The organism is Paenibacillus sp. sgz302191 (genome assembly GCF_057749925.1).
In genome coordinates this window covers 57,672-115,342 of record NZ_JBYLHY010000022.1, presented here as the reverse complement: position 1 = coordinate 115,342, position 57,671 = coordinate 57,672, and the positions used below count along the sequence as shown (strand labels likewise).

Annotated in this window: 53 protein-coding genes (2 of these 53 cut by a window edge); 17 read left to right on the top strand and 36 right to left on the bottom strand. The window is 55.0% G+C overall.

Annotated features, from left to right (window positions below; genetic code table 11):
- The 4 genes from AC3G2T_RS26380 to AC3G2T_RS26365 form a co-directional block, all read right to left on the bottom strand.
- Nucleotides 1-495 carry the 5' end (the start) of a nitric oxide synthase oxygenase gene (locus AC3G2T_RS26380; protein ID WP_488437469.1) on the bottom strand. The gene continues 615 nt to the left of window position 1, outside the view, so 495 of the gene's 1,110 nt are visible here — the first part of the coding sequence; the start codon lies at nucleotides 493-495; its stop codon lies off the left edge, out of view.
- A 900-nt stretch (nucleotides 496-1,395) separates the two neighbouring features.
- The gene (locus AC3G2T_RS26375) at nucleotides 1,396-1,728 is read right to left on the bottom strand and encodes a hypothetical protein (protein ID WP_488437448.1); all 333 of its coding nucleotides are present in this window, start codon (nucleotides 1,726-1,728) and stop codon (nucleotides 1,396-1,398) included.
- Nucleotides 1,729-1,744: 16 nt separating this feature from the next.
- The gene (locus AC3G2T_RS26370; protein ID WP_488437447.1) at nucleotides 1,745-2,443 is read right to left on the bottom strand and encodes a pirin family protein; all 699 of its coding nucleotides are present in this window, start codon (nucleotides 2,441-2,443) and stop codon (nucleotides 1,745-1,747) included.
- 94 nt (nucleotides 2,444-2,537) lie between these two features.
- Entirely contained in the window at nucleotides 2,538-3,506 is a 969-nt protein-coding gene (locus AC3G2T_RS26365; RefSeq protein WP_488437446.1) for a phosphotransferase, read from the bottom strand.
- A 279-nt stretch (nucleotides 3,507-3,785) separates the two neighbouring features.
- On the opposite strand from AC3G2T_RS26365, the gene AC3G2T_RS26360 reads away from it, so the two are divergent.
- Nucleotides 3,786-4,016: a hypothetical protein gene (locus tag AC3G2T_RS26360; RefSeq protein ID WP_488437445.1), complete on the top strand. Its 231-nt coding sequence runs from the start codon at nucleotides 3,786-3,788 to the stop codon at nucleotides 4,014-4,016.
- 450 nt (nucleotides 4,017-4,466) lie between these two features.
- On the opposite strand, the gene AC3G2T_RS26355 is transcribed toward AC3G2T_RS26360, so the two are convergent.
- Together AC3G2T_RS26355 and AC3G2T_RS26350 are read right to left on the bottom strand one after the other, a co-directional pair.
- Entirely contained in the window at nucleotides 4,467-5,501 is a 1,035-nt protein-coding gene (locus AC3G2T_RS26355) for a FecCD family ABC transporter permease (RefSeq protein WP_488437444.1), read from the bottom strand.
- Complete coding sequence (locus AC3G2T_RS26350; RefSeq protein ID WP_474686170.1) at nucleotides 5,494-6,504, bottom strand: FecCD family ABC transporter permease; 1,011 nt, start codon at nucleotides 6,502-6,504, stop codon at nucleotides 5,494-5,496. The genes AC3G2T_RS26355 and AC3G2T_RS26350 overlap by 8 nt, the downstream gene beginning before the upstream one ends.
- 266 nt (nucleotides 6,505-6,770) lie before the next feature.
- Between AC3G2T_RS26350 and AC3G2T_RS26345 the strand changes: the two genes are divergently transcribed.
- Together AC3G2T_RS26345 and AC3G2T_RS26340 are read left to right on the top strand one after the other, a co-directional pair.
- Nucleotides 6,771-7,775 carry an ABC transporter substrate-binding protein gene (locus AC3G2T_RS26345; RefSeq protein WP_474686168.1) on the top strand — a complete coding sequence of 335 codons (1,005 nt, stop codon included), beginning with the start codon at nucleotides 6,771-6,773 and terminating at the stop codon, nucleotides 7,773-7,775.
- 488 nt (nucleotides 7,776-8,263) lie between these two features.
- Nucleotides 8,264-8,434, top strand: coding sequence for a hypothetical protein (locus AC3G2T_RS26340; protein ID WP_488437443.1), 171 nt, complete (start codon nucleotides 8,264-8,266; stop codon nucleotides 8,432-8,434).
- A gap of 71 nt (nucleotides 8,435-8,505) precedes the next feature.
- Here AC3G2T_RS26340 and abc-f read toward each other — a convergent pair whose 3' ends face one another.
- The 4 genes from abc-f to AC3G2T_RS26320 all read right to left on the bottom strand — a co-directional run bounded on the left by abc-f (nucleotide 8,506) and on the right by AC3G2T_RS26320 (nucleotide 13,661).
- Nucleotides 8,506-10,476: a ribosomal protection-like ABC-F family protein gene (abc-f, locus tag AC3G2T_RS26335; RefSeq protein WP_488437442.1), complete on the bottom strand. Its 1,971-nt coding sequence runs from the start codon at nucleotides 10,474-10,476 to the stop codon at nucleotides 8,506-8,508.
- 299 nt (nucleotides 10,477-10,775) lie between these two features.
- On the bottom strand, nucleotides 10,776-11,201 hold the full coding sequence (locus AC3G2T_RS26330; protein ID WP_474686164.1) for a Fur family transcriptional regulator: 426 nt from the start codon (nucleotides 11,199-11,201) through the stop codon (nucleotides 10,776-10,778).
- Between the two features lie 94 nt (nucleotides 11,202-11,295).
- Nucleotides 11,296-12,750: a catalase gene (locus AC3G2T_RS26325; protein WP_474686162.1), complete on the bottom strand. Its 1,455-nt coding sequence runs from the start codon at nucleotides 12,748-12,750 to the stop codon at nucleotides 11,296-11,298.
- A 242-nt stretch (nucleotides 12,751-12,992) separates the two neighbouring features.
- Nucleotides 12,993-13,661 carry a pectate lyase gene (locus tag AC3G2T_RS26320; RefSeq protein WP_488437441.1) on the bottom strand — a complete coding sequence of 223 codons (669 nt, stop codon included), beginning with the start codon at nucleotides 13,659-13,661 and terminating at the stop codon, nucleotides 12,993-12,995.
- Between the two features lie 530 nt (nucleotides 13,662-14,191).
- Between AC3G2T_RS26320 and AC3G2T_RS26315 the strand changes: the two genes are divergently transcribed.
- Complete coding sequence (locus AC3G2T_RS26315) at nucleotides 14,192-14,407, top strand: pentapeptide repeat-containing protein (RefSeq protein WP_488437440.1); 216 nt, start codon at nucleotides 14,192-14,194, stop codon at nucleotides 14,405-14,407.
- Here the strand turns inward: AC3G2T_RS26315 and AC3G2T_RS26310 are convergent.
- The 10 genes from AC3G2T_RS26310 to AC3G2T_RS26265 form a co-directional block, all read right to left on the bottom strand.
- On the bottom strand, nucleotides 14,338-14,790 hold the full coding sequence (locus AC3G2T_RS26310; RefSeq protein WP_488437471.1) for a hypothetical protein: 453 nt from the start codon (nucleotides 14,788-14,790) through the stop codon (nucleotides 14,338-14,340). The genes AC3G2T_RS26315 and AC3G2T_RS26310 overlap by 70 nt on opposite strands.
- 18 nt (nucleotides 14,791-14,808) lie before the next feature.
- Nucleotides 14,809-16,536, bottom strand: a complete 1,728-nt coding sequence (locus AC3G2T_RS26305; protein ID WP_488437439.1) for a hypothetical protein — start codon at nucleotides 16,534-16,536, stop codon at nucleotides 14,809-14,811.
- 33 nt (nucleotides 16,537-16,569) lie between these two features.
- The gene (locus AC3G2T_RS26300) at nucleotides 16,570-18,681 is read right to left on the bottom strand and encodes a phage tail protein (RefSeq protein ID WP_488437438.1); all 2,112 of its coding nucleotides are present in this window, start codon (nucleotides 18,679-18,681) and stop codon (nucleotides 16,570-16,572) included.
- A 24-nt stretch (nucleotides 18,682-18,705) separates the two neighbouring features.
- Nucleotides 18,706-20,952, bottom strand: coding sequence for a putative baseplate assembly protein (locus tag AC3G2T_RS26295; RefSeq protein ID WP_488437437.1), 2,247 nt, complete (start codon nucleotides 20,950-20,952; stop codon nucleotides 18,706-18,708).
- Nucleotides 20,953-20,993: 41 nt separating this feature from the next.
- The gene (locus AC3G2T_RS26290; protein WP_488437436.1) at nucleotides 20,994-24,068 is read right to left on the bottom strand and encodes a putative baseplate assembly protein; all 3,075 of its coding nucleotides are present in this window, start codon (nucleotides 24,066-24,068) and stop codon (nucleotides 20,994-20,996) included.
- A 56-nt stretch (nucleotides 24,069-24,124) separates the two neighbouring features.
- Nucleotides 24,125-24,526, bottom strand: a complete 402-nt coding sequence (locus AC3G2T_RS26285) for a GPW/gp25 family protein (RefSeq protein WP_488437435.1) — start codon at nucleotides 24,524-24,526, stop codon at nucleotides 24,125-24,127.
- Nucleotides 24,527-24,688: 162 nt separating this feature from the next.
- Nucleotides 24,689-25,414, bottom strand: a complete 726-nt coding sequence (locus AC3G2T_RS26280) for a phage baseplate assembly protein V (RefSeq protein WP_488437434.1) — start codon at nucleotides 25,412-25,414, stop codon at nucleotides 24,689-24,691.
- On the bottom strand, nucleotides 25,414-26,505 hold the full coding sequence (locus AC3G2T_RS26275) for a phage late control D family protein (RefSeq protein ID WP_474686145.1): 1,092 nt from the start codon (nucleotides 26,503-26,505) through the stop codon (nucleotides 25,414-25,416). Before AC3G2T_RS26275 ends, AC3G2T_RS26280 begins: the two co-directional genes overlap by 1 nt.
- A gap of 3 nt (nucleotides 26,506-26,508) precedes the next feature.
- Nucleotides 26,509-27,138, bottom strand: coding sequence for a CIS tube protein (locus AC3G2T_RS26270; protein WP_474686143.1), 630 nt, complete (start codon nucleotides 27,136-27,138; stop codon nucleotides 26,509-26,511).
- A gap of 28 nt (nucleotides 27,139-27,166) precedes the next feature.
- Nucleotides 27,167-28,153: a hypothetical protein gene (locus AC3G2T_RS26265; protein ID WP_488437433.1), complete on the bottom strand. Its 987-nt coding sequence runs from the start codon at nucleotides 28,151-28,153 to the stop codon at nucleotides 27,167-27,169.
- Between the two features lie 214 nt (nucleotides 28,154-28,367).
- Between AC3G2T_RS26265 and AC3G2T_RS26260 the strand changes: the two genes are divergently transcribed.
- The gene (locus tag AC3G2T_RS26260) at nucleotides 28,368-29,519 is read left to right on the top strand and encodes a hypothetical protein (protein ID WP_488437432.1); all 1,152 of its coding nucleotides are present in this window, start codon (nucleotides 28,368-28,370) and stop codon (nucleotides 29,517-29,519) included.
- A gap of 2,420 nt (nucleotides 29,520-31,939) precedes the next feature.
- Here AC3G2T_RS26260 and AC3G2T_RS26255 read toward each other — a convergent pair.
- The 8 genes from AC3G2T_RS26255 to AC3G2T_RS26220 form a co-directional block, all read right to left on the bottom strand.
- Entirely contained in the window at nucleotides 31,940-32,383 is a 444-nt protein-coding gene (locus AC3G2T_RS26255) for a phage tail protein (RefSeq protein ID WP_488437431.1), read from the bottom strand.
- A gap of 6 nt (nucleotides 32,384-32,389) precedes the next feature.
- A complete protein-coding gene (locus AC3G2T_RS26250) occupies nucleotides 32,390-32,566 on the bottom strand; it encodes a DUF6760 family protein (RefSeq protein ID WP_488437468.1) in 177 nt (58 codons plus the stop codon).
- Between the two features lie 20 nt (nucleotides 32,567-32,586).
- Nucleotides 32,587-32,964, bottom strand: coding sequence for a phage tail assembly protein (locus AC3G2T_RS26245; RefSeq protein ID WP_488437430.1), 378 nt, complete (start codon nucleotides 32,962-32,964; stop codon nucleotides 32,587-32,589).
- An 81-nt stretch (nucleotides 32,965-33,045) separates the two neighbouring features.
- Nucleotides 33,046-33,480, bottom strand: a complete 435-nt coding sequence (locus tag AC3G2T_RS26240; RefSeq protein ID WP_474685442.1) for a phage tail protein — start codon at nucleotides 33,478-33,480, stop codon at nucleotides 33,046-33,048.
- Between the two features lie 63 nt (nucleotides 33,481-33,543).
- On the bottom strand, nucleotides 33,544-35,277 hold the full coding sequence (locus tag AC3G2T_RS26235; protein WP_488437429.1) for a phage tail sheath subtilisin-like domain-containing protein: 1,734 nt from the start codon (nucleotides 35,275-35,277) through the stop codon (nucleotides 33,544-33,546).
- A gap of 131 nt (nucleotides 35,278-35,408) precedes the next feature.
- Nucleotides 35,409-36,218, bottom strand: coding sequence for a hypothetical protein (locus AC3G2T_RS26230; RefSeq protein WP_474685444.1), 810 nt, complete (start codon nucleotides 36,216-36,218; stop codon nucleotides 35,409-35,411).
- Nucleotides 36,219-36,247: 29 nt separating this feature from the next.
- Nucleotides 36,248-36,799 carry a Pvc16 family protein gene (locus tag AC3G2T_RS26225; protein WP_488437467.1) on the bottom strand — a complete coding sequence of 184 codons (552 nt, stop codon included), beginning with the start codon at nucleotides 36,797-36,799 and terminating at the stop codon, nucleotides 36,248-36,250.
- A 181-nt stretch (nucleotides 36,800-36,980) separates the two neighbouring features.
- Entirely contained in the window at nucleotides 36,981-39,191 is a 2,211-nt protein-coding gene (locus AC3G2T_RS26220) for an AAA family ATPase (protein WP_488437428.1), read from the bottom strand.
- Between the two features lie 247 nt (nucleotides 39,192-39,438).
- Between AC3G2T_RS26220 and AC3G2T_RS26215 the strand changes: the two genes are divergently transcribed.
- Together AC3G2T_RS26215 and AC3G2T_RS26210 are read left to right on the top strand one after the other, a co-directional pair.
- The gene (locus AC3G2T_RS26215; protein ID WP_474685446.1) at nucleotides 39,439-40,530 is read left to right on the top strand and encodes a GGDEF domain-containing protein; all 1,092 of its coding nucleotides are present in this window, start codon (nucleotides 39,439-39,441) and stop codon (nucleotides 40,528-40,530) included.
- A gap of 137 nt (nucleotides 40,531-40,667) precedes the next feature.
- Nucleotides 40,668-41,312 (top strand): SOS response-associated peptidase, encoded by a 645-nt coding sequence (locus tag AC3G2T_RS26210; protein ID WP_474685447.1) that lies wholly within the window; start codon nucleotides 40,668-40,670, stop codon nucleotides 41,310-41,312.
- 133 nt (nucleotides 41,313-41,445) lie between these two features.
- Here AC3G2T_RS26210 and AC3G2T_RS26205 read toward each other — a convergent pair whose 3' ends face one another.
- Complete coding sequence (locus tag AC3G2T_RS26205; protein WP_488437427.1) at nucleotides 41,446-41,871, bottom strand: DUF1284 domain-containing protein; 426 nt, start codon at nucleotides 41,869-41,871, stop codon at nucleotides 41,446-41,448.
- 181 nt (nucleotides 41,872-42,052) lie between these two features.
- Here AC3G2T_RS26205 and AC3G2T_RS26200 point away from each other — a divergent pair, with 181 nt between their 5' ends.
- Genes AC3G2T_RS26200 through AC3G2T_RS26190 form a run of 3 tightly spaced genes read left to right on the top strand, consistent with a single transcriptional unit; the run spans nucleotide 42,053 to nucleotide 44,385 of the window.
- Nucleotides 42,053-42,463, top strand: a complete 411-nt coding sequence (locus AC3G2T_RS26200; protein ID WP_488437426.1) for a GntR family transcriptional regulator — start codon at nucleotides 42,053-42,055, stop codon at nucleotides 42,461-42,463.
- On the top strand, nucleotides 42,438-43,322 hold the full coding sequence (locus tag AC3G2T_RS26195; protein ID WP_488437425.1) for an ABC transporter ATP-binding protein: 885 nt from the start codon (nucleotides 42,438-42,440) through the stop codon (nucleotides 43,320-43,322). Before AC3G2T_RS26200 ends, AC3G2T_RS26195 begins: the two co-directional genes overlap by 26 nt.
- Nucleotides 43,312-44,385, top strand: a complete 1,074-nt coding sequence (locus AC3G2T_RS26190) for a hypothetical protein (protein WP_488437424.1) — start codon at nucleotides 43,312-43,314, stop codon at nucleotides 44,383-44,385. The genes AC3G2T_RS26195 and AC3G2T_RS26190 overlap by 11 nt, the downstream gene beginning before the upstream one ends.
- Nucleotides 44,386-44,761: 376 nt before the next feature.
- Here AC3G2T_RS26190 and AC3G2T_RS26185 read toward each other — a convergent pair whose 3' ends face one another.
- The 5 genes from AC3G2T_RS26185 to AC3G2T_RS26165 all read right to left on the bottom strand — a co-directional run bounded on the left by AC3G2T_RS26185 (nucleotide 44,762) and on the right by AC3G2T_RS26165 (nucleotide 49,511).
- Complete coding sequence (locus tag AC3G2T_RS26185) at nucleotides 44,762-45,109, bottom strand: hypothetical protein (protein WP_488437423.1); 348 nt, start codon at nucleotides 45,107-45,109, stop codon at nucleotides 44,762-44,764.
- A 214-nt stretch (nucleotides 45,110-45,323) separates the two neighbouring features.
- Nucleotides 45,324-46,565, bottom strand: a complete 1,242-nt coding sequence (locus AC3G2T_RS26180; protein WP_488437422.1) for an FAD-dependent monooxygenase — start codon at nucleotides 46,563-46,565, stop codon at nucleotides 45,324-45,326.
- A 157-nt stretch (nucleotides 46,566-46,722) separates the two neighbouring features.
- Nucleotides 46,723-47,334: a TetR/AcrR family transcriptional regulator gene (locus tag AC3G2T_RS26175; protein WP_474685454.1), complete on the bottom strand. Its 612-nt coding sequence runs from the start codon at nucleotides 47,332-47,334 to the stop codon at nucleotides 46,723-46,725.
- A gap of 788 nt (nucleotides 47,335-48,122) precedes the next feature.
- Nucleotides 48,123-48,695, bottom strand: coding sequence for an NUDIX domain-containing protein (locus AC3G2T_RS26170; protein WP_474685455.1), 573 nt, complete (start codon nucleotides 48,693-48,695; stop codon nucleotides 48,123-48,125).
- A gap of 99 nt (nucleotides 48,696-48,794) precedes the next feature.
- The gene (locus AC3G2T_RS26165; protein ID WP_488437421.1) at nucleotides 48,795-49,511 is read right to left on the bottom strand and encodes a TetR/AcrR family transcriptional regulator C-terminal domain-containing protein; all 717 of its coding nucleotides are present in this window, start codon (nucleotides 49,509-49,511) and stop codon (nucleotides 48,795-48,797) included.
- Between the two features lie 109 nt (nucleotides 49,512-49,620).
- Here AC3G2T_RS26165 and AC3G2T_RS26160 point away from each other — a divergent pair, with 109 nt between their 5' ends.
- Nucleotides 49,621-50,301 (top strand): DUF6022 family protein, encoded by a 681-nt coding sequence (locus tag AC3G2T_RS26160; RefSeq protein ID WP_488437420.1) that lies wholly within the window; start codon nucleotides 49,621-49,623, stop codon nucleotides 50,299-50,301.
- 61 nt (nucleotides 50,302-50,362) lie between these two features.
- Here AC3G2T_RS26160 and AC3G2T_RS26155 read toward each other — a convergent pair whose 3' ends face one another.
- Nucleotides 50,363-51,145 carry a class I SAM-dependent methyltransferase gene (locus AC3G2T_RS26155; protein ID WP_474685458.1) on the bottom strand — a complete coding sequence of 261 codons (783 nt, stop codon included), beginning with the start codon at nucleotides 51,143-51,145 and terminating at the stop codon, nucleotides 50,363-50,365.
- Between the two features lie 331 nt (nucleotides 51,146-51,476).
- Between AC3G2T_RS26155 and AC3G2T_RS26150 the strand changes: the two genes are divergently transcribed.
- The gene (locus AC3G2T_RS26150) at nucleotides 51,477-51,692 is read left to right on the top strand and encodes a hypothetical protein (protein ID WP_488437419.1); all 216 of its coding nucleotides are present in this window, start codon (nucleotides 51,477-51,479) and stop codon (nucleotides 51,690-51,692) included.
- Nucleotides 51,693-51,829: 137 nt separating this feature from the next.
- Here AC3G2T_RS26150 and AC3G2T_RS26145 read toward each other — a convergent pair whose 3' ends face one another.
- The gene (locus AC3G2T_RS26145) at nucleotides 51,830-52,102 is read right to left on the bottom strand and encodes a hypothetical protein (RefSeq protein ID WP_488437418.1); all 273 of its coding nucleotides are present in this window, start codon (nucleotides 52,100-52,102) and stop codon (nucleotides 51,830-51,832) included.
- Nucleotides 52,103-52,539: 437 nt separating this feature from the next.
- Here AC3G2T_RS26145 and AC3G2T_RS26140 point away from each other — a divergent pair, with 437 nt between their 5' ends.
- From AC3G2T_RS26140 to AC3G2T_RS26120, 5 genes are all read left to right on the top strand, one after another.
- Entirely contained in the window at nucleotides 52,540-53,271 is a 732-nt protein-coding gene (locus AC3G2T_RS26140; protein WP_474685460.1) for a FadR/GntR family transcriptional regulator, read from the top strand.
- Between the two features lie 111 nt (nucleotides 53,272-53,382).
- Nucleotides 53,383-54,579, top strand: coding sequence for a M20 metallopeptidase family protein (locus AC3G2T_RS26135; RefSeq protein WP_488437417.1), 1,197 nt, complete (start codon nucleotides 53,383-53,385; stop codon nucleotides 54,577-54,579).
- A 27-nt stretch (nucleotides 54,580-54,606) separates the two neighbouring features.
- Nucleotides 54,607-56,163 (top strand): ABC transporter substrate-binding protein, encoded by a 1,557-nt coding sequence (locus AC3G2T_RS26130; protein WP_474685462.1) that lies wholly within the window; start codon nucleotides 54,607-54,609, stop codon nucleotides 56,161-56,163.
- Nucleotides 56,164-56,250: 87 nt separating this feature from the next.
- On the top strand, nucleotides 56,251-57,168 hold the full coding sequence (locus tag AC3G2T_RS26125; protein ID WP_474685463.1) for an ABC transporter permease: 918 nt from the start codon (nucleotides 56,251-56,253) through the stop codon (nucleotides 57,166-57,168).
- A gap of 50 nt (nucleotides 57,169-57,218) precedes the next feature.
- Nucleotides 57,219-57,671 carry the 5' portion of an ABC transporter permease gene (locus AC3G2T_RS26120; protein ID WP_474685517.1) on the top strand. Its footprint extends 444 nt past the window's final position, so 453 of the gene's 897 nt are visible here — the first part of the coding sequence; it begins with the start codon at nucleotides 57,219-57,221; its stop codon lies beyond the right edge, outside the window.

Sequence of the window (57,671 nt, the reverse complement as noted above, 5' to 3'; positions counted from 1 at the left end):
GCCCGGCCCTTTCCAGCCCAGCGCTTGGCACAGGGCCGTGATGCGCAGGGAGATCGGATCCCCGACGATGCCGGATTCCGTTTCGTAGCCCGCATAACGGATCAACTGGTCGTTGCGGATGCGAATCGGCCCCCCAGGGTCTGCCGACGGCCTGAAAACGGTGATCATAGGCCGGATTTTGCCGCCGTTCGTCGCCGTTTCAATATGGCGAAGCAGCGCATCCGCAACCGCTTCCTCCGTGTCGGCCTCGCGGGCGTCAATCACCTGCAGCGTATCCACGAACAGCCGGCCAATGCAGCGGTTGCTGTTGCGCCAGGCCATTTTCGCCCCGTGCTTCAACTCCTCCTCCGTATGCGTGTAGCAGCCAGTTTCGGACACATCCCGGCTAATTTCCCGAATGCGCCGCTCGACGTCTTGCGCCGATTTTCCCAGCTCTCCGTAACATTCCTGTATGAACTGTGAAGCTTCTTCGATGAGTTGACTCTGATCGTGCATGAAGCAAGCTTTCATAAATATTTACACCTCGTTGCTTACAATCATATCAAATTCGCGAGCTCATGAAAAACTCGACTGGATTGCCCGTGCCCTACGGGTGCTTTTTCTCACCGTCGAAGGCTGGAGAAATGCTGTTATCGGTTGCAGCCGGCTCCCCGGCATAATGGCCGCACCTCATCCTTGGGCAGGACGGTCTATTTACGTTTCCGGAACACGACCGGAAGTTGGCTCGATAAACCCATGGCTAAAGCTGGCACCATCAACAGCAATGCGCAGAAAACTTGCAAAAGTCTGGCCGCTGAGAAAACCGTACATTGGAGAGGTGCATCCCTATTAACGTGTAGTAAACCATGCAAAAATCAGCTTGGTGATAAAACGACGGGGCAGAGGAAACCGGAGAGGGCGCCGCCGTTCTTCCCCAACCCACGCCTCTCCTGCACGAGTTGCAGCGCAACACACCGGGCGCAGCTCCTAGCGCGCGGTGCTGCGCTGCATGACGGGTGGACAAGGCGGCTTGGCAGTGGAAAAACCTGCGAAAGTGCAGGTTTTTTCCATAAAAATGCCCTATTTTGACGAAAAGCCTGCGATTGTGCAAGAATTTTTGGCGAAAATGAATCTGAACCCATATTCGCTGCCAAAAGCCTGCACATTTGCAGGAATATTTCGTTGCCGGCGTATCCATCGAGCAAAAACTGTACTTTTGCAGGTTTTCTTCGTGCAAGCAGGCAGATTGTGCAACCGGCTCCGGCTCGGGGGTACCCAACAGCCTGAAATCTGCAGTTATTTCAGTATACACCTTCGGCTAGTCAAACGGCTTAACGAACGGTTGCGGCGCCGCCTTTAAACCGAGGCGTGAAACCCGCTCCCACCCCGAACATGGCAGTTCTCATTGCCCCATGTCTAAAAATTACCGCTAAACCGATCCGGCACGTATTCAATTCTGGAGTCCGCCGCGAAAACCAGCTGTCCCGACTCTGCCGAATAATGTACGGACCCTTCTTTGACGTAATACCATATTTTGCGGGTAGGCTGGTCGTCGAACTCTTGAAACACGAACACGTTCAGTTCGTCCTTCCACTTCAAAAGCTCTTCCATGGCCGAATCCTCCGGCGCCGTCACGGCAAACGTCCAGCCTTCCCCTTCCTTTTGAATGTCATAGCGGACGGGCTGCTTTCCCGAATCGATAAAAGTCCTGCCTCCGACCGCATGTTTGATCAAAAAAGTTTCCTTCATAGATGTTCCCCCCTCATTACGGAAGATCGATCAGCATAAAAAAGCTGTCTTCGCTCGCTTTAATTGTCAACGAGGACTCTGATTCAATGCGCGCCGTGTCCCTTTTGTCCAACAGGTTCCCATTCACGCTCACGCTGCCTTCAATCGTAAAGAAAAATACCCTGCGGCCTTCTTCCTGCCGGAACGCAAGCTCTTTCTCCCGATCCAATCTGCTCAAATAAATCGTCATGTCCTGATGAATGCGGGACGCATGCTCCGACCCTTCGGGCGACACAACCGCCAGCAAAGCGTTTTGCAGCCGCTCCGCTTCGTACGTGCTCGTTTCAAAAGATGGCGTCAGCCCGCGCTCTGAAGGCATGAACCATAATTGCAAAAGACTCAACGGCTCCGTATCGGAAGCGTTGTATTCCGCATGAATGACGCCTGTGCCTGCGGTCATCCTTTGCACGCCGTTCGCGCCGGTCACGGCCACATTGCCGAGACTGTCCTCATGCTTGATTTGTCCGCTGAGCACGATGGTGACGATTTCCATATCGCTGTGCGGATGCGGCCCAAAGCCTCGGCCGGCGGCAATATCGTCATCATTGCATACCCGCATGACGCCGAAGCCCGTATTGTCCGAATCAAAATAATCGCCGAACGAAAAATTGCGGTGGCTGGTCAGCCATCCGAGATCGATGCCGCTGCGCGACGCTGCCGGGTAAATTCGAATCAAGGTAAAATGCCTCCTTCAAGCGGAAAAATGTTGGTGTTGCAGCTTACGGCTTAATTGTAACCTTTTTGGCTACAAATACAAAGCTGAAATACGGTTACCTGCCCGGCCGGCCCGTTTGAAACTTTTGCAGGCCCGCCTCCAAATTTTCATAAGCCCATTTCCGGTGGTTGTCGTCTTCATACTGCCGATAGGCACATTCAATCCACAGCACAAGATCCAGATAAAGATCGTACAATGCTCTGCGCTCCCGCTGGGACGGTGTTTGGACGGACATCCCGCAGCCTTTTTCAAACGCCGCCGACTGTTCAAAATGGCTGAAATAATGCTCCATCAGCGGGTCGGCCCATAACGCTCTTTCGAAATCGATGATGCCCGAGATGCGGCCGTCTTGCACGAACACGTTTCCGTTCCACAAATCCCAATGGATCAGGCTCGGCGTTTGCACTTCCTGCAGGACGTCAAGACTGCTTTTGGCGATTTGCTCGATTTCGCCGTAAGGTCTGGGCAGCTCCACCCCCGCATCCCGCCCGTCGGCAAGTACATCGCTGAACATCCGGTAAAAAGCGTCGGCCCAAGAAGCGCTCAGCCGCTCTTCCTGCGCATAATAGCCGAACCCGGGACCGCGGTATTCATTTATGATCCGGTTGCAGACGCCGATTTCATGCTCGACAGCCTCTTGTTCCTGCTGCGTCAAATCCGCTTTGATTTTGCTGTAGGGCTCTCCCTGAATGCGCTGCATAATAAAATATTCGGAGGCGATCAGGCTGCACGAATCGTCATGTCCGTACACCGCGGGGATTGGCAGCGCATTCAATTTAGCCAGCAGTTTCAGGACCGATACTTCGGTCTTCATCATATTTTGCTCACATCGCATAACCCGCATCGACTGCGCCGGAGCCACTTTCAAAATAACCGTCTCCCCGTCGTCCCGAGTAACCGCATATGCCGTGTTGGCCCATCCGTCCGACAGCTCCCTCGCTTCGACAGCCCCGCACCCGAAGCAATTGCGGATAATTTTTTGAATATCCTCATGCGTTAATTGGCTTTTGAAAGAACTTCTCACCCTTCGCCACTCCTTCACTATCAAAAAAACGGGCATAAAAATAAAACTGCCCCATCGATTCTACTATATTATGAAATCGCCGCAATAACGCCACCTGCCTAAAAGAACGCGAAGGTTCGTTTGGCTTTCTCCTCCTTCTCCTCCTCCTCGGCGGCGGGTGGCCCGCAAAACGCGCAAAAACTCCCATGACGTCATGAACGTCACCACATAGAATGAAAATCAGGCCCGCTGCGATCTATTCGTACAAAAGTGCAGGCTTTTTCGAGGAAACCGGGCCGTTTGGCGAAAAAACGTGCGATTGCGCAGGAATTCCCACTTCCGATGGGACTGAGACCCAAATTTGCCAAAAAAACTGCAGAGTTCATCGCAGCCATTCCTAGAGTGGTTAAGCAGACCGAAAAACCTACCAAAGTGCAGGCTTTTTCTATGAAATCGGCTTGTTTTGGCGAAAAGCCTGCAAAAGTGCAGGAATTTTTGCTGAAAGTGAACCTGAGCCCGTGTCCCCTCTGAAAAGCCTGCACTTTTGCAGGAATTGTTCGTGGCCAGCGATCAAGTGAGCAAATTCATGTATTTTTGCAGGTTTTCTTCGTGCAGCCAGGCAGATTGTGGTTGTCACCTCCGACGCGGAGGGGTTTTTGGGCAGCCTGAGATTTGCAGAAAAATAGAACACAGTAGACCTGATTATTTTCATTCTGTGGGGCGACATCCGCGGCGTCATGAGAGTTTTCGCAAGTTTTCTGCGCAGTGGCCGATGATGACCTAACGGGCCAGTGTTTTCGCTTCGCACCGCGCGCAGCCCCAGCCTGCGGTGCTGCGCCGTACGACGGCGGTCGACGGCCCCTTTGGCTTTGCTCCGGCACCGGAACGCGGAACTTCCGGGCCCGTTCCGCCAAAAAAAGGGGCCGTCCCTTCGGCGGCTTATGCCGCTTGTTGGACAGCCCTGACTTGCAGCGCGCGCTTTTAGCGGCGTCGGTACAAAAGATACAAGAAGAACGGCGCGCCGATGCCTGCCGTAAATACGCCCGCCGGAATATCCAGCGGCTGGAAAAGCATTCTCCCGGCCAAATCCGCCAGGAGCAGGATCAGCCCGCCGACGAAGCCGGATACCGGCAGCAGCAGCCGGTAGTCGCTTCCTACAAGCCTGCGGGCCATGTGCGGGGCAAGCAGGCCGACGAACGAAACCGTTCCGGCGATGCCGACCGCAACGCCGGCCAGGGAGACGCTGAACAGCAGCAGCAGAAAACGGTCCATCTGCATGCGGCTGCCCAGGCCAAGCGCGATTCCGTCACCCAGCGCCTGCACGTTCAGCTTGTGGGCGTACACACAGGATAGCGGTATGAATACGGCCAGCCAAGGGGCGAGCGCAGCAACATGCTTCCAGTTCGTCCCGTAGACGCTTCCCGTCATCCAGCTCAATACCTGGGCGGCCAAAAACGATGGACCGCTAATGAGCAAAAACGTCGTCAGCGCCCCCATCGCCGTTGAAATTCCCAGGCCGATCAGGACAAGCCTGAATGTGGACAGCCCTTTTTTCCAGGCCAGCACGTAGTTTAATGCCGCGGAAGCGAATGCTCCCGCAATAGCAATGACAGGCACCCAATGAATGCTGTATTTGCTTGCCGTCAAAGTCATAAAAGCGACAACGGCTACAGACGCTCCTCCCGTTACGCCTATCAAATCCGGCGAAGCGAGGGAATTGCGGATGACGCCCTGCATGATGGCCCCGGCCATCGCCAGTGCCGCGCCGATCAGGATAGCCGCCGTGAGCCGGGGCAGCCGAAACTGCAAAATAATAAGCGCATTGCCGTCGCTGGTATCGCCCAACAAAACTTTAATAATTTGGCCCATCGGTATGCGCACGCTGCCCAGGGACAAGCTGACGACCGACAGCATGACGGTGACGGCGAGAAGCACGCCGATCATGAGCAGACCTTTTCTGCGCTTGCGGTCTATTATATTCGATATGCCGTTTGAATTCGCTGCCTGTCTAAGCATAGTTCCTCCTTCTTGCTACGTAGATGAGGAAAGGTACGCCCAAAAGCGCTGTAGCTACGCCGACGGGAACTTCCTTGGGCATTAGGATGAACCTGGAAGCCAGATCGGCAACGACAAGCAGCAATGCCCCGGCGATCCCGCAGTAAGGCAGCAGCCAGCGATGGTCATTTCCAACGAGATAGCGGCATAGATGCGGCACGATCACGCCGACGAACGCGATGGGACCCGCCACAGCCACCGAACCGCCTGCGAGCAAAACGATTGCGAGAGCCGATATAACTTTGACCAGAACCGCGCGTTGACCAAGCCCTTTGGACACATCATCGCTCAGCGCCATTACATTTAAAGATTTGGATAAAGCCATGGCCAGTACCCACCCGACCGCCAAATAAGGAATAACCATGGATAAATGGCGAAGCTCCCTGTTCGCGACGGAACCGATCAGCCAGAACAAGGCCTGGTCAAGCGACTGCTGATTGACCAGCATGACGCCCGATGTTACCGAAGTGGCAAACGCCGCCACAGCCGCACCCGCCAACGTTAATTTGATCGGCGTAAACCCGTCCCGTCCCTGCGAGCCGAGAAAAAAAACAAGCACTGCCGTCGCACCCGCTCCGGCGAAAGCAATCCAGACCATGCTGCCGAGCGTAAGATTCGAGCCGAACGCGGCGATGCCGAGCACGATAAAAAGAACCGCACCGGCGTTCACGCCAAAAATCGATGGCGATGCCAGAGGATTCCTCGTCAACACCTGCATCATGGCGCCCGCAATCGCCAGGCTGGCGCCGACTGCCGCCCCGATCAACGCACGCGGCACTCTCGTATTTATCAAAATAATATGCTCGTTCGAGCCGTTGAAGTGAGCGTAAGCTTCCCAAAGAGTTTTTATATCAAACTGCTTAAGGCCAAATAATACGCTTGCCAGCATACATCCAAGCAGCAGTACTGCGCCGACGGCCAAACCTGCGATTTTTGCCGTGCTGGCGTTCAGCAAGTTAACCAAAGAAGTCCACCCCCGAATTGAATCTCTCCGTCTATTACAAACATATTTATTGTAGAGTCGCATGCCGGTCATGTCAATGATTGTGATAATCATTTTCACTTCACCTTGACAAGATGTGGAAAGCTATTTATATTAAAAATGATAATGAGAATCGTTATCAAATAATTCTTGAGCCATACATGAAACGCGGATACACACAGAGAAATGCTTATCTTCTGAGCACAATGCCTATCTTTTAAGCACATATTTTTAAGGGGGAACTCATTTTGTACCGGATTCAACGTTTGAAGCTTCATCTTCTGTTTGCTGCGGCAGTGATCCTGATCGTAATCGCAGGCTGTGGAACCGCTGCCGAAACGAAAGCTCCAGCGGCTTCGCCAAGCCCGTCCGCCGCCTCAACGGCCGCAGCCGCGCCCAAATCCGACGAGGTCCGAACCATTAAGCACGCGATGGGCGAGACGCAGGTCAAAGGAATTCCGCAGCGCGTCGTCATTTTGACGAACGAGGGCACGGAAGCTTTGCTGACTGTAGGCATCAAACCTGTCGGTGCGGTGAAATCGTGGGTAGGCGACCCTTGGTACGACCACATTAAAGCGGATATGCAAGGCGTTCAGGCGGTTGGCGAGGAAACGCAGCCGAATATCGAGCTGATTGCCGGGCTGAAGCCCGATCTTATTATCGGCAACAAAGTGCGCCAAGAGAAAATTTATGACCAATTGAGCAAAATTGCTCCGACCGTCTTTGCCGCCGATCTGTCCGGCGATTGGAAGAAAAATTTCGCCCTATATGCCGATGCTGTAGGCAAAAAAGCCGAAGGCGATAAAGTGATGGCGGATTTCGACAAGCGCGTGGCGGATTTAAAAACCAAGCTCGGCGACAAAACGGCAGCGAAAATATCGATCGTTCGTTTCGGCGCGGCCGAAGTGCGCATCTACCAAAAGCAAACATTCAGCGGCGTTTTGCTGAGCCAGCTTGGCTTTGCGCGTCCCGCTTCCCAGGATAAAGACCAATTTGTTGAAAAGCTGACCAAAGAACGTATTCCCGACATGGACGGCGACGTCATGTTCTACTTCCTGACGGAAAGCGGCGGTTCTTCGGACGTAAGCAAGGTAGCCAAAGAGTGGCTCGACGATCCGCTCTTCAAAAACCTGCAAGTGGCGAAAAACAATAAAGTGGTTCGCGTGAACGAAGTCGTCTGGAACTTGGCCGGCGGTTACAAAGCCGCCAACATGCTGCTCGACGAAATCGCCAAATATTTCGAAGTAAAATAAGAACTCGATTCGAACATGCAAAAGAGCCGGCGCCAAGCGATACGCTTAGGCGCCGGCTTAGTTTGCCCTGGAAAGTCCGGTAGTCAACCGACCGCCGTCATGCAGCGCAACACCGCTTACTGGGAGTTGCGCGCGAGTACGCGGTTCTCGGCCAAAGCTTGCCGAGAGGGGCTGCCCAGCCGGGCCGAGGGCCGGCCCAGCCGCCGCAAGGCGTCGCTGCGCGAGCCGGGCTCTACCGCTCGCCCTTCCCCTAGCGCGGGTTACGTCACGCCGCTTGGCGGGCGTCCGTGAAACAGCTTAGGCTGGCCGGGCTCTTACGCTCGCCCCCCTGGCGCGAGTTACGCCGCTGCTTGCTAGGCGGCCATGAGACGGCTTAGCTGGCCAGGCTCTCACGCTCAACCCTCCCTGGCGCGGGTTACGCCGCTGCTTGGCGGGCGCTGGCCCGGCCGATGGAAAAACCTGCATAAGTGCAGGAATTTCCCGCGAAAATGGATCATTTTGGCGAAAAGCCTGCAATCATGCAGGAATTTTTAACAAAAATGATTGTTGAGCCCGTATGCCGGCGAAAAGCCTGCACAATTGCAGGAATTTTTGGCGGCTGCCGTATCATGGGCGCAAATTCATGTATTTTTGCAGGTTTTCTTCGTACCGCCAGGTAGATTGTGGCCATCGGCTCTGGCGTGGGGGTTTTTGGGCCGGTGCCGAGCGATACGCTTAGGCGCCGGTCCTTTTACGGCTGCTCCTCCGCCTGCATCCACTGCTCGTAGAGGCGGTCGAGTCTCTCCTGCGCAGCCTCCCGCTCCGCCCACAGCGCGGCGAGCTCCTCGGCATCCGCATCGCCGGAGCGCGCCTGCAAGCGGGCGTCCATGCCTGCGAGCCGCTCCTCTTCCCGCGCAATGGCCTGTTCCAGCCGCTCCCGGCTTGGCTCCGGCGCGACGGCGGAGGACGCGCGCTCACGCCTCGCGCCCCCAGCGGCCCGCACGACAGGGGCGGAAACCGCCGGGCGGCTCAATTTTTCATGCTGCACGGTGGTTTCACTTCCGCTTCCGCTCCCGCTTTCGCCTTCGCCGAGCTGCTTTATTTTGTCCTTGTACTCGTCAAAATTTCCCGGAAATACGGCGATTCGGCCCTTGTCGAGCTGCCATATTTTTTGCGACAGCCGGTTGATGAAGTAACGGTCGTGCGTGACGGCGAGCACTGTGCCGGGGAACTCCTCCAGCGCTTCCTCCAGCGCCTCTCTCGACGCGATGTCCATATGATTCGTCGGCTCATCGAGAATGAGCAGGTTCGGCTTCCGCTGCACGAGCAGCGCCAGCCTGAGCCGCGTCCATTCGCCGCCGGAAAGCGTGCTGACGGACTTGAACACGTCCGCTCCGTAAAATAAATACGAAGCGAGCTTGCCGCGTGCTTCTCCTTCCTCCAGCCCCGCCGCCTCGCGGAAATAGTCGAGCACCGTCCGGCGGTGGTCTCCCGGATATTCCTGCTGCGCCAAATAACCGATGTCGACCCGGGAGCCGAGGGCAAACGTGCCGCCGTCGGGCGGCTCCAGGCCGAGAATAAGCTTCAGCAGCGTGCTTTTGCCCGATCCGTTGCGCCCGACAACCATCACCTTCTCGCCATACTCCAGCATTCCCGACGCGCAATCGAGCACTGGAGCGGCTCCGTAACGTTTGCTGACGGATTCAAAAACGAGCACTTTCCGGCCGGATCTGTCCTCCGGTCTGAGATCGAACTCAGCCCCCTTCGGGTCCAGCACGGGACGCTTGATTCTTTCCATGCGATCCAGCGCCTTTTGCATCGAAGCGGCCCTCCGAAAAAACTTCTCGTTACCGCCAATGCGCCCCCACTCGATCAACTGCCTGATCGTTTCCTTCATCTTCCTGATTTTCTTCTGCTGCTCCTGATAATCGGCGAACTGCCGCAGCAGCTTTTCTTCCTTCTCTCGGACAAAACCCGAGTAATTCGTATGGTAAACGTGCGCTTCGCCATCCTCCAGCTCCACGATTTTCGTGACCGTGCGATCGAGAAAATAGCGGTCGTGCGAGACGATCAGGCAAGTCCCGTCATATTTGCTCAAATAATCTTCGAGCCATTCCGTTCCGGACAGATCGAGATGGTTCGTCGGCTCATCAAGCAGCAGCAGCTCCGGCCGGCCGATCAACTGCGACGCCAGTGCGACCCTCGTCTTCTCGCCGCCGGATAAGGAAGCGAAGCTTCTGCCGTAAAAATCCCGCGCGATGCCCATGCCCGCCGCAACCTGGTCGATTCGCGCGTCCAGTTCATACCCGCCCTCGCGCTCAAAACGCTCCTGCAGCTCCGCGTACTGTTTCAGAAGGAGCTCCATCCGCTGCGGCTGATCGGCGGCCTCCGGCTGCGACATCTGCTCTTCCAGCACGGTCATCCGGGCGCGGCACGCCAGCACTTCGCGGCAGCCTGCCGCCAGCGCGTCATAGACCGTGCTCTCTTCCCATTCGGCGGGAATTTGCGCCAGATACCCGATCTGCATCTCTTTGCGGACCGTAAGCTGCCCCTCGTCGGGCTTGGATAGTTTGGCGATCAAGCGAAGCAGCGTCGATTTGCCGCTTCCGTTGCGGCCGACAAGGCCAATCCGCTCGCCGCGCTGGATTTCGAACGTTACATTTTCAAGCACAAGCTGTGCACCGTGGTATTTTTTTACATTTTGACAATGAGCAAGCAGCATAAAAAGGATCCTCCTTATATTTGAAAGACCCTATCCCCGGCACTCCATGACAACAACAAAAAAGGCCGCAGGAAAATTCCCTACGACCTTCGGATGCATCCGTCTGAGGTTAAGGTAGGCGTCTTTTCGCGAGTTGTGAAACCGTATGGGCATTTGTGGACAGACTTCTCCCGTCGTTGACAAATGCATGAACGATGCCAGCCATCGCAACGGGCAACTGGCAAATACGGTTATTCACAGACTCTCGATTCATCCTACCTTCACCTCCTTCCTTTACATATTTTCCAATATACCACAGATCAAGCTTCTCCGCAATCGGGACAAACACCGTAGACTTCCAAGCGTTGGCCCTGCACTTTGAAGCCTGTTGGATCGGTCGCCGCATGCACCGCTTCTTCAAAGTCCGGAAATTCGAGATCGGTAATTTTGCCGCACACACTGCACAAGGCATGGTAGTGAACGGTCATGTCGGCATCGAATCGGCTTGCACCGTCGCCATAAGTCATCTCTCTCGCCAAACCGGTTTCAATAAAGACTTTCAGGTTATTATACACGGTCGTCACACTCATGTTCGGGAAGCGAGGTTCCAGTTCCCGATAAATTTCATCCGCAGTCGGATGCGTCATTGTCTCCAGCAAATAAGCTAATATGGCTTGCCGTTGCGGAGTGATGCGGACGCCGGTACTCTTCAATTTTGCGAGCGCCTTCTCCAAATACGATGCCACATGTCTCACCACCTAAAAAACACCGCATGTTCAAATGTTCCTGTGCAAACCGGAGGGAGCCGATATCCCGCGAACCGGCAGCCACTTTCCAAAATTAATTGCCGTGTGCCACATAGCGGGAGATGTCTACGTCCATGCTGTCCGCTAGCCGCTGGCCAAGCTCTGCGTCCGCCCTGTAGAAGTTGCAGATCGCCAGAAGCACCGTTTTTTCCGTTACCTGCTTCAAGTCTGCGGTCAGATTGCGGATGACGGCTTCCTGTTCCTCCTTGGAGTAACGGCGCCACACTTGCCCCGCTTGGCCGAAATCGTTCGCCTTTCCGATTTTTTCCCGCCCGGCTGTTCCCGTCAAGGAATAAGGAACATCCTTGTAAGCAGGGTCTTCTTTGGGCGTATCTTGATACCGGTTCGGCTCATAGTTGACGGCATGATGCTGCTGCTTGAACGGCATTGCGCCATCGCGCTGGTTATTGTTTACTTGAGCAAACGGGCAGTTGATCGGAAGCTGCAAGTAGTTGGTTCCGATGCGGTAGCGCTGCGTGTCGGAGTAAGAGAACAACCGGCCCTGCAGCAATTTATCTTCGGAAGGCTCAATACCCGGAACGAGCACGCCCGGATTAAAGCCTGCGGACTCCGTTTCGGCAAATACGTTGTCAGGATTGCGATTCAAAGTCATGGTGCCTACAAGCTGATACGGAATGTCTTCCTCAAACCAATCTTTCGTCGGGTCGAGCGGATGGAAATCGAACTTATCGAAATCTGCGGGATCGAGTAATTGCACGTACAAATCCCATTCCGGAAAATCGCCGCGCTCAATGGACTCGTACAGATCCCGGCTTGCGTGGTTGAAGTCTTTGGCCTGAATGGCCGACGCTTCCTCCATGGACAAGTTTTTAATCCCCTGTTTCGGAACCCAGCGCAGCTTCACGTAAACCGTATTCCCGTACGCATTAACCCATTTGAAAGCATGCACGCCGGATCCCCTCATTTGACGGTAACTCGCCGGAATCCCTTCGTCGGAAAAAACGTGGAGGAGCATATTCGTCGATTCCGGAGTCAAAGACATAAAATCCCAATACCGGTCCGGATGCTGGATATTCGTTCGCGGGTCCGGTTTTAAGGAATGCACCATATCCGGGAACTTCATCGCGTCGCGGATAAAAAAGACCGGCAGATTGTTGCCAACGAAATCGTAGTTGCCCTCCTCGGTATAAAACTTCACGGCAAAACCGCGAGGATCGCGCAATGTTTCAGGCGAATGCATACCGTGAACGACAGTTGAGAAGCGGACGAATACCGGCGTCTCCTGCCCTTCATTTTGCAGAAAGGCCGCTTTCGTGTAGCGCTTCATGCTGTTCGTCACTTTAAAAACGCCATGAGCGCCGGCGCCGCGAGCATGCACGACGCGCTCAGGAACCCGCTCCCGGTCAAAATGAGCCAGCTTTTCAAGAAGCTGATAGTCCTCCAGTAAAGTGGGCCCGTGCTGTCCGGCTGTCCGGGAATTTTGATTGTCGCCGATCGGCACTCCTTGATTCGTTGTCAGTTTTGTCATCCGAATACTCCTCCCCAAGCAAACAAGAATGATATTTAAGATACTGATTCTATTTTAAAATTAGACTTACAATAAAGTCAATATTATTTTATAATAATTATAATTAACGAATCAGGTAGACTCGTTTACAAAATCAAAAACCCCCGTTGGCCATTTGTGGTTGGCGGGGGTTTTACGTATGTGGCACCAGTAAACATACAATATTTACGTTCTAATGGCCATTCCGGATTCGCAGCACTTGATTAATACTTGACATTTCCGGATTGGGACGTTTTTCCCGCAGCAAAACCTTTGAACAAGGTCGGTACATTTGAATATCTTGTATTCGTAATTTTGGCCTGACTAACGGAGCTGTCGGTCCGCAAAATAGAATCCTTCACATTGGAAATGTCGGAGCTGTCCAGTGTCATATTAACTTTGAACGAAGTGCCGCCATTCTGACGAACCAGCTTGCCGATATCGTTGGCCTTAAAGTTTTTAATATTGATTGTGCCCGCTGCGTTCATCTGGAACACTTTATCGTAAGCTTTGTAAGCTCCACCGCCTGTAATGTTAACAGTTCCCGAAGATTTCAGCGTCAAGGCGTCCTCCCCCACATCCTGCCAAACCACATTATTAATGTTGCAATCGCCATAACAATGCACCCCGTCGGCGGCGGGAGCCCCGAGCACAACGTTTTTGAGCGTTGCTCCGGCTTCCAGTTTAAATACCGGCTTCTGATTCTCGCCTTGACCGCCGTCACCCAATTTATCAGGATCCGCTACAAAGGTTTGACCTTTGCCATCGTATGTCGTGCCTGCCTTAACTAAAATTGTGGTACTCACAGGGACTGGCGCAGCTTGTACGGGAATCGCCGCGAATACGGAAACAACCAAGCCCAGGGACAAAACGGCGCTGAAACTTTTTTTCATTAATAATCATCCTCTCAATAACAATTTTAATTGAATGACAGATTGGACTCTCCACTCTCCCTTTGCTTTTTTACCACATAAGAATGTTTAAGTTCTTCACAGCGCTAAAGCGTGAAGAACAGCATTCTTATTGGCGAATAAACCTACCTCTAAACGCGGTCGCTCATCTTCGAAAGACCTCGATAGAGGTTTATCTCATCATGTTCATCGTATCCGATATCGATGTGCACCTCGAAAATGGATACGCTTTCAAAATAACAAGAATACATGGGTGCAGCAATAATCATTTTGTTATATTTGGATAAAATGTGAGAAAATGATTACTTGATTATTTCGCATCGCCACTCGCTATTTGATCGACAAAAGCGAAGTCTACCCCTGCTGGAAACGTATCGGGGATAGCTAAAGCAAGTCCGCAGGATGCTGAGGCGCATAAGCCATTTATACCCTGGTCAGTTTCACTTCCTTCTACTTGCCGAATAAAGAAGACGTAACAACGGCATAGCCAAAGTCTGCTCCCGGCGCAGATCGTGGAACTGCGCAACTGCAACTGGGCGGGAAGCAGCTTGGTAGGGAGTAGCTTAGTAGGGAGTAGCTTGGCAGGGAGTAGCTTGGCAGGGAGTAGCTTGGCGGGGAGTAGCTTGGCAGGGAAAACCTGCAAAAGTGCAGGTTTTTTCTATAAAAATGGCTCATTTTGGCGAAAAGCCTGCGATTGTGCAGGAATTTTCGTTGAAAATGAACCATAGCCCATGTTCGCGGCGAAAAGCCTGCACATTTGCAGGAATATTTCGCAGCCAGCGTATTCATCAAGCAAAAACTGTACTTTTGCAGGTTTTTTCGCGCAACGAGGCGGATTGTGCAACCAGCTCTGGCGAATGGATTTCCGGGCAGCCTGTGAATCTGCAGGTTTTCCCGCCTGCGCAGGGTTCGGACACCGTTTGGCCAAGAATTCCTGCACAATCGCAGGCTTTTCCACCAAACGAGCCGTTTCCGGTGCGAAAGCCTGCACTTTATACATTAGACCTGAATTATTTTCATTCTGTGGGGTGACGTCCATGGCGTCATGGGGTTTTCGCAGGCTTTGCCCAGGCGAGATGAAAAAAGAGCATCCCGCAGCTCCAAGCTGCACGAATGCTCTATCTACGATCTACTGCGGCTCACGCTCGCTGCCCGCCGGGGCGGCTTCCCTCATCGCGTTGAGCGCAGCGCCGATGGCATCTTCGCCGTCGGCGCTGCTGCCCGCACGGCTGCCGGCACCGGCGCTACCGCCGCCCGCGCCGATGGCAGCCGCATCGGCTTGCGTGTACGCCCACCAGCGGACGCGCACGTTCGACGCCTCCATGCCTTGCTGCACCTTGACGCCGATGCGGAAGGTGCCCTTCTGCGGGTAGGCGATCGTGCCGATCTGCACGTCGGGCGCATCCGGCTCGAACTCGCTGCCCTTGAACACGTCGGCGGCGCCGTAGTACACGCGCTCGCCGCTGGACAGCATGTCGGAGAACGCGTCGCTGCTGCTCTCCTCCAGGCTCGTCACGATCAGCACGTTGCCCTCTCCGAGGCCGTGCGCGATCTCGCCGGAGAAAAAGCTTTTGGCCGCTTTCCCGAACGGGGAAACCGACATTTTCGTGAACGGAGCGATCGGAATATCCACCGCTCCGGTCCGAATACCCGCGATTCCGCCTCCACCCGCAGGAATCGCCAGATCAATAGAAAGCTCGCTGCCGGCTTTATCGTAAAGGACCTTCAGCTCCGGCGGCTGGCCCGGGGCCACGGTTCTCACCCTGGACCGCGTGACCAGTTGGGCCGCGTCTTCCCGCTCCCCGGCCGATTGGCTCAGGCGGTACATCACGGAAGAATTGTACACATACTCGCCGAAAGGAACCTGCTCGACGCGCTCGATCACATAAGTCGGCCCCATTTGCAGCAGACCGATTTTGGCCAAATAAATGCACGGCTCCGACGGCGCTTCCAGCGAATCTTCCAGGGAACGCTTCACAAAATCGTCCATCAACCGCTGGCCCACCGGCTCCTGGATCACCTGAATCTCTCCCGCATCCTGCGAATGGAGATCAAGCTGCTTGTCGCCCAGCCTGAGCACAGCGCTCCCCGGCTTGATGCCGACGGTACCTTTGACGGCCGCCGTGCCGCCGGCGCGCAGCAGCACTTTGATTTCGTATTCCGTCTCCTGCTGCTCCTGCGGCTCTTCGAACTGAACCGTGCCGCCATGAACCGCCTCCAGGCGCTCGGCAGCCACGTCGTATTGGAAAAAGATTTTGCCGGCCTGGAGCGTTTTTTCGAGGCGCAGCGTCATTTCGAACAGCTGCCCCGGGTTCACGTAACGCGGGGTCGTCTGAAGCACGCGAACCTGGCTGTCCTGATACAGCACGATTGTCTGGTCCGTCAAGTCGGCCAGCGGCAGCGCCGCCACGTCGGGAGCATCCTCGCGGATAAACAGCCGGTAGCTTTCGAGCACGCGGTTGTATTCGCTGATTTCGTCCGAACGGACCGAGGAATTGGCGACGGAATGGACCGGTTCTTTGCCTTTTTCGTCATAGGCGATGCAGAGGTACACGTTTTTGGCGTATTCGTTGTTGGTAAATCCGTCCATCATCGACAGTTTCAGCGTGACCGGAGAAGGGACGACAATCTCCCGGCCCAGGGCGTCGATTGCCGCGCCCATTTCGACGGACACCGATTTGTCGTCCACGGCGATGACCTGCAGGCCGGTGATGACGCCGGAGCCGTGCAGCAGGCGGTTCATCATGCGCCGTTTGTCGTTGAAATACTTTTGCTCCGATTCAAAATCCCGCACCGTCAACAGCTTGCCATAGAAATAGCGATTTCGTTCAAACGGGTAATAGCGCGTCTTTTTCATAGAAATCCACTCACCTTTCAAGGCATGTTTCGTTTATTCCAACTCGGAATCCAGTTCCAATCGTGTATGCAGATCCATCCGTTTATCCCGCTCGACGTCGATCAGCACCGTGTTGTACGGCATCGAGGAACGCTCGTCGAGAGTCAGCAGCGTAGGCTCCGATAAATAAGTGTTGATTCCCAAATATGTATGCATATCCGCGTACATCCACGGCTGCAGCACAATCAGCTTCCCCTCGGCATAGGCGGGCGTGCAGTCTTCGATAATGCGCTCAATGATCATCCGCTGTTTGTCGGTGCGTACGCATTCCGGCGGAAGCATCACGCAGAAACAATAGGGATTGTCGCCGTACAGCCGGACGAACAGCCGGCGAAGCTCGGACGTTTCCTGCATCTGCCTGAACTGAAAATATTCCAAAAGGAACGGTTCCCTCTCCGTATAGATACGCATCATCCGTATGAGTCCCTCGCGCGTACCTCGCAGCTTATACAGCTCCGGCGCCTGCTTGATCAACTGCCTGAGCTTCGTTTCGCCCCACGCATCGTGATCCGATACGGCCAGCCAGCGGCCCAGCCATTCCAGATAAGCGCCGGACACGGCATCCGGGTCAAAATGAGCGCTGATCCGATCGATCTGATCCTCCATATCGTCAAAAAAAGTGCCGAACAGCGCCAGAAACCGCTCCAAAAAAGGGCTGTGCTCCTGATCCTGCTGATAAATCGGCGGCAAATAATCGATCAGCGACGTTCTCGGAAAATAGACCCGCAGTTTGCGGATGAAAGGCGATCTGTGCTCGCTGCCGAACAGTTCGATTTTGAGCCAAATGTAGCGGCCCTTCGCCTTCATGAGCAGCGCGTCACGGGGATTCACAATCGGCTCCGACCATAAAGGCCGAGTCCCGCGAAGCTTGTCGCGAATCGGGATGTCCGGGTTCGTCAAGTAGTCCGTATACTCGACGTACTCTCCGTCCACGAAGCCGTCTTGCTCATCGGATGCAAAATACGATATCCGTATTTGCGTTTCCTCGGGGATGTCGGCGTCCAGGCGGATTTTGTGCCACTGTGTCTCGGTTTCCGTCGTGTCCAGCTCGGCCGAGAAGTACACCGCTTCGGGCAGCCCGGTCGCATCCAGCGGCATCGTGCGCGCCTGAAGTTCGAGCAGCGTAATCTGCCCGCAATCCCGGTCAAACACATACATCCGGTTGCGCCGGTCATGCAGCAGCTTCCTGGCGCAGCCGCGAAAGCCGGAAACTTTTTCCTGGAATTCCCCGTTGCCCCGGTACTTGAGTATGAACCTTTCGCTGTCGCCCTCATGCCGGGCTGCTCCGCTGTTCCCTATAAAGAGATTATGATTCGTATCAATGGAAATGCCGGCAAAGCTTCCTTCATGCTCAATCGTAAAATGCGCGGTTGCCCTGCCTGCTCCGTGGAACACCGTGACCGTTTTGTGCAGGGCGTCCAGCACAGCCAGCGTTCCGTCCGAGGCAGCGGCATGGAAGCGCCCGCGCAGCTCATGGACCGGAGCGGCTTCTTCGAGCCTGAGCGACTCATGCTCATACGCCTCGACGACTTCACCCGCGGCGCCCCACAGCAAAATGCCGATCCTTCCGCCCGCAGGGACTTGCGGATTTCCATTCATACCAACCTCAATATCCAAAGGCACAACCGTGAGCAAGCTGCGCGCCGCACCTACGGCCGCAGACACGCAAAGCGGAAAAAGCTCCAAACCGTTCCATTCGCTCGCAGCCCACAGCGTCTGTCCGTTCGAAACCGAATACACGCCGAGCCTGCGCTCGCTGCCGGCATCCGCCACGGCGAGCGAATCCGCCATGGACGCCAGCATGGCCTGTCCGCCGAACAACAGGTGCCCGTGCCGGAACAGCGCCTCGCGGTGGCGGTTCTCGTAATCGTAAACCCAGACGCCGGCCGCCTCATCCAAAAGGAACAGCTTTCCGCTCGGGCTCGCGGCCATGTCGCCGATCGCCCCGATACCGTCCAGCTCCCCGGTGCGAACGAGGCGGTAGACGCTGTATTTTTCCGTCTGCCGGATAGCGAAGCCGTGTTCCTGCATATCGATGTTGGCCGCATGCCCCCGCTCCCAATCCAGCGGCTTGTTCAGCGAAAAAAACTGCTGCGAATTGTGCATCGTTCGTCACCTCTTTCATTAAAATTACAAGTCGGTCCGGCTGATCAGCTCCACCTCGTGATCGCCTGAATAAACTAACGCATACGGCGGGATATGGATATCGCCGCCCGCATCCTTATCGAAGCCCGAGCCTTCCGCATCGAGCCAAATATCCTGCACGTACACGACGCCTTTCATGCGGCTGATCACTCCGTATATATCGCCCTTGTACACCGTTCGGCCGAACCGCCAGCCTTCCGAGCCGTCCCCGCGATTCATCGGCTGGAGCAGCTGCCTCAGCTCCTGCAAGATGCGGCGGGGATCGTCTTTGTACGGCGGCTCCACGACGACGACGGCATGGACCGTCACTTTGATATACTCCGCCGGAATGACATGCAGCTCCGTCGTCAGCAGCCGGTGCACGTCCAGATGCCGCCGCACCGTCTCCAGAAAGCCGCTGCCCGCCACCGGCTTGTCGCTTTCGCCGTAAGGCACGACGGCGACGGTCATCTGCGCGGGCGACTTGACCTTCGGGTAGTCCCGCAGGCCCGGCTCATACAGCGGAATCGCCTTCACGCGGGCCACGCGCAGCCCGGGCGTCGCCTTCGCGATCCGCTCGTAGTCCTCGCCGGTCACGGCGCGGGTCGGCCTGCCGAGCTCCTGCTGGACGCGCAGCTTCGCCTGCTCCAGCGTCTCGGCCTCGGCGCCGCCCCGCGCCGGGAACGGATTGGTCACGGTCACGCCCGGCCAATCCGCACTTGCTTCCGTGAAGCCGGCCACCATGCCGTCCTTCACGTTGCCTCTCACGCCCCCGCCCGCTTGCAGCGCCAGGAACCGAATGTTCGGTTCCGCCGACACCGGCGGGATCCAGCCCGCTTCGTTGTTGCCGAAGCGGATCGTGCCTGCAGCAGCGTCGTAGACGTAATGCCTGTCCGTGGATTTCGAGTTGTCGAAATCGTCCACGGACTGCCAGTCGTCCCAGACGACGCTGTCTGTTCCCCGGGGCCGGTGGCCGACCTGCAGCAGCATGCTGCCGGTCTTGTACGTCCGGCCCCTGGCCACTTCAAACGTCTGGCCGGGCAGACCGTTGCTGCTCCCCACCCAGCGGCCGTAGTCGAACCCGGCCGTGTAAGAAATAAGCCGCACCCGCTGCGCCCCTTGCGGCGGGATGCTGCCGTGCTCCCCGTCTCCGAAGCGGAGGCGGGTCGTGCCGCGGGCCGAGTCCTGCTGCATCTCGCAGCAAAGATCCTGTGGCCCGCACGCGGCCAAATCGCTGACGGTGCGCCAGTCGCGCCAGCGGCCTTCCTCGTCCTGCACCTGTACGGTGTGCAGGCCGGTGGAAGACAGGAACGAGCTTACCGTGAAGCTCTGTCGGGGCTCTCCGCTGCTGTCGAAGGCGTCGGCTTCGCTGAAAGTTTCCTGCTCCGCCGCCCGGACCGAGTTGAGGCTGATCTTCTCGATCTTCGGCGGAAGCTCGTAGCCTTCCGCCTCCAGCGTGCAGCAAATCCAATAGCGGCGCTTGTCGTCCGCCGGATAGAGCGCAATCGGCTGCATCGCGGAAGGGAGCGTGAACACGAGCTCTCCGCTTTGCGACAGGTGCACGGACGTGTCGCGCACCGGCTCGACAGGCAGCCAGCTCTCGCTCTGCCCCTGCTGGCCGGCTCCGGCGAACGTCCATGACACCTGGGCGGACGAAATCGGCGCAGCGGTGCCGTCCTCCCCGCGGGAAACAGGCACAGGGTAATCCTCGAACAGCTTGAGCGCGAGGGCGATCTCCGTCTGTTCCGGCAAAGCGCAGTCAAAGCCGATATACAAATGCGCGCCTTTGCGCGCGACCGGTCCAAAGGCGTAGTAAGCGATCCCCGCATGATTGTTCGACGTGTAGTCTCCCGCCGCCGTTTCGGTGCGGACGATCACTTTTTCCAGCTTCGCGGGAATGAGCCGCAGCGTCTCCAGCGTTTCAAACCGCTGGTCCATCGCGGCAAGCGGCGTCCCCTTCGGGAGCACAAGCTGCCGCTCCATGCCGGAGAAGGTCACATCGCATTCCGCCGACACGGCTTCGCGGGGACGCACGCCCAGCAGCTTCAAAAACTTCCGCTCGCTGCGCTCGGTAACGCGGTTCAAATAATACTGCTGCATTTCGGTCATCCACGACATCAATTCCAGCAGCGTAATGCCGGGATCGTGCGCGTTCTCGTCGGTCCACTGCGGGAACAGCTTCGGAATCGCTTTGCGCGCCTCCTGCACCATCTGATCGAACATGCGGTCATCCAAATTGGGCAATGGGAGCACTTGTGCTCACCTCCTTCTATAAAAAGCTCAAGATTGTCGGATCACAGCACCCGAACGGTTACTTTATGCTTGCCGCTGACGACGATACCGTGGGGCATGGCCGGCAGCCGGTTCACGTCCAGTTCCTGGCGTTCACCGTCTTCCAGCTTGAAAACGGTCATGTACAGCTTCTCCACATGATTGACCGCCCGGATCGACTTGAGCAGCGCGTAGAACACCGAAGGATGGATCTGCTGCCCGATCTTCCAGCCCTTTCCGTCAAAATTACCTGTCAGCGGGTCCAGGAAACGGTTCAGCTTTTCCAGCGCCTGCAGCTCTGTCGAGACGACGGCGTCCATCCCCTCTACGGCAACGGCGGCCGAGACGGAAATTTCCATGTAAACCGGCTCGATCACCTGAATGTTGCCGGGGAAAGCGACGAGACCGGATGCGCGCTGCATCATGTACTTCTCGACCTGCTTCTTCAGCTCGGGAAAAGCGGCGCTTCCCTGACGCCCTTCCTTCGGCAAAATGACCAGCGTCATCGCTCCGGGTTCTGTTTGCATATATGCGTTATGATTCGGCACGCATTTCACTTTGGCTATGTTCGGGTACGCCTCTCTGGCCAGCCATTCGTAGTCCTCGGCCGTCACCGCCCGGCCTCTGTGCCTGATCATCTCCGGACCGCGCCGCAAAGCCGAATCGAGCTGTTCCGCCTCGCAGCCGCCGGCCGCAGGCTCAGGATTGTACACTTCGCCGACAAAGGCGATGGAGTCCTGCAGCCGGTTGATTTGACGGGCGTCCACGTTGCCCGCTTGACCCGAGGTCACCTGATATGTGACCTTGATTTGATCCAGCCCGCCTTTCGGGGGCTTCTTGCCGTGAATGCCGTCCCCGAAGCGCAGACGGCCGAAAGTCCGGTCCAGCGTATAGTGCCTGTCACGGCCTCCCGAATCGGCCAACCGGCTGACGGATGCCCATTTGATCCAGAGCCGCTGGACGTGGCCTTCACTGTCCCTTTTGACATCCAGGACAGGCTCGCCCTGACGCTCGTATTCGGCAATTTCCTCTTCCGTCACATAATCCGTCTCATCCACCCAAACGTCCTCGGATACGATTCCGCTGCGGTTCAGTTGGTATTCGGTTTCGTCTATGCCACGCGCGTCGGGAACCTCGCCGGTGATCGTCTCCTGCTGAAGCGCCTGCACGGTGTTCAGGTAGATGCCGTGCACGACGGGAACCGGCGTCCGTTCATCCGGATCGTCGTACTTGCCGTCGCGGTTGACGACGCGAATCCAGTACCCCTGCGAACCGAACTGCACGGCTTCGGCAAAATCGGACGGCCCGGCAAACTGCAGCGCCCCGCTTTGCGTGAGCCCGTTCGTGCCGTCGATCACCTTGAGCGGCGCCCATTCCGCCGGACTTCCAGGAAGCAGGGCCCCCCGCAAGTACTCCCACTCCAGCATAGGAATATCCTGCCCGGTCAGACGCTGCCGCTTCACGGAAACATAGAGCGAAATCGGCCCCTTCACAGGCGGCGCGTCAAACCCCAAATATAAGGACGGATACTCGCCCTCAAGCGGTTGAAACGGTTCGAACCCGCCCTCCTGACAGCAGCTGTGCCTCGTTCGGTCCGCATAAACCGTATTGTTCAACGTCAGGCAGCAATGGGGCGGATAAACGCGGTCCTCGTAACCGTAAGTCAGCCCTACATGTTCAACCCACGGCGAAAGATAAACCGCCTGCGGGGCATAAGCATTTTCCATTTGCAAAATACGGGCGCGAATCCACCAACTCTCATTGCCGTTCACATAAGTCGGCTCCAAATCCTGCGGACAGCGAAACCGAACCTGCTTGCGCACGGGCTGCTCCTGCGGGTAATAGAAAAGCTTTTCCGCTTCTTTGCCGACTTCAAGGCGCACCCAAGTCGCCCCGTTCCAGTACTCCCAGACGACCTGCATCACGGTCGCATGAACGACGGCGGGCTTGTCGAACTTGGACTTTTTCATAACCAGTTTCCAGTCCACCTGCTCGGCGGCCTCCGGCTGAAACCGGTTCTGAACCGCCTGCAAATCGAAGCTCAGCGTGATATCGCTGTCCTTCTTCGTAAATACTTCCCGGCTCGCTATGTAAAAAGATCCATACAGCGCAAATTGATCGCCGAACGGATAAAAACCGCTCTCATCCGCCTGGATGTCATTATAAAACATCTGCTCCGGCTTAATGCCGCCCATCTGCAATACGTCCGCATAATCCGTCTTGGCGGATATTTGGTCCATGGACAGCCTGCGGTCCGCAAGGGTCGCGCCGTCCTGCCGTATAGGCTTCAAGCGGCATTGAATCCAGTGCCCGGCGATACCGTCCACTTCCCGCTCCGCAAGCTCACCGAGCTGGGCTTTGGTCAAAATAATCCGCGTTCCCTTCGCCTCCACCCGGTCAAAGGCGCGCCAGCCGTCTTCGGCGGCATAGAGCCACTCCGTCAGCTCGGGATCGGCCAATTGGCTGCAAACGTTAGCTTCATCGTAGCGCTGCTTCGAGTTGCGAATTTCCAGTTCGATGCGAGCCGTGCTCGGCACGGTAAAAAGGGAGCTGTGCTCCAGAAACAAGGCGTGCGCCTGCAAATTATCGCCGTCCTTGATGCGAAAAAGCGCCGTCGGCGCAGCTTGCCCCTGCCTGGACGCCGTGATGAACGCATCCGCAATGCGGATGATCGCATCCCGGCTGCGGCTCGATGCGTACGCCGCATGCAGCGCCGCCGGCGTCAACAGCGCGCTGCGGGCGGTTTCGTAAAACAAAGGGCCCGCTTCCCCTGCGGCGGCGATCTGCGTCCCGGCGGGAATCAGCACCGGCTCCTTCGTGCCCTCGTTCAGCGCAAACGTGACATAGGCGCTGGCCGGGCGCGCCGGCAGCAAGGATACGTCGAACATGTTCAGGAACGAAACCAGATTTTTGGTCGGCACCCGGTTCAACCGTTTGATGTTCTCGTGAAACATGTCCGCAAACATGAGAAACAGCGCTGAACCCGGGTCCGGATCGTCCGGCGTAAACCGCCACTCCGGCGTGTAGTAGGGCGCCATTTCCTTCATTTGGGCAATTAGACCGGGAATATCCCGGGGATCAATTTGGGGAGGCTGCACAGCTCCACCTCCTCTCTGCACATCTTGTCATCATTCAGCCGCCTCGTCGTCATCGCCTATTTGGAACCTTCATGCAAATAAAACGGATATACCTGATTGAACAAATTGTTCGTCGTCCGCACCAAATACGTAATGCGAATCATCACCTTGCCCGGATCATCCCGGTCGGGCACCGCCTCCGCATCGACTTCATCAACCCTCGGCTCCCAATTGCGGATCGCTTCCTTGATATTGCTCTCCAGCAGACGCAGCGTCGTGTCGTCTGTCAGACCGAACACAAAATCCTGCACGCCGCAGCCAAAATCCGGGCGCATCACCCGCTCCCCCTGTGTCGTTCCGAGGATGATGCGGATCGCCTCGGCGATGTCCTCTTCATATTCGGACGTTTGAATGCGCCCCGTCGCCTGGTCTACCTGAATCGGGAACTTCCAGCCCCGCCCCAAAAATGCCTCCGACACCAATCCACGCTCCTTCCCGGCTTTTTGCGCCTACTTCCGGCGCTTGGCTTAAGCCCGCTTGTTTCTGCCGCTTGCTTATGACCGCTATCCCTTTAGCTCAGCCGCCTTCCTGCCTGTCGTTCACTGAGCCAACGGGAGAGTGGTCATAAGACCTTCCCGGCGTCAATTGATTTTGACCATGCTGCCCTTGATGTTGATCATGCCGTCCGACTTGATGTCCAGCGTTGCGGCCGCTTTCAGCGCCATCGTTGCCGACGCTTCGATATTGATCTGCGTGGACTTGATTTTGATCTCTTTGGCGCTTTCGATGGAGATGTCGCCTTTGGCGTTCAGCTTAATCGTCGTCGCGCTGCTTTTGACGGTAATCTCATTTGCCGATCCGCCCTTGATCAATATCTCGTTATTGCCGCTTTGATCGGCGATTTTGATGCTGTCGTCCTTGTCCGTCAATGCGATGGTCTGGCCTTTTTTCGTCTTGATCGTAATGTTTTCTTCGCCGCTTTTATCGTCGAAAATGAGCTCGTGGCCCGACCGCGACTTGATTTTGCGCACATCGTTTTTTTCCGCCGGAGCCGGCGGCTTGTTTTTGGGATTCCACAGCATGCCGATTACAAAAGGCTGGCGCATCTCGCCCAGATGGAAAGCTACCAGCACCTCGTCGCCGACCTCCGGCAAAAACAGGCTGCCCATATCCTTGCCACTCATAAGCGTCGCAATGCGAACCCAATCCGTCTCCGTTTCGGTCTCCTGCAGCGGAAGCTTCAGCTTCACGCGGCCCAGGTTGTCGGGATCGGCATTGTCCGTCACTACGGCGACCATAACGCCGCCTACCTTCTGACCGGAAAAATCGACTGACCCTCCGACAGCAAATTCGGGAAGCTCGAACATCAGACCGCGTTCCCTCCTATCTGAAACCTCGTTACGTACCCATCGTCGTTAAAAAGGTGCGTGGACCCTGTAATATAATACGGCTGATCGAGCTTCTTGCCCAGTCCGCTGAGCTTGATATAGCGCCCGGACCGAATCTCCGGAATTCCGACGCATTCGCCTGTTCCCGTGATCAGCTTCATCGCTTTGCGGTTCAGCAGGGCGTCCGCATAGCTTTTGGCCTCATCCTGCGAAATCGCATTCGTGTACATATATTCCACGAACTCGCCGCCGGTCGAAAGCAGGTCTTTGCCTGTCTTCGAATTGGAACCGAGTTTCGCAATCGGACCAGCTTTGCTTTCGATCACTTTCAGCTCTTTATTGTCCCAGGCCCGCACCGTCACACCGGTCAACTGCTCGGCCAAATTCATGTCAATCGAGAGGCTGCGCAGCGTTTTGCCCATTTCCAGCGTCAGCACAGGCGTCGTGTCCGTAAGCGGCTTGCGGAAGTACAGGTTTTTGCCGACGACGAAAAAGTCAAAGTTCATCAATCGCGCCAAATGCTCGATAAAATGATAATCGTCCACCTGGCTCTGCGAAATTGTCGGAAATTGCATCGTCGTGGCGTCGATGTTCGCCTTCGCTCCGTATTCCTTGGCGATTTCCGAGACGACATCGCTGTACTTTTTGTTGTTCCACGACCTGGACTTCGTCCCTTTCATCATCAGAAACGAAAAATCCATCCCCCGCACGATCAGGCCGGGGTTCTCCCCTTCCGCGAAATCAGCGACAACCGAAGTAATGTAACCGGAAAAAACGGGGCACATCTTATCTACATAACCGAGGCTGATGTCTATCGCTTTGTTCAACGTGAATACGTCCAGCCATTGCATCTCGCTTTTCGTCACATTATAGGCGTTCGTAATGCGAAAAGAGAAAGAATCCGCCGTTCCTTCGATCGAAGTGTCGACCCGGATCATCGAGACCGCAATATCGTCCGATATTTTACTGCCGTCGACTTTGATTTCGTAAGCCGGAGCAAAAAAGTCGCGGTATTTCTTTTCAAGCTGATCAATCGTATACGCGGTAGTTTCAAGACTCAACTGGGCCATAGTCTAATCCAACCTCGGCACCGAAATGCGGCGTCCCGTCTGAACTCTGAGCGGATTGTCGATATTGTTCGCCTTGGCGATCTCCCGCCACAAGCCGGGGTCCTCGTACTCGTGAGCTGCGATCATCCAGAGCTGTTCGCCCTGCTTGAGCATTTTTTGCTTCGTGCGGTCCGAAGAATGGCGGGGAATCTTCTGAAGCTGCTCCTTCTTGCTGTGCCACGAACGGAAAGTCACTTTGAGCTTGGCCCGCACCGGGATGCCGCTATCCAGAAACATCGTGAAGCTTTGCGTCACCTTTTCCACGACGCCTTTAAAATCAAGGGAACCCCAGACGAACCGGCAAATCGGCGGTGCATGAAGCTCTTTTTCCACGTCCAGCAGGCCGGAAATTTTTTTCGTATAATTGCGGACATCGGTTCCTTTTTCGTAGGTGTCAAAAAAGAAGTCCATCGTCAGCGAAGTCGTGCCCCCGGTAATAAACTGACCTACCGGCATGGACAAGCCTGGCACCTTATTCCATGAATAGCTGTTGCTCGTATCGAGGGAATACTCGCTGGGGTTGAACAGTACTTGCACGTTCTCTTTTTTGCCGTTTCCCTTGTCCACGATGATCATGGCTTTCTTCAGTGCCACCGGCGTCCATCCCTTTCCGTTTTATCCGTTAAAGTCCGCGGCGCTGCCGCTCGAACTTGATTCTTTTTTCGATTTCGCGGTACACTTTGTCGGCGATTTTTTTGATGTCCAACTGCGGCTGCTGCATGATCCATTGCTGCAGCTGCTCCATGTCGACCTGCGGCGCCGCCTGCTCGGCAGGAGCGGCGGCCGCTGGCGCATCCTCTGCGCCGCTTGCCGGGCGCAGCCAGTCCATATCCAGCGGCGCTCCTGCGAGCGCGCTGGGTCCCGGCAGTGCTGGAGCCTGCTTGTGCTCCAGCATCGTCCCCGGCAGCGCGAGCTGCGCAGCGCTGCCTATCTGCGGCGCGCCCGCTTGAGGCGCGCCGGGGATCAGCTGCCGCTGCACCAGCGGCGGCAGCTGAGTTATTGCGGCAGCCACCGCAGGGCTGCCGGTTTGGCCGGCGGCGGCGCTGCCGAAGGCCGCCGCCGGGTTTGCAGCTGCGGCCTGCGAAGCCGCAGCTGCTGCCGCAGGAGCCGCGCCCAGCGCTCCTGTGAGGCCGCCGGCCCGCGTGGCTATGGCACGCGGGGTCAGGCGCAGCGGCTGCCCGGCCGCTGCCAACGCGCCTCGCGCGCCGCCCCCCGCAGCGGGGCGCTGGCGCTGCGCGCGTTGGCCGGCCGGCGCTGCGCTTGCGGCGCGCCGTAATGCCGGCGCCGCGCTTTCGTGCGCCCCCGCAGCCGGCGCCCGGCCTTGCTGGGCCCGCTGCGCTTGCGGCGACCCGCTGTCCTCCAGCGCAGCCGGATCAGCCGCCGGCTGCCTCCAAACTGCCGGGACCGCCGGCTGCAGACCCGGCGCTGCGTTTATAGCTGCATGACTTAGCACCATGCCGCCTTTGGAGATCGCTGCTGCCATAGGCCCGCTGCTCTTGCCCTCTATGCCGCCGCTGCTGCTTCTATCGGCTATCTCTGCCGCCAAGCTCGCGCTCAACTCGGAGCGGCTCGCCATAAATCCGCCGGCAACCTGTTCAGGATGCGTCAAAGTTTGCCCACTTGCTGCCAACGAACCGCCCAACAAATCGCGTCCATCCCCTAAAACAACGTTACCCTGAACATCGGAACCGGAATTTCCGCCGCCTTTTCTCCTTGCGATCGTACTCAAGTTTGGAAAAGTACCTTGACTTTTAGCATCGGCAGCACGATTTGTCGCTGCCAATTGAATGCCTGCATTCGCTTTTGGAGCAGTTTTCACAATTGTGGCCGGATCCCCGGTTTTACTTACACGCAAGCTGCCGTTTCTGCCTGCTGCCGCATGCGAGCGTACATTTTCAATTAATCTTGCATGTACGCTTGGTGCATTTGCGCTACTGTTTGTAATTGCATTTATGCTTGCTGTTGAGCTCCTACCAGCCATTCCATCCATGCTTGCTATTGAGCTTCTGCCAGCTACTCTATCCATGCTTACTATTGAGCTTCTGCCAGCTACTCTATCCATGCTTACTGTTGAGCTTCCGCTAGCCACTCCATCCACGCTTGCTGGTGAGCTTCTGCCAGCCACTCCATCCACGCTTGCTGGTGAACTTCTGCCAACTACTCCACCTATGCTTGCTGTTAAGCTTCTGTTAGCCACTCCGTCCATGCTTGCTGATGAACTTCTGCCAACTACTCCACCTATGCTTGCTGTTAAGCTTCTGTTAGCCACTCCGTCCATGCTTGCTATTGAACTTCTGCCAACTACTCCGCCTATACTTGTTATTGAGCTTCTATCAGCCATTCCATCTGTACTTGCTATTGAGCTTCTACCAACCATTCCATCTATGCTTGTTGTTGATCTTCGGCCAGCCACTCCATCTAGGCTTGCTATTGAGCTTCGCCCAATTAACCCATCTATACCTGCTATTAAGCTTCTGCCAGCCACTCCACCTAGGCTTGCTATTGAGCTTCGGCCAACCACTCCACCTATACTTGCTGTTGAGCTTCGGCCAACCACTCCACCTATACTTGCTGTTGAGCTTCGGCCAACCACTCCACCTATACTTGCTATCGAGCTTCTGCCTGCCACTCCACCTACGCTTGCTGTTGAGCTTCTGCCTGCCACTCCACCTACGCTTGCTGTTGAGCTTCGGCCAGGCATTGCATTTATGTGTTCTGTTGAGCTTTTGTTCGCTATTGCACTGGCTGATACAAGTACTTTTGTTCCTGCATTGACGTATGTACTCTCAACTGGATTTGCATATGAATTGGTATCTGCATTCGCATGGACTTTCCTGCTAACTTTTGCAGGCCCTTTTTCATATGGAAAAGAATTTTTTGTATGTATAACAGAATCTGCTCCAGCAATGAGACGGCTCCCGGCAAAATTGCTCCTTACCCCGAAAGCCGGTCCCTGGACGTTATTTCGATCCTGAGGGGCAGATTCCTTTATTTTTGCAATGACATTCAAACCTAAATCGGCGATCGCTTCTGTGCCCGGCCGTACGATCGATCTTGTTGTTCGTGGCGTGCCATCACTGCCTGCCCCTGCCAACATTCCTGCACGGACACCAGAATTTACAGCCCCATCGTCAGCAGCCTGTACGTGTCCTTTCGCAATCGATCTGCCCAACGTTTCCGCATTACTCGCAGCCATCACATTTGTACTGCCACTTGCACTTGTATTAGCATTTGTACTCGTACTGCCATTTGCACTGCCACTCGCACTAAGCTTTGTAATTGTACTGGCACCTGAACCTGATTGAGAGCTTGTTTTTGCATATATAACAGAATTTGCTCCAGCAGAGGGGCTAACTCCAGCGAATGGGCTCCTCATTCCAGAAGCTGGTTCCTGAGTACTATTTCGATCAGGTACTGCAAATTCGCTCATTCTTGCAATGACATTTGAACCTAAATCAAGTTTCGGATTTACAAACGGTTTTGTACGTATTACAGAAACTGCTTCCGCAGCGAGGCGGCTCCTTATGAAATCGCCACTCTTCATTTTTCCGATAACATCCGAACTCAAACCCGCAGCCCCAGCCGCAGATTCCCCAGCACGGATGCCGGAATTTGCAGACTCGGAAGCATCGGACCGTGCGTTTGCTTTCGCGTCCAATCTCGCACCAGCACTGCTTGAATCTGCGCTTACGCCGAAAGCGGTCGTACCGCTATGCAGCCTTGCGCCGATTACCTCATTGCCGCTACCGGTCTCAATACCTGGTGACCTTCGCAGTATTCTCCGGGCCGTCCCCAGATCATGCCGAGAGCCCTCCGTCGCGACCCACGACCGGGCACCGGCCTCGTGCGCAGCGGGATTTCCCGATGTATTCCTTTGCTGCTGAACAAGCAGTCTAAGCTCCGTACGGCTGCTGTTTATTTTTGGAGCTGACTTGGCGCTTGCAGTCTGAGTCTCGGCAGAAAGGATTCCGGACACGGACTCGGTCTTTCGGACAAAAACAGGCGCGTTTTCCCGGCTGCGAGTATTTGCCCGTGCTGCATCATTCCCACCCTCTTCCGCTTGCCTTGCTTCCAACTGTGCGGCATTCGTTTGATCTGGCGCGGTTTTTCGCCAAATAACAGTATGTGCAGGTTTGTCCTTATCGTGAACAACCTGATAGCTGCTTGTTCCTTCGTACTGCCGCCGCATGGAGTGCGGAACCGCCGTGGTCAAGCTGGCGGCCGCAATAGCGGAAGGCGCGATGCGCCGGGCAATCGCCACCGGTTCGTTATCCTGGCTCCCTGTCGTATTGTAAGCGAAATGCCGCAGCACAGGTGCTGTCTTTCGAACGGTTTCCGCATGACGATAATCAATGCTCCGCTCTCTCCGAACGGACTCGCCAAAAGCTTCGTTTTCAACCGTTCGCAGCGGTTTGCGGGCCGCCCTTTGAGCCGGTTCCCCCATCCATACAGCCGAATTAGGGTGCCGCTGGGAGGTCGAATGTGTATGTAAGGATTCTAAATGAACGAATTTGGATAAAGCCGTATGATATAAACGGACTGCCGCCGTCCGGTTCGTCGCTGCACTCCTGCTGCCTGCCTGTCTGGAAAGCATCCGAACCGAAGCTGCAAACTGTGCAAAAGCACGCTGTATCGGCGGCGTTCCCCGCTGATTGTCGATAGTAATGTAACGCTGCCGCAGTTCGCGGCTTGAAGGCCGCTGATCCGAGGGCCATCTCAAAATGTGTTTTCCCTGCCCGGTTATTGCCGTGGCCGGGGGGCTTGCGCTTGTATTCGGCGGTGCCCCATGCACTTGCCCTGCGGTTGATGCCGGGTGTGAATTGTTTCCGCCAGAAGGGATGTTCGTTTTTTCCTTGTTGTTCTTTTTAGCGGTTGCATGGCCGGAACTTGTCCGGTCGATTTCATCAAGCTCTGCGGTCAGCTGCAAATCGCTCCGCAGTTCTTCGATAGCCATGAGTTCTGAAACGGCGGCTCTTCGATCTGTTGAAATTACGGCCTGCTGCGACAGCAGATGTCCGTAGCGCTTCACCCATTGTTCAAGACGATGGATCGTCTCCCGCTTGGTGGACAGCGGCGCTGCGTTCGGATGCTGCAAATTTTGCAGCTGCAGTTGGAGCCGGATGATCCACTCCCGTTCGCTCTCGCCTGCCGATGCCGTAGGCTCATCTTCCGCGAGCATGCCGTTGATCCTGAAAATGAGTGCCAGCAAGCCTAAATAAGGCATGCGTCTAAAACCGTACTTGCCCATGATGCCGGAAGCAAATTGATTCGTTATGCGGGCAGTCCGGCCAAACGTGCCGGCGTCTGCCGCCGCCAAAGGGCTGCCGGCCCCTGCGGGCTGCTTCCTGCGGGGGATATGCGATTGTCGGGATAGCATGAACAATCCCCCTGCCCGTTATTTTTTGAAAATCGTCTTCAGGCCGCCATGCACAAGCTCGATGGATTCGATGGCCACATTTCCGCTGGTCGCGTTTAACTCCGGGCCGTTCCATTTCACGGGAAATGCGTCGAAAAAATTCCAACGGCACACTTCCTGCCCGGCCTGATTGTGCAAAATGACGGAACCGTTCTTGCGCTTGATTTTCCCGGCCGTGACGTTGTTATACCAGTCCCACAGCTCGCTGGAGCTGGTGATGCCTCTTTTTAAAACGATGTTCGGGTACTTCGTATGCTCGATCATGTAATGGGGACGCGTGTTGACTCCGCCTTCCCATAGCGGCTTGACCTCTATTTCGGAGCGCATGCCGGAGACTTCGGAAAAACCGCCGACGATCAGCCCGTCAAGCTCGACCAAAAAGCGGAACGCGCCCGCTACATCATGCGTTTTGGACTGCTTCATACCTTATCACCTCTTGCCGAACACGTCGAAAGGATTGTCCGGCTTTTTGCCGTCGTCGTTCAGATTGCGGTTGATGCGCGATATTTCCTCGCACCATTTGCGGCGTTCCCGGTGCTCCATTGACATGATTTCATCGTGCGTCCAATGAAAGTAATAAGCGATGAAGCCGGCTTCCTCGTAGATCTTGTCAATGGGATATCCGGTTATGCCCCCGCCATCTCGTCCAAAAAAGACACGTCCACATCAAATTCGTGCTCGCATTTCGGACAAACCGTATGCACTTTGGGCACTTCCATTTCGTTGATCTGGCGGTAAAAATTTTGCAGAAACGCAAGGTCTGCCGTGAACAATTTTTCCACGACCCGCGTATCGATAGCGCGCAGATCGCCTAATTTGGTAATGACGCGCGTTAGCAAAATGATCGTGAGGTAGCCGGGATTTTGCTGGACGCGCTGATCGCGCATCGGCAGTATTTCGTCGGCGGCCGTCGCAAGGCGCATCACGCCTCTTTTGTGCAGCGTGCCGTCCTCATCGACGTATCCTCTGGGGAGCTCGAATTCGTACTCCGTTTTAAAAGCCATGCTCGCTTCCTCCTTCATGTGAAAAAAGAAGAGCCGGAAGCTGAAGCGCAGCGCTCCAGCTCTCCTACTCTTTCGCTGCCGTTACTTCGTGCGCGTCATGCCTTCGTGGGCAAGCTCCAAATTTTCGATCGCGACTTCGTTGCCCGATCCGTTAAAGTTCGGAGCCGTATACTTGGACGGCCACGCTTCGATAACCTGCCATGTCGCCACGTCGCCGCCCTCTTCGTTGATTGCGATGATCGTAACGGTTTTGCGGGAAATTTTGCCCTGAATCGACTCGGACATCCAGTTGTACATATCCAAAGAGTCGGTTACGCCCCATTTCAGCGTGATGTTGCCGTATTTGGCAAGCCCCGGAAGTTTGCGAGGCGTAATGACTTCGTTGCCCTCGCGGTACTCGATGACGGACAGCGATGCGTCAAAGCCGGACACTTCGCTGAACCCTGCTTGCTGAATGCCTTCCACTTCGATTCTGAATCTAAAATTGCGGTATGGATCTTTACGTTCGACAGCCATATAATACCCCTTTCCTGATTATGAAAAAAATGATCGTCCGAGCGGGCCTGCTCTTCTCTCGCCTTACTCTTCTCTCGTCTTCTGAGTAATGCGGAAAATGACGAACTCGGCAGGCTTCACAGGCGCTACGCCGATGACGCAAATGAGCCGTCCGTTGTCGATGTCGTCCTGCGTCATCGTGCTTCGTCCGATGTTGATGTAGAACGCCTCGGCAGGACTGCCGCCCATCAGCGCTCCGTCTCTCCATACGCGCGTCAGGAACGCATCAATCGTGCGTTGTACGCGAGCCCACAGCTGCTCGTCGTTCGGTTCGAAGACGACCCAGTTCGTGCCGTTCTTGATCGACTCTTCAAGGAAAATGAACAGCCTTCTGACGTTGACATATTTCCATAAACCGTTGGAGGAAGCGGTGCGCGCACCCCATACGCGGATGCCTTGTCCGGCAAAATGGCGGATCAAGTTCACGCCTTGCGGGTTAAGGATATCCTGCTCGCCTTTGTTGTACTGGCAGTCGAGGCCTACGGCGCCGCGAACGACTTCGTTGGCCGGCGCTTTTTGCACGCCGCGGGTTTGGTCCGAGCGCGAGTAAATCCCGATGACGGAGCCGGACGGCGGGATATAAATGTTGCGCTTGTCCAGCGGGTCGAACACCTGCAGCCAAGGGTTGTACATCGCTGCATAGCTGCTGTCGAAAATGTTGCGGTGCGTCATCACGTCCGCCACTTTCGTTTTGTCGCGCGGAATGTCGAGCACGGCAAAACGGCTGCCGAGGTTTTCGCAATGCGCGACAAGGGAAAGCTGAACGTTCGGGTCCGTTACGCCCGGAACGGCCATAATGCTGACCACGTCGTTATCGATGAACGACTGGATGCCCGTACGCTTGCCGGGGCCGCGGTCTACGCCCATGAAATCGCCCGCGGACAGATTGGCGATGGAACCGTTGCTGCCGCCCGACAGCGCGATCTGGAACTTGCCGGCCGTCTCCTCTTCGCCGGAGAGCACCTCGAAAGGAGCTACGGCGCCGAGATCTTTGCCGTCGGTCAAATCTTTCACCGTTACGATGTTGGAACGGGACATGATTTTCTCGATATGGTTCGCTGCGGAAATGTTCAGGGACATCTTTTCATAAGTCTCCGCTTCATCCCCGTAAAAAACGTTGATCGTAAATTCGCAGGTAGTCAAAACTTTGGCAGGCAGCAAATTCGCGTCCGTCACATCGCCTGTAAGCTCGGAAGCGAGCTTGATGATGTTGTCTTGGGAAGCTACGATTTTGTTGTACTGCTTGCTGCCGTCCGCTTCGAAAGCGACGACGTCGCCTACGTTGAAGCCCGCGTTGTTTTTGACGCGGTATTGGTTCTCGCCCAGGTCCTCGTAGATTTGCGTCTTGGCCTTGCTCGCCGGAACGATGACCGCGCGGATTTGGTTGCCCCATGTGCCGGGATTTTTGGAAGTAATGCGTACAATCTTGGCTTCTTTGTTGCCTTCGGTCTGATTCGTCGCAGCTTTGGCGTCGGACGGCGCTACCCGCATGACAAAGCAGCGCGAGCCTCCGTTCAGGAAAAAATGTTCAACGGCATACGATAAAAAGCGGTAATCGCCAAATTCGTTTTCCGACAAATAGCTGCCGAACAAACGGTGAAAGTCCGCTACGCTCGTCACTAATTGAGGTACGCCCTCGATTTCTCCTCTTTGCGCGAGTCCTAAAAACCCGGCCGTACTTGTGCTTGCACCTTCCAACGGCTGCGCGCCGCTGTCAAACTCTTCCACATAGACTCCCGGTGATAAATATTCAGCCATTGTTCCCCGGTTCTGCCTGCAGGCGCTTGGTTGCCGCTTGATGCCGCCGCAGACATGATACCAGTTCTCTCCTTTCTGCTTGTGGTTTTTTGTATAGAAGATGGACGCATGCACCCATCCGCTAAATGAGGTTACGTTATGTATTGCGTTCCGAGGTTGGTGGTTTGGCCTTCCGCCACCATCACCTCCTTCAAGAACGGCTGGCCGCTCCCGCCGCCGGCGACGTGCAGGCGCACCGAAAACGAAGGCGCTCTGCAGCCTCCCAAAGCGATGACCGCTTCGCCGCGTTCGGTGCAGCGGGTCTCGACGGCGGGAAGCAGCAGCGCTCCCCGCGAATAGCTGCGGACCAGCGGCTTCGCGAGCCGGAAACGCTTCCGGTGCTCCAGAACCTCCGCAATTTGCACCGGTTCTTCCGGACCTTGCGGTCCGCGCTCTCGCAGCACGTACCGGCTACCCTCAACCATGCTGCCGGTCACAAAACCGACCGCAATTTCTTCCGCGCCTGCGCCGGTCTGCTCCGGCATCAGCCTGGCCCGCGCGCATTCTTCCGTCAGCACGCTGGCTGCGACCGGCGCTCCTTGCAGCGGCGCGTCCTTGCCGTCCCGCAGGCAAACCCTTATGAGCGGGGCGCCCGGCGGAAACGGATACGAGGGCAGCGGCTGCAGCTGCAGCCGAATTTGCTCGATGGAACGGGAAGATCGGGTGGAAAACGGGATTTGCTCTTGAAAATAATGTTCAGCGTCTATGCGGAGCCGGTAATCGCCCTCCGGTAAATCGTTGAATATATAGGATCCGTTCGATTTGCTGATCGCAATCGAGCGGGCGCCTTCGAGATGTACGGCGATATTCGTACCGATGGGGGCTTCTGAGGTGAATGAGTCTGACAGGCCGACAACCAGGGAAACGCGGGATTTCAAATGTACTTCGCGCCTGAGTTCCAAATCCGACGCCACCTGTCCTTTCCGGAATTTTAACCTTGTATGCGAATATCGCGTTCCAGCACCCGCTTCGTCGTCCTGATTCTTGTCGAATCGATTTGGACAGGGCCGACCGTGTAGCTCAGGGAAAGCCTGTAAGGGGTATCGGCAAAATTCCACATGTTCATCATGCTTTCTCCGGCGAACGGGTCCAAGACGATGCGCACTTCCTCCTCGCGCTCGGCCAGCGTGCCTACCGTCATGGAGCCCCGCAGCACCGAATTGTCGTACAGCACCTGCATCGCTCTCCCCAAAATCCGGTGCTCGTCAAGCGCGCGGGACTGCAGTTCCGCCGGCGATTGGACGGTAAGCAGGTAGCCGAGCTCGACCGACATGGGAGGAAACTGGATTTCGTGGGTCCCCCTGGATATCATCTGCGTCCGCCGGTTATCTCCGCTTTCCCTGACCGTATACAGGAAAAGAGACAGGTAGAAATCTCCTTTATCGACAGGCGATGCCAGACCGATCATCTCGGGCTGCGGGATGGGGTCGGGGGTCATGTTTTCTCTGAGCAGCTTCACTAAGGACGCGCTGACATCAGCAATTACGGAATAGTCGCCTATTGGATTTCACTCCTGCCTCTTGAAATGGCAATTATGTATGCGTGTAGAACAAACGTGCAATATGTCAAATCTTTACGTTAATCTTAAATCCTTTTTTATTATAATTGTATTTAAGTAGGATGACTACAGATTTCTTCATCTTTCCCATCAAAAATTTACCTTCTTAATAGTTCTCCAGATCCAGTTTTGCCACGATTTTCCCGGATTTTTGCAATTCATGGCGAATGGAGGCGATAATGTGGCGCATGCGTATCGGCTCTCCCGCTTCCGCAGCCAAAAACGCCGAAGACAGCACGACGTTTTTGATGTTGCCTCCGGCTATCTCGAACTTTTGCGCCAGGTATTTGAAGTCGACCTCGCTGCTGACGGGCGCCGCCGGCGGAAACATCGAGCGCCAGATCCGCTCCCGGTATTCCGCGTCGGGAAACGGAAATTTGATCACATAATTGATTCTCCGCAAAAAGGCCTCGTCGATATTGTTCAGCAAATTCGTCGCCAGAACCGTGATCCCCTGGTATTCCTCCATTTTTTGCAGCAAATAGGCCGTCTCGATGTTCGCGTATTTGTCGTGCGAATCTTTCACTTCCGACCGCTTGCCGAACAGGGCGTCCGTCTCGTCGAAGAAAAGCACGGCACTGCTCAGCTGCGCTTCATGGAAAATTTCGTGCAAGTTCTTCTCGGTCTCGCCGATGTATTTGCTGATCACCTGCGAGAGATCGACCTTGTACAGCTCAAGCTGCAGCTCCCCCGCTACGACCTGGGCCGACATCGTCTTGCCCGTGCCGGGGGGACCGGCGAACAGCATGCTGAGACCTTTGCCGTAGGCCAGCTTCTTCTCGAACCCCCAGTCTCCGTAGACGAGACTGCGGAATTTGACCTGGCTGCACGCATTGCGCAGCTGATCCTTTTGCTCCGGCGGCAAAATGACGTCCTCCCAGCCGTAGCGGGGCTCGATGCGCACCGCCTTGCGCTCCAGCCGGTGCTGGGCCTGCCGGAAGCATGCCCGGTACAGCGCGGGCGCTTCCAGCGCTGCGGCGTCCGCCGGGCGGCCGTCCAGCTGGCGCTGCCAGGCCGAATAGCCGGCGGCAAGCTCCAGCGACTGGCGGATCTGCCCGGGGGTGAAGCGGAATTTGCCGCTCATCACCCGCCAGTCGACGTCCCCCTGGACGCCGAGCTCTTCGGCGAAGCGCCGCCAGAGCAGCTCTCTGGCCGCCTCGTCCGGCACCTGCAGCTCGTGCTCCACCAGCAGGCGGTCCTTCGGCTTCCACTCTATGCGCAGCTGCTGCCCCGCCAGCAGAAACAGCAGGCCGGCATAGCCGTCCAGCTGCTCGTGAAACTGCTGCTGGCGCTGCCTCGCGGCGAAATCCGGCTCTTCCGGATACAGCGCTTCAAGCCGCGTAAAGCAAAGCACCGCCTGATGCAAAATCGCTTCGCGCATCACGGCCGCAAGCAGCCCGGCGAAGCCGGCCGGCTGCAAAAGCAGCTCCTCCGCGTTCACGAGGAGGAGCGGCTTGCCAAATGCGCGGGCGCAGTGCCGCACATGCAGTTTTTTGCCTGCGCCGGCGCTGCCCCACAGGCAGAAAGCAAGCCCCCGGCGCGCCGGGACCGGTGCTTCGTAAGACTCGCGGACGAATGCCTGCAATCGCCGCTGAAAATCTTCCTGGATGAGCAGCGGCGGCGCGGCGTCATCCGGGTACACGATCGCTGCGGCCGGCTTCAGCCCGGCGTCCAGCTCGCCGGTGTCAAGCAGGAACGCGGCGATCCGCTTGTCCAGCAGCACCGGCTTCGAGAGCAGCGATCTGCCCGGCGGCTCGTGCTCCTCCCGCTGCAAAAAGTACCGGGCCAGCTTGCCGGCCGGGCCCAAAAATGTCGCGCGCCATGTGCGCATGTCCTCGGGCGTGCGGCACGCCAATTGCAGCGCCGTGCCGACATTAGGCGCTTTATTCGTCAAATCGTCCTGCAAAAATCCGAATAACCGCTCGTATTTGCGGTCCAGCTCGAGCGCCAGCGCCAGCAGCACGATGCGCTCTTCCACCTGCGAAAGCCCGAATACCGCCGACATGTAGACGAGCGGCAGCAGCACCTGGCTTTCCCGGCTCGCCCGCAGCCGCTCCGCAATCCGCTCCTCCCACTCCTCGATCTCTCCGAGGAGCTCGGCCTCCGTCTCCTCCTGCCGAGCGGCCTCTTCCGCCGCCTGCGCCCCTGCGAGACGCATGAATTCGTCCTCGGACACGAACATGCCGCGAAACGCGTCCGTCTGCGGGTCGGCGGTTTGAACCTGCCTTCTCGCGTACAGCAGGCGAAGCTTTTTGTCCAGCAGGCAAAGCTCGTCCGCATAATGCTCCCAAGCGTGCGTATAAGATTGAGCTGCCATAAATCCTCCTGACGGCCTGCATGCAGCGCCTTTTGCAAATTTCCAAAAATAATGTCGCATTATATATACTTATGTCGAATCTACTAGTTCCTCTTGCCTAATTGGAAATCCTTTCTTACAATATCGTTAGCACCTCTGCGCAAATCCGGGCGAATACTCCTAATCCTGCTTCCAGCCTGACTGGAAATAAGGATGATTGCCGTTCATGCACCCATGGCCGTCCCGGTAGAAAAGGAGCCTGAAACTTTTGGAACAACCCCCGGTAAACGACAGCAATTGGAATCGGAAGCTCATTCGTATTTTTTGGTCGATTTTGTTGATATACGAAGCGGCTGCGACGATCGGTCTGTTCGTAGACATCAGTCGAACCCCTGATCAGTGGGGGCACAGTTTTATCCGATTCCAGGTGATTCCGACATGCTTGCAGTTGGCTCTTATGGCGATCGGCCATGCCGCTGTTTATTTGTTCAAGCGCTACAGCGATTTTATCATGATTGTCTGGACCATGACTATGGTCGGTCTTTTTATTATTTGCATCCCGGAATTAAACGACAAATACGAGTTGATGTGCATTCCCGTACTGCTGTCATCGAGTTATTTTCAGCGCAAGCTGATCGTTTTTGCATATGTATCGAGCCTTGTTTGCATCGTGATATTGGTTGCCGCCAATTTTTACAGAGGAATCGTGCCTAGCGCGTATGAAATGATCGTGTCCGCAGCAGTCGTAACGGCAACCGCAGTCGTTTGTTTTGCCATTATGGATAAAGGTCTTGATTTAATTACCCAGCTTAAAGATTCCGTCGTCAGGGAACAGGAGCTGCTCATTCGCAACGTGATGATCGACCGGCTCTCCAAGGTGGACGCGCTGACAGATTTGTTCAACCACCGTTCGTTTCAGGAGCATACCGATCATCTCATTTCGCACATTCCACACGACACGCCGCTCGAACTCGCGCTTATGGATATCGATAATTTCAAAAGAATCAACGATACTTACGGCCATTGGGTCGGGGACGAAGTGCTGAAAACGATAGGCTCCATACTGAAGCAAACGTTAAGCTCGGACGATATGGCTTTCCGTTACGGAGGCGAGGAGTTCGCGGTGCTTTTTGTCGGGAAGCGGCACGACGAAGTGATGGCCCTGTGTGAAACGCTGCTGCACAAGGTGCGCGGCACGCTCATTCCCGAAATACCCGATCAGCACATAACAATGAGTATCGGAGTAGCTCCGTACGACCGCAATACGCTCAAAAAAGCCTGGTTCCAGCGCGTGGACGAATGTTTGTATACGGCCAAGCGGTATGGCAAAAACCGCATCTACGCCCAGACTGCCGATTAGCCCGGCTTTTTTTACCGCCGAACCGCATCCTTCGCGATGCGGTTTTTGTTTTTTCCGTCTGTACTTTTTTTCCGCCTGTACATGATTTTGGTCGTTTAGGCAAATAATAGCCAAAATCATAAAAGGTGGTCTTAACTATGTGCACATCGATATCGATGCTCGCAGACGTCTCGGAGGTTGTCGCGCAATTCCGCATTGACCGTCTGCTGTCGTACAGCTCCAACCGTTACGAAATCAAGCCGACCCAATCGCTGTCCGCCATCGTAACGAACCGCAAGTCCGAGCGGCTGCTCGACGAATTCAGATGGGGGCTCATGCCGTTCTGGGCCAGAGACGCGGTGTGCGGCGACCGCGATTCGATTTTTCGCAGCGATGCGTTCGAGCGCATCGTCCGCAAGCAGCGCTGCGTCATTCCGTGCAGCGGCTTCTATATAAGCCGGACGGAGGGCAAGCGGACGCAATGGCACAGGTTCAAAATGCGCAGCGGCACTTTCGGCATCGCCGGCTTGTACGATGTGTGGCGCTCCCCGTCGGGCGAAGAGCTGCGCACCTGCACGATGCTGATGACGGAGGCCAATTCGCTCGTGGCCCCTTATATGGGCCGGATGCCGGCTATTCTGGAAGCGGACGATGTCGACGCCTGGCTCCAGCCGGCCGTGAAAGACGCCCACTCCCTCCAAAAGATGCTCCGTCCCATGGAGGAACTGAGGATGGTGGCGAACCGCCTCGCTTCCCCGCAGGAAAAGCTCGAAACGAATACGGACGTCGGCGTGCTTGCCTGAAAGTCTGTCCTGCCTCCGCCGGGCCGTTCACCTGTCCGTTGGTCCCTCATGCCCGTTTGGCCGCCCCTGCGGGCGGACGCATGCACGTAATAAAGCCGGGAAAAGAACCGCTTGGCGGATTCTTGCGCCGGCTTTATTGCTTAAGCGGCGGCAGCTCCTCGCCCCGCGTGACAAGACGGACGCCTTCCGCGCAGACCCCGTACGGCTCCCAGGGACAGGTCGCGCATACGACGCTGATGTCCTTCGGTACGAATTCCGCCGCTATTTTACCGAGAATTTCCTCCCAGCTCCATTCGAAGCCCGTTTGCAGACCGAGCATCTCCAGAACGGCGGCATCCTTCCGGTACACGCTTAGATCCTCGCAGTGCGGCCTCTGCTCATCGCTCGGAAAGGCGGCGCAAATCTCGTCGGGCCCCTCCACGATCGCAATCCTCGTCTCCGGGCGGCTCCGCAGCGTCTCGTAAATTTTTGTCATATTGACGCAAAAATCCGGGGAATAGCCCATCCCCCTGTAACCCAGCAAGCAAAGCAAATGGTGTCCTCGAAGCTTTATATGCATCGGATGGTTCTCCTTCAACTGATTGGCCTTCGTGTATGACTTCGTGTATGACTTCGCGTATGTCTTCATGTAGATGATAGCACAAAAACGGATGCGGAAGGCTTGACATTTTTCCGGATCAACATGTATTATGTGTATCACATCAACTAGTACACTTGGTACATTCGAAAGGAGGAGCTGCATGTATCTTCATTTGGATGAACGGAGCCCCACTCCGATCTGGGAACAAATTGTCCAGCAGATCAAAGAACGCATTCTGCAAGGCGTCATTCAGCGGGGCGACAAGCTGTTGTCCGTACGCGAGCTTTCCGCCGCGCTGGTGATCAATCCGAATACGGTGAGCAAAGCTTATCAGGAGCTGGAGCGGCAGCATGTTATCGAAACGCGAAGAGGCAAAGGGACGTTCGTCGTCGATGCGCTCCCGGCAAAAGGAGACCGAGACAAAATGAATGAAATCCAAAAGGCTTTAAAGCTGCTCGTCGTGGAATCGTCATACGCGGGCGTAAACCGTGAAACACTGATCCAGTGGATCGAACAGTATTGGGAGGAACTTGGAGGTGCAAAGCATGTTAACCGTGCAAAATCTGAGTAAACGCATCGACGGGCGGCTTGTTCTGGAGAACATCGGCTTTGAGCTGAAGGCCGGCTCCATCGCCGGTCTGCTCGGACGCAACGGCGTCGGCAAAACGACGCTGCTGAAAACGATCGTCGGCATTCTCGATCCCGACGAAGGAGAAGTGCTGTTCGACGGCCGCGCCGTCGCCCGCGAACATGCGGTTCGCACTCATATTTATTTTGTGCCCGACCATACAGGCATGTTCAACAGCTACTCGGTAAGCGAAATCGTCAAGCTGCATCAAAAGCTGTACCCGGAGTTCGACGACCTGAAAATGGTCACGTTCATCCGGCAATTCAGCCTGCCGCCCCGGCAATCCTTGCGCAGCTTCTCGCGGGGGATGAAAGCGCTGCTGTTCATTCTTTTGGCGATATGCAGCGGCGCCCGCCTCATCGTTTTGGACGAACCGACCAACGGACTGGATGTCGTCGTGAAAAAGCAAATTATGCAAACTTTGCTGGAGGAAGTGGCGGAGCGCGAGCTATCTCTGCTCATTTCGACGCATCAGCTGGAGGAATTGGAAAAGATCGCGGATTCGCTGCTTCTGATGAAAGGCGGGCGGCTGGAGATGTGCATCAGCACCGACGATGTGAAACAGCAGTATAAAAAAGTGCAGGTCGCCTACGGCACAGGCGCGCTGGAACATCTCGCCGAAGTTAAGGGTATCGAGCTGATCGGACAGATCGGCCGTGTGATGACTCTTTTGCTGAAAGAGCGGCCGGAGGAAACGCTGAAGCAGCTTCAGGCAACGAATCCCGTGCTGCTGGAAGAATTGCCGATGAAATTGGAGGATATTTTCGTAACGGTGCTGGGAGGAGATTCGCGTGTTTCATAAAGCGCTTTTGTTCAGAAACTACAAGCAGGCCAAATTTGCGATTTGGGCATTCTGGCTGATGACGCTGTTCACTTCCTATAAATTGTTCGATCATGCACAAAACTTGCAGAGCATGCTCGACTATTGGAAAAAATCAGGGAAAGCCGGTGGGTTCGAATACTATTTTTCCCCTAATCTTTCGAATGAAACGCTGCTTCAAATTTGTATTTGCGCAGCCATCGCCGTGCTCATGATCGGATTCGGCAGATCGAATCAAGGTCTGGAATACTCGTTCTCCTGGCCCGTGCGCCGGATTGACCTGTTTTTATCCAACTGGTGGCTTGGGGCGGCGCATATCACAGCGGCAGTAGCCGTCAGCTCGGGACTCAATTTTTTCATTTTACATAATACCGTTTTGAAAGATTACCTGAAAGACAGCGTGCTTATGTACTACCAGATCCATGAGCTGTTCACGATGATCGGCGTTTTCACCTTCAGCCTGTTTGTCGGACTGATCGGCGCCAGCGTAGTTTCCCAATTTGCGATCGGCTTTATAGGCCTTTTCGTCCCCGGGGTCGTGTACCAGCTTTTGGAGGATTTCGCAGACAAGCACTATTGGGTGTTCACAGGGCGTCATTTTGTGACGAATCCTTACCTGTACGATTTTTTTGGCATCATTTCCTTTCCCATGCGTATGATCAAAATCACCGATTACGTGATGAGAGAGATGAATCAAGGCACCGCCGTTGCCCATGAGGTCTATACCGGGTACGGGAGCATATATGCGTCTCTCGTTGTGATCGCGGCAAGTCTGCTGTTGATCGTTAAAACTTCCGGCAAATCGACAAATGAAAATAACGGCAAAATGCTGCTGTACCCTCAGCTCATCCCTTATTTCAAAGCAAGCGTCATCGTGTGCGCCTTTCTGCTGGGAACGACGATGTTCAGCAACAGGTACGAAGACAATCCCAACCTGGCGGGGTACATATTCAGCCTTTACGCAGGCGGCATTCTTTTTACCGCCATCGCTTGGCTGATCATGCGCAAACTAATGGGAGTCCGGCTCGTGCTCGGACGGAAATAAAACAAAGGCGTCCCACACGAGGGGGACGCCGCAGCGCGACTGCGCCGGGGCAGCTGCTGCGGCGCGAATGGCGAGGCAGACGCGGCCAGACGGCGCTGGGTTGGCGCGAACGGCCCGAGACGCGTGGCGAACGGCGCCAATCCATAGTCTGTGGCCGGATAAATCTGCAGAAACCCCCGTGGCACCGTGAGCGTCACTCCACAGAATGAAGCTAATTCAGGTCCGCTGCGTTTTGCGAAACCATACGCAAAAGCCACTCCCCTGCCTAGTTGCGCGAGGAAAACCTGCAAAAGTGCAGGTTTTTACTCGTTGATTCGCTTGCTGCGAACAATTCCTGCAAAAGTGCAGGCTTTTCACCGAGTACACGCGCTCAGATTCATTTCCAACGAAAATCCCTGCACTTTTGCAGCTTTTTCACCAAAACGGACCATTTTCGCAGGAATTCCTGCACTTTTGCAGGCTTTTTCCCCGGCCTGGCTTGCCAAGCCGTCTTAGGCTCCCTGATGTGCAGCGCCGCAACCCGTGCGCATTGGCAAAAAGCAGATGCGCCGAAATAGGCCACCTTTTGCGAAATCACACGCAAGAGCCACTTCCTTTGCCTAGCTGCGCGAGGAAAACCTGCAAAAGCAACCATTTGCATTTGACTTGGGAAGAGCTCCCAAAGTAGATGATTATGGCCGTTTCGCAGCAAAAGCCAGGCCTTCAATGTCACAAATTCGTTCAAACATCCGCAAAAGGCTTGTAGAAATAGAATGATGCTTCAGGGATCAGTGCGCCGGCACCGCGAGGATAGAGCGATGTTGTGGAGTTACTAAGGAAAAGAGAATGTATTTTTTAATGATCAAAATCCCAAATTGGCTCGCATTAACTTTCCTGCTAGCCTTGTGAGTCTTGCCCGAACAAAACTTCACCTTTTTCCAAAACGCCGTTTTTCCGCGCTAAATGTTGTCATTTAACCTCTGTTTCGAATTGTAATCCGGCAATTTAATCGAACTATACACTTCTTTCGACTCATCAACAGACAGGCTTTCTGAGTCAGAAGATTGTAAAGTGGCGAGCATCTGATTACGGAATTCCAGCTCCTTACTGGTACGAGGAAAAAGGACTGCCGCACCTTTATCGGCCAAAGCCTGGTTCGCTTCAGCAAAAGGCCGCATTAATTTTTCATAAGCAGAAAAGGCTTGTTCATGTTCTTCATGTGAAGCGATTTCTCCAGCCAGAATATAAGCGCCAACCAATGCGAGACTTGTTCCCTGTCCGGTTAAAAAGGACGGAGCAAAGGCAGAGTCACCTGTCAGCACCACTCTGCCCTTCGACCATCGGGGCATTCGAATCTGACTGACTATATCAAAATACATATCCTCAGCTTCCGTCATCGCCTTTACAAGTCGAGGAACTTCCCAGCCACTATCGGCAAATTTTTCTGCGGTCAACTTGCGTTGTTGGCCAGGATCCGGCCTCCCAGAAAAAGGAGGCTTTTCTAATGCGAACGCCAGAAAAGCAAAAAGCGTTTCACTGTCTCGGTAGGCCAACAATGCGGTATACAGCCCTGGTGTGGCATAGGAGATAATCTCATAGGACAGGCCCAGTTCATTCGGAATGGTGAATACGTTAAAACAATATCCAAGATATCGAGTAAACTGCTCCTCTTCCCCGAATACAAGACGGCGCGTTTTGGAGTGTATACCATCTGCACCGATAACAAGATCGAATCTTTCGCTATGACCGCTCTTAAATGTAACATCTACTCCATCATTGATGTCATTCAGGGTAGCAATGGAATCATTGAACATGTATCGAACCGGTTGATTCTTCGTTAGTTCGAATATTGCTTCCGACAACTTGCCTCGCGGCACTTCGAGATCCCGCTCTTCCTCTCCGCCGGTAAGCTCCTCCGGCTTCATGATGGCTGCAATGCTGCTATCCGGTTTGAGAAAAGTAAACTTCTTTGACTGACTGTGAGCTGCTTGGAGTTGTGGGAGTATTCCCATCTTCTCGACCACATCAATTGCCGTTCCTCGGATATCGATTGGGTATCCACCAGTACGGACTGTTTCGGCAAGTTCAACAATAGTTACATCGAAGCCATACTCACTAAGCCAGTAGGCAAGAGTCGGCCCGGCGATGCTTGCACCTGAGATCAATACTTTCTTAGCTTTACTTTTCTTAGCGTTTGTCATTAAGATTCTTCCTCCTTCAAATAAGGTACTATTAGTTCCTTATTCCAAGGATAACCTATTGACTTAGGATGTGCAATAAATTTATTTTTTCATAACAAAAAGCCACATTCCATACCGTTGGAATGCGGCTAATTAACATACTGTCAAACTTGGACTGTCAAATTCGGACAAGTGGCAAAAAAATGTCATCCACGATTTCTGTAATGGTCTGTTCAGTCAGTGCCTCATGAGTGGTGAACACTTCGTATCGGAGCAAATCGGCCGGCAGTGAAAGGATCCTTTCACTTATTCCTTTCAGGCTAACTTCTCCACGCTTCTCCGCGTTATTTAAAATAGTCCTTATCAGCATCGTCAACTGATCCTCGGTTTTGTTACCAATAAGCTGAGGTAGATAAGCGATAATATCCTTGCCGTGGTAGTCGACCATAATACCATGTATCGTTTCCGATCCAATGATTTGCAAAATTTCTGCAATCCGATTCAGCAGTATTATAACATCTTCACGCAAATCTCCTGTGTTCGGATCCTCAAGGGAGGGCTTGGGAATCAGTTTGGTAATAGCTGCAACCACAAGCTGCGTTTTATTGGGCCAACGACGGTACAGTGCGTTCTTGTTCGTTTTCGCCCGTATAGCGACTGCCTCCATAGTTAAAGTAGTATAGCCTACCTCTTTCCATTCATCCCATGCTGCCTGCAGAATTGCATTCTCCAAAATGTCACCTCGACGCCGTGTACCCTTGTTCTGCTTTCTATCGTTATTCTCGTCCATTATCTTTTGGTACGTCCCTTCTAAGTTTTATTATCACAACCTCACACCTGAAATTCAGCCTCAGTTTAGATGAGATTCTCTGCAACTACAGCAACTCCTTTCGGATTTTCTTAAATATGAGCGATCTCCAAATGTAGCAATTATTCGATGGAGTTCCCCCCGAGATCTATGCATGATCATCCAAGTTTCGGCGGGTTCACGTGTGATAACTAGCAAGGATAATGGCATAAACTAAACATTTTTGAACCCCGACTTCGAGATCGTGACGGTGCGTGGTTTGGGGTATAAAGCGGTGAGGCGCGTATGAACCCGATAAAAAAGCTACTTCCGAAAAAATCAGCCTTGCGCTTTCCTTGGTAGCATTGGTTTTTCTTATTATTTTTTAGCTCATACTTTTGGTGCTTTTTTTGAGCATCCAGAAAAAAAGGGGGTTCTCAAGAGCCTGAATAGTGCAAGCTTTTCACCAAAACGAACCATTTTCGCAGGAAATTCCTGCACTTTTGCAGGCTTTTTCCCCGGACTGGCTTGTCAAGCCGTCTTAGGCTCCTCGCTGTGTAGCGCCGCACCCCGTGTGAGAGAGACGCGCTTTGGAAAACGGATGCGCCGAAATAGGCCCCCTCCGGTTCTTCTTGCCCGCCACTTCTGATTTTCGCTGGTTTTCCGCGTGTTACCGGCTGGCCCCTGCTCCTATTGGCGAGCATCTTTTGCGATGGTTTCCGAAACGTCGTTCCGTACACTTTTCGCGATCAGGAGTAGGAGCTCCCGGAGAAGTGCAGCGGCGACTGCTGCTACCTGCCTCCGGCCGGGACTCTGTACAGCCCGTAGCCGTTCATCGGAACGATCGGGTGCTCGTCCACGGTCAGGCCCGCCGCGTTCGCGTTCAGCGCCACATCGACGAGCCAGCGGGTAAAATCGGCCACAGGCATCGATGCCATTTCATCGAGGCTGTAAAATCCCGCCGCATCGACTTCCACGTTGTCCGGTACAGGCTCTCCGCCGATGTATTCCATTTCGAAAGCGATGTACAGGTTATGAATGCTTCTTGGAAGATCGCGCACTGCAACCACCCGTTTCACAACCGCTTCTACGCCCGCTTCTTCCAGCACTTCTCTTTGAATTGTATCGTGAATAAGCTCCATCTGCTCGATGTATCCTCCAGGATTCGTCCATCTTCCCAGCCCCGGCTCCTGGGCTCTGCGCACGAGCAGCACTTTGCCTTCTTTTACCACCAATGCACCGACGCCAACGCTGTAATTTCCCCAGTGCACGAAGCTGCACGCCGGACAAGCTCTTCTTGCAGCGCCGCCGATTTCCCGGGTTTCCAAAGCAGTCCCGCATGACATACAATAGTTGATCTCCATAAATTACCTCTCCAATTCTCAGGTGTGTTACCCCTGAACCTTATGCCCCTCATGTTCCTTATACTCTTGTGCTACGTACTCTCTTTGTCAGTTCTCACTTCACTCTTGTGGCGATCGTTTGGTTTCGAATCCGGCCAGGAGGACGTCGATTCCGAATAAAAATTCGTTATCCCAGTCTACGGCCGTTGTATACGAAGCCAGCCGGGCGATATGGGGATAGTGCTCCTTGGGAAGCGCCTGAAACCGTTCGGATTGGGCTTTGCCCAGTTCATCCATATCCATATGTTCCCTCTCGGCGCGGCCGGTTAAGCGGCTCTCCTCGTCCACAAAACCTAGCACGTAGTTTTTCAGCATGGATGCCAGCCACGGAATATGCGGGTCCCTGAACCCGGATTCGGCCAATAAGCGGAACAAAAATTCGATATGCGCCAGTCGGCTGGGACTCGCTGCAATCGTCGCGCCCATGATGCGGACAGCGTCTCTGTACCGGTGAAGCGTCCGGCGAAAATTCAGCGCCCACTGCCGGGCCTGCTCTTGCCAAGCCAGTTCCGCATCCGGGAATTCGGCTTCGGCGCTTATTTGCTCCGCTAACAAATGGAGCAGCTGCTCCTTGTCTTTTACGTGATAATAGAGGGCCGCCGCTTTAACTCCGAGGGAATCGGCGATTTTCCGCATACTCAGCCGATCCAGTCCTTCGGCCTGCAGCATGTTCAAGACCGCCTTCACGATCCGTTGACCGTCGAGAGGCGTATGCAGCGGCTCTGTCTGCCCCTCGTGCAGTTCGGCCGCCGGTTGATGAATTCGCCTTCTAGCCATAATCACCCTCCAGTTTTTCTTGACAATTATAGCACACCATATTAATCTAACGGTATTAAATTACAATTTAACATCGTTAAATTAAAATCAAAAAAAGGAGCTGCATATTATGACCGAAACTTCATTTACCACCCTTATCCGCAGCGCGGGGAAAATTTTATCCGTCTCATGGCGGGCGGTTTACGAGGAAAAGAAAGAGGAATTAATGCGGATGTTCGAAGAACATGGGGACCGGGCATACGGCGTGTGGATTCAGCAATTTATGGCGCCGGTCTTTGAATACTTGGCTGCGGAAGGTTATCTCGTGAAAAGCGGCTTTAATCGGAAAGACTCCGTGGAAAATTGGGGGCCTCCCGAAGAAAGGGAACGGTGCATTTGGTATATCGTCAAAAGCGGAGACGGTATCCCGCTCGGTACGATGGTTTTGCAAGTGTATCATTCGCACACGACGTTTCATCTCCCCCGGGCTCCCCGCCTGTTCGCTCTGGAAGTTACGGAAACGGAACAAATCGTATCCGCGCTTTCAAATGCCGCTACCCGCATCAGGTGGGATGTGAAAGAAGAGCGGCTGCCGCATCCGGACGCCGCTCCTGCCCGAGACGTCCGTTGGGCATACGCGACGGATATCGCAATCTCGGATTGCCTGCACGCCGCAGCCGACGGGCACATGTACAGCTGGACACTGGACGACTCGCTGTCCCATTGGGGCCGGTACGGCTGGGAGCTCGTTTCCGTCGTGCCCAAAGACGGCCATGTCATCGCCTTTTTCAAGCGGCCATGCCCGGCGTGACGCGAAATATCGCGTCGCCGAGCAAGGCCGCAGCCACGCGATAGCGCAGCCGCTCCGGCGATTATTTGCGCAGCAGCGCGCGCCACTCGTCGATCTCCAGCGAGGCGAGCCGGCCCTCCTCCACCCGGACGGCAAAATAGTTCTGCACCGCCGGATCGGCGCCGCAAATATAGCGCTCAACTTCCGCTGCCTGCTGCTCGGTTGCCGCGGTTCGTCTTACCCAGGCCGGGAAGGCGTGCCTTTTGCGGCTTAGCGCGGAGTTTTCGACGCGGAGCCCCGCTTCCCCGGCCAGTTCTTCCCACTCCCGAACGGGTAGACAGCGCACATGACTGGTGTCGCGCAGCCGTTCGAATTCGTTCATATACGCCCCGTAAGCCGGGTCGTCGGGAGCAACGTTGTCGATGAGCAGCAGCCTGCCGCCCGGCTTCAGAACACGGGCCGCCTCGCGCAGGAAAAGATGCGGATTCGGAAAATGATGCGCCGCAATCCGGCAGGTCACCGCGTCGAAAGTGTCCGCCAGGAACGGCAGCTTTTCGGCGTCCGCCTCCACGAACAGGACATTGCCGCACTGTTCGCGCCGGAGATGGCCTGCAGCGGCCTCCAGCATCGGCAGCGTCAAATCAGAGGCGACGACCTGCCTGACATGGCCGGAAAGCTTTTTGGCCGTATGGCCGCCGCCGGTGGCGATATCGAGCACCTGCCAGTCGGGCTGCGGGGACAGCCATTCCACGGCCAAATCGAGGTCATCGCCCTTGGCATGGCTCTCGCTCGCTACATATTTTTCGGCATGCTTGCCAAATTGATCCTGAACATTCTGCTTGATGAGGCGATCATCATTTTTCATTAATTATGCACCTCCAAATGGAATACCGTCATTTCATTAGACGAAACCACATTGCATCAGACGAAACTAACAATTTCATTTTACCACTCCTTCATGCAAAAAGAAATAGAACAAACTCACTGCACAGCAGATACCTCCGTTACCATCTGACACAAAACCACACTCAATTATTCCCATATTTTACTGGATCTATAGATAAATCAGAGGTATATTTGTGTCAATGGACGGTACAGCGAATCGGAAGAATGGAAGGCATTAGAGCGCGGCCTTAGGCTGAGCAAATCCAACCTTTGAGCTGCTTTTACACGTATGCGAGAAGAGGTGAACAATTTTGTCTAAAAGAGGCGTTGGCGCTTTATTTTGTATCGTTGCTATTTTTTTGTATATTCTCCCCTACGCACTGGCTGCAATAATTGCATCTGGCGGGCGAATTGAAAATTACCAGATTTCTTTGGATATCATTGGAACAACTTTCCACACTGTTATGTATTGTTCTTTGATTCTGGGATTGTTTTATCTTGTCTGGTCAGAAGTTGAGAGGAAATGAACTCCTGATTCTGTCAGGCTCCCCGAGAAAGTGACGGCGCACTATTAGGGCTGGCGGAACTGGGGGAGGCGTCTCATGCAGCCTTGCTCTCCAGCTCGCGTCTGTCCTAGAGCTGATTGCCGCTGCATGGCAGACTGTCATGAGGCGGGTTGACAGGGAAAAACCTGCAAAAGTACAGGTTTTTCCTGCTGGAATGGTTCATTTTGGCGAAAAGCCTGCGAAAGTGCAGGAATTTTCAGCGAAAATGGGCCAGAGCCCCTATGCGTAGCGAAAAAACTGCACAATTGCAGGAATTCTTCGTATCCAACGTATCGAGGCGCAAATTCCTGTATTTTTGCAGGTTTTCTTCGCACCGAACCGCCACCGCCACCGCCAGAAGGATTGTAGCTATCGACCTGGTTTTTTTCCAACGCGCGCGAATCCCTGCGCCGAGAGACTCGGCCTGCCGTCACGTACGGAGAAGTCTGCAGCTCCGGTCTGCCAATCGGCTTAAATCCATAGTTGACTCATAGGATTTATTATGTTTTAATGAGGATACAATTCGAATTCCTGCTCTTTCAAACTGCAATGCAGCCTCTTGGAGCCGCAAGGAATCCATCATGCCAACGTGAGATTTAAGTGATATAATGTAACATCACCACTTCATTTTTATTTCAAAAGTTGGTTGCGCCCTTTGGCTTCAGCTGGCAGCTCTATTCGTCAGCTTTTATTCGTGTGAAATATGTTGACACTATTTTTTTCGATCCTTTATAATTTCTTCATAAGGAAGTCCCTCTTTTTTTTGGCTTTTTTAATGGTTTAAGGTTTGGACCTTAATGTATTATTTCACTGATAGCGGAGGGGTCGGATGCAGTCGACGGATACGCTGCAATTCCAAAAGGTATCGCCCAAAAAGGTCAGCGATTTTATTTTGGAGCAGTTGGAAGAAGCGATTATTTTGAAAGAGTTTTTGTCGGAGGAGCAGCTGCCCACGGAAAGGGAGCTGGCTTCCATGTTCAATGCCAGCCGGCTGGCGGTCCGGGAAGCCTTGTCCCAGCTGGAAGCGAACGGGCTCATCGAAAAACGGCTCGGCGCAAAAGGCGGGACGTTCGTCCTTCCGCTGACGATGAACTCGCACCGCCGCAACCGCGCGGAGATTCGGAAGAGCTGGGACCAGATGCTGAAGGTGTTCGAGTTCCGCTCGATCATCGAGCCTGAAGCGGCCCGCCTGGCAGCGGAGCGGATCGCCCCCGGCGACATCGGCCAACTGCGGGGCTACGTCGAGAAAAGCATGGAAGAAGATTGCGAACGCGAAATGTTCCGCTCGCTCGACGTCAAATTCCATCTGCTGATCGCCAAAGCGTCGGGCAACGTTTATTTCGAAAGGGCGGTTCGGCAAATCCGCACCAAAATCAATCCTGCGCTCGATCTGATGCCTTACAGCCCGAGCGTGAAGCTCGCCAGCTACGACAAGCACACCGTGCTGCTCGAAGCGCTTCAGGCGGGCGACGGAACGAAAGCGCGGGACATTATGAAGCAGCACATCGACAATACGGCGTCCGCCATTTATGCCAGAGTGTTCGGCGATACGGCGCCGTAAGTCGTGCTGTGAGCCTGTCCGGCGGAGCCTTTTTCCACCGGCGTCATCGGACAGACTCCTATGTACTGCATAAGCAATCATAGAACGAGCATCATTCGGGAGGTAGTTGTTGTGGAGCTTGATAAGTTGGTTGATTTGGCGGGAAATTTAAAAGAACAGGTCGTCGCATGGCGGAGGGATTTTCATCAGCATCCGGAGACGGGCTACGAGGAGTTCCGCACTTCCGGCATCGTCGCCGACCATTTGGCGGGCCTGGGCCTTGAAGTGCAGCGCAACGTCGGCAAAACCGGCGTCATCGGGCTGCTCAGAGGCGAGGAACCCGGACCTACGATCGGACTGCGGGCCGATATGGACGCGCTGCCGATTCAAGATCAGAAGACCGCGCCCTACTGTTCGCAGGTGCCCGGCAAAGGGCATCTGTGCGGACATGACGCCCATACCAGCATGCTGATGGGCGCCGCCCAGCTTCTCGCCGGGCTCGGCAAGCCGAAACGCGGCAACATTAAGTTCATCTTTCAACCGGCCGAGGAAGGGCTTGCGGGTGCCAAAGCGATGATGGACGACGGAGCGCTCGACAATCCGAAAGTGGATGCGATGGCCGGGCTCCACGTCTTCCCGGCTTTGCCGACGGGCTCCCTGTCCGTAACCAAAGGCGTCGCTTTTGCCTCGGCCGACAGCCTGTACATCAAAATCATCGGCAAAGGCGGACATGCCGCCCGGCCTCACGAAGCGGTCGATTCCATCACCGTTGCCGCCCAGGTCATTTCCGCCTTGCAGCACATCGCAAGCCGCCTGGTCGATCCGCTCGACACGGTCGTCGTCACGATCGGCAAAATTCAAGGCGGCTATATGGGCACAGCCATCGCCCCGGAAGTTGAAATGACCGGGACGATCCGGACGCTGAATCCGGCGCTGCGCAAGCAAATGCCCGGTCTCGTCGAGAACATCGTCCGCGGTGTGACCCAGTCCTTCGGCGCCGACTACGAGCTGAAGTTCAATATGGGCTACCCGATGGTCATCAACAACGACGATATGGTCGATTTTATGACCCGAACCAGCGAGCAGGTGCTAGGCGGAAAAAAATGGACGTACGTCAATCCTTCGACCGGCGGGGAAGATTTCGCTTTTTATTCCGAAGCCGTGCCGAGCGTGTTTTTCCGTCTGGGTGTCAGCAACGATCAGGAATACACCGGCTATCCCCTGCATCACCCCAAATTCGATCTGGACGAAAACGCGCTCCCTTACGGAGTCGCCATGCTTTCGGCCTTAGCGCTTTCGTACCTCGCGGATTCAACGCAAGCCAAATAAACAGCACCGAAAGGGAGGTCGTTTCATTTGAAATGTTTTTACGCAAAAGGGTTAACCGCCGTTCTGGCCGCCATGCTCGCCGTAACCGGCTGCAGCACGGGAGCAGGCAAAGAAGGCGCCGCCGACGCATCGCCGAAAGCTTCGGCCAGCGCAGGCGGGCAAGTTCTGACCATCGCCAACAGCACCGACATCGAGAGCTTCGACGCGCACAATAACAACAACACGCAGAGCGAGGCCGTCCTGGTCAATGTGTTCGATTATTTGATCAAGAACGACAGCTCGCAAAAGAAAGTCCCCTCCCTGGCCACTTCCTGGGAAAAAGTCGATGACACCACTTGGAGATTCAAGCTGCGTCAAGGCGTCAAATTCCATAACGGCGATCCGTTCACTGCCGCCGACGTGAAATTTTCCCTGGAGCGCGTCGCTAAGGACGGCAAGCTCAAGCAGAACACCTACTACAAAAACTTTAAAGAAGTCAAAATCGTTGACGATTACACCGTCGATATCATTACAACGGAACCCGATCCGCTGATGCTGAACCGCTTGTCCCGCATGGGCGCCGATATGCTGCCGTCCAAATATATTCAGGAAAAAGGCGTCGACGCATTCCTGAAAGAACCGGTCGGCACCGGCCCGTACAAATTCAGCAAATGGACGAAAGACGACCGCATCGAGCTGGTCAAAAACGCCGACTATTTCGGCGGAGCGCCGAAATGGGACAAAGTCGTTTTCCGCTCGATTCCCGAAGCTTCCACCCGGGTATCCGAACTGATCGCGGGCGGCGTCGATATCGCAGCAGGCGTGCCTGCGACGGACATCAAACGCATCGAAGGCTCCGGCAATAAAGTGGCCCAGGCTACGATCCAAAGGGTGCTGCATATCATCATGCGGACGACGCCCGGCACTGTAACCGCCGATCCGAAAGTTCGCGAAGCCATGGATCTGGCCATTAACAACAAGGCGATCATCGACAGCGTCGCAGGCGGTGCGGGCATTCCTACAAGAACCTCCGTTACGCCGGGCAATTTCGGCGCCGATCCGAGCTTGTACAACCAATATGTATACGATTTGGACCGCGCCAAAGCGCTGCTGAAAGAAGCCGGCTATGCAAACGGCGGACCTGAAGTCACCTTCTCCTCCTCCGTCGTATATAAGGAAATTGCCGAAATGACCGCCGCCATGCTGACGGAAGCCGGCTTTAAGGTGAATCTGGAAATTTTGGAAGCAAGCAAATTCAGCGAAAAATTGAATTCCAAAAAATTCAACGAGCTGTTCCTGCTCGGCGTCGGCAACTCGCTGTTTGACGCGTCGAACAACTACAACCGGTTTAAATTCGCCAATGCCAAGGGCGAGACGGATTACAACAACCCTGAAGTCGAGCAATTGCTGCAGGCTGCCGATAAGAACATGAGTCCCGAAGACCGGGAAAAACAATTCCAAAAAGTGCAGCAAATATTAGCCGTCGACAGACCGACCATTTACCTGTACCAAATGAAAGGCATCTACGGCATCGGCTCCAAAGTCGATTACACGCCGAGACTGGATGAAATGTATTTTGCCGAAGACGTTACACCTAAGAAATAACCGGATTGCACCGCATGAAAAGGGAGGATCAGCCTTATGTTCCTCCCTTTGCGTTTAGGATGACCATTTGGGAGGGAGGCGCTGTCCTTGGGTAAATATATCGTCAAGTCGCTGCTGCAAATGGTTCCCGTGCTTTTTTTGATCTCGACGATCGTCTTCATTCTCGTGCACGTCACAGGAGATCCCGTGTCTCTGATGCTGCCGGAGACGGCTACGGAGGAAGACCGCGCGGTGTTGTCCAAAGCGCTCGGACTTGACCAGCCTTTATACGTTCAATTCGGCTTGTTTTTAAACAGCGTGCTGCACGGTGAGTTCGGCAGGTCCTTTCACTACGGCCAGCCGGCGCTGCCGCTGGTGCTGGAGCGCTTGCCGGCCAGCTTCGAGCTGGCGCTTGCGGCCATGGTGATCGCAACGGCTATGGCCGTGCCGCTCGGCATCATTTCTGCGATCAAGCGCAATACGTTCCTTGACTTGTTCATTTCCGGCATCTCCGTGCTGGGCAAAGCGATGCCTAACTTTTGGACGGGCATTATGCTCATCCTGCTATTCTCCGTCATGCTGGGCGTATTCCCCGTATCGGGAAGAGGCGGGTTCGGGCATTTGGTTCTGCCTGCCGTTACTTTGGGAGCCGGCGTCGCCGCTCAGATGACGCGCCTCATCCGCTCCAGCATGCTGGAAATTTTGAATCAGGAGTACATTCGAACCGCCCGAAGCAAAGGTCTGCTGGAAACGATCGTCATCTGCAAGCACGCTTTCCGCAACGGCCTGATTCCGGTAGTGACCATCATGAGCCTGCAATTTACGAGCTTGATCGGCGGCACGCTGATTACGGAAACGGTCTTTTCCTGGCCCGGGCTCGGGCAGCTGCTCGTCTCTGCGGTGAACACGCACGATATGGCGATCGTACAGGCGGCGGTTTTTATTATCGCCATCATCGTCATCCTCGGCAATCTGGCGACGGATCTGGTTTACCGCTTTCTGGACCCTCGTATTAAATACAACTAGCGAAAGGGGGAAGCGCCTTGGCCTTGTCAGCGGAAACGCAGCCCGGAAGCTTGCCGCCAGATCATTCGAAAGACCGCGCCAAACCCGGGCGGATCAAGCATTGGTTAAAGCTTCTGCTCAAAAGCAAAACCGGCACCGTAGGCGCCGTGCTGGTCGCCGCCGTATGCCTCGTCGCGCTGCTGGCGCCCGTGCTGGCGACGCACGATCCCGCCAAAGTGAATCCGATGCAAAGATTGCTGCCCCCGATGTGGCTGGAGCGGGGAACCGCGGATCATATACTCGGGACGGATAATCTCGGCAGAGACATATGGAGCCGCATCGTGTACGGTTCACAGGTATCGCTGATCGTCGGCATCTGCGCCGTCGTCGTGTCCGGAGCGATCGGCGCCGTGCTGGGGCTGATTGCGGGTTATTACGGCAGATGGATGAATACGGTCATCATGCGGGTGGCCGATTCATTCATGGCAATCCCTTCCATTCTGTTCATGCTCGTCGTGCTTGCC

What these genes read in the sequence shown, in the direction of transcription:
- AC3G2T_RS26205 (WP_488437427.1), bottom strand. Translation starts at nt 41,871, where the DNA reads ATGCATATAAAGCTTCGAGGACACCATTTGCTTTGCTTGCTGGGTTAC.
- AC3G2T_RS26235 (WP_488437429.1), bottom strand. Translation starts at nt 35,277, where the DNA reads ATGGCTGAATATTTATCACCGGGAGTCTATGTGGAAGAGTTTGACAGC.
- AC3G2T_RS26245 (WP_488437430.1), bottom strand. Translation starts at nt 32,964, where the DNA reads ATGGCTTTTAAAACGGAGTACGAATTCGAGCTCCCCAGAGGATACGTC.
- AC3G2T_RS26210 (WP_474685447.1), top strand. Translation starts at nt 40,668, where the DNA reads ATGTGCACATCGATATCGATGCTCGCAGACGTCTCGGAGGTTGTCGCG.
- AC3G2T_RS26280 (WP_488437434.1), bottom strand. Translation starts at nt 25,414, where the DNA reads ATGTTCGAGCTTCCCGAATTTGCTGTCGGAGGGTCAGTCGATTTTTCC.
- abc-f (WP_488437442.1), bottom strand. Translation starts at nt 10,476, where the DNA reads ATGCTGCTTGCTCATTGTCAAAATGTAAAAAAATACCACGGTGCACAG.
- AC3G2T_RS26255 (WP_488437431.1), bottom strand. Translation starts at nt 32,383, where the DNA reads ATGAAGCAGTCCAAAACGCATGATGTAGCGGGCGCGTTCCGCTTTTTG.
- AC3G2T_RS26165 (WP_488437421.1), bottom strand. Translation starts at nt 49,511, where the DNA reads ATGGCTAGAAGGCGAATTCATCAACCGGCGGCCGAACTGCACGAGGGG.
- AC3G2T_RS26275 (WP_474686145.1), bottom strand. Translation starts at nt 26,505, where the DNA reads ATGGCCCAGTTGAGTCTTGAAACTACCGCGTATACGATTGATCAGCTT.
- AC3G2T_RS26240 (WP_474685442.1), bottom strand. Translation starts at nt 33,480, where the DNA reads ATGGCTGTCGAACGTAAAGATCCATACCGCAATTTTAGATTCAGAATC.
- AC3G2T_RS26170 (WP_474685455.1), bottom strand. Translation starts at nt 48,695, where the DNA reads ATGGAGATCAACTATTGTATGTCATGCGGGACTGCTTTGGAAACCCGG.
- AC3G2T_RS26375 (WP_488437448.1), bottom strand. Translation starts at nt 1,728, where the DNA reads ATGAAGGAAACTTTTTTGATCAAACATGCGGTCGGAGGCAGGACTTTT.
- AC3G2T_RS26305 (WP_488437439.1), bottom strand. Translation starts at nt 16,536, where the DNA reads ATGAAAAAGACGCGCTATTACCCGTTTGAACGAAATCGCTATTTCTAT.
- AC3G2T_RS26300 (WP_488437438.1), bottom strand. Translation starts at nt 18,681, where the DNA reads ATGCACAATTCGCAGCAGTTTTTTTCGCTGAACAAGCCGCTGGATTGG.
- AC3G2T_RS26180 (WP_488437422.1), bottom strand. Translation starts at nt 46,565, where the DNA reads ATGACAAACGCTAAGAAAAGTAAAGCTAAGAAAGTATTGATCTCAGGT.
- AC3G2T_RS26195 (WP_488437425.1), top strand. Translation starts at nt 42,438, where the DNA reads ATGTTAACCGTGCAAAATCTGAGTAAACGCATCGACGGGCGGCTTGTT.
- AC3G2T_RS26320 (WP_488437441.1), bottom strand. Translation starts at nt 13,661, where the DNA reads ATGAAAAAAAGTTTCAGCGCCGTTTTGTCCCTGGGCTTGGTTGTTTCC.
- AC3G2T_RS26200 (WP_488437426.1), top strand. Translation starts at nt 42,053, where the DNA reads ATGTATCTTCATTTGGATGAACGGAGCCCCACTCCGATCTGGGAACAA.
- AC3G2T_RS26160 (WP_488437420.1), top strand. Translation starts at nt 49,621, where the DNA reads ATGACCGAAACTTCATTTACCACCCTTATCCGCAGCGCGGGGAAAATT.
- AC3G2T_RS26355 (WP_488437444.1), bottom strand. Translation starts at nt 5,501, where the DNA reads ATGCTTAGACAGGCAGCGAATTCAAACGGCATATCGAATATAATAGAC.
- AC3G2T_RS26140 (WP_474685460.1), top strand. Translation starts at nt 52,540, where the DNA reads ATGCAGTCGACGGATACGCTGCAATTCCAAAAGGTATCGCCCAAAAAG.
- AC3G2T_RS26155 (WP_474685458.1), bottom strand. Translation starts at nt 51,145, where the DNA reads ATGAAAAATGATGATCGCCTCATCAAGCAGAATGTTCAGGATCAATTT.
- AC3G2T_RS26175 (WP_474685454.1), bottom strand. Translation starts at nt 47,334, where the DNA reads ATGGACGAGAATAACGATAGAAAGCAGAACAAGGGTACACGGCGTCGA.
- AC3G2T_RS26220 (WP_488437428.1), bottom strand. Translation starts at nt 39,191, where the DNA reads ATGGCAGCTCAATCTTATACGCACGCTTGGGAGCATTATGCGGACGAG.
- AC3G2T_RS26340 (WP_488437443.1), top strand. Translation starts at nt 8,264, where the DNA reads ATGGATCATTTTGGCGAAAAGCCTGCAATCATGCAGGAATTTTTAACA.
- AC3G2T_RS26325 (WP_474686162.1), bottom strand. Translation starts at nt 12,750, where the DNA reads ATGACAAAACTGACAACGAATCAAGGAGTGCCGATCGGCGACAATCAA.